Below are 57,671 nucleotides of genomic sequence, written 5' to 3'. Positions count from 1 at the left end.
TGCGGGGCATGACGCAGGACGACGCGCATATCTTCTGCACCGAGGAGCAGATGGCGGGCGAGCTGAAGTCCCTGCTGCAGTTCGTGCTCGAGCTGCTGCGCGACTACGGCCTGGAGGACTTCTACCTGGAGCTCTCCACCCGCAACCCGGAGAAGTCGGTCGGCACCGACGAGAACTGGGAGAAGGCCACCGAGGCGCTGCGCTCCGCAGCGGAGGAGTCCGGCCTCACCCTGGTGCCCGACCCCGGCGGCGCGGCGTTCTACGGCCCGAAGATCTCGGTGCAGGCCAAGGACGCGATCGGGCGGACCTGGCAGATGTCGACGATCCAGGTCGACTTCAACCTGCCGGAGCGGTTCGAGCTGGAGTACTCGGCGGCCGACGGGACGCGGCGGCGGCCGGTGATGATCCACCGTGCGCTCTTCGGGTCGATCGAGCGGTTCTTCGGCGTGCTCACCGAGCACTACGCCGGCGCCTTCCCGGCCTGGCTGGCGCCGGTGCAGGTGGTCGGCATCCCGATCCGCGACGACCACGCGGCCTACCTCGACGAGTTCGTCGCGTCGCTGCGTGAGCAGGGGATCCGCGCCGAGGTCGACACCTCCGACGACCGGATGCAGAAGAAGATCCGCACGGCGCAGCAGCAGAAGATCCCGTTCATGGTGATCGCCGGTGACCAGGACGTCGCCGACGGCACGGTCTCCTTCCGCTACCGCGACGGCTCGCAGCGCAACGGCGTGCCGCTCGCCGAGGCCGTCGCCCACGTGACCGACGTGGTCCGCTCCCGCACCAACATCGGCCCGTCCGCGTCCTGACTGATCGCCACGTCGATCGTGCAGTGGTGGTGCGCGACCGGTGCCGGTATCCGGCTCCCGTCACCGCCCACCACTGCACGATCGCCGGCTGATCGACGCCACGGCGGGCCCCCGCATGGTCAGCGCCCAGGGGTGAAACCGGTGCGGTCACCGTAGGATCATCGGCGTGACTGCGCAGCACGCCGAGACCGGCACCCCGGACGGCCTGGAGCGGCTCTGGACGCCGCACCGGATGACCTACATCTCCGGGGCGGACCGTCCCGCCGAGGGGTACGAGAAACCGACCGGTTGCCCGTTCTGCCTCGCCCCCGACCGCGTCGAGGACAGCCTCGTGGTGGCCCGCGGCGACGCGGTCTTCGCGGTGCTGAACCTCTATCCGTACAACCCCGGCCACGTGCTGGTCTGTCCCTACCGGCATGTCGCCGACTACACCGAGCTGGACCTCGCCGAGACCGCCGAGCTGGCCGCCTTCACCCAGACCGCGATGCGGGTGATCCGGCGGGTCAGCAACGCGCACGGCTTCAACATCGGCATGAACCAGGGCGGCGTCGCCGGCGCGGGGATCGCCGCACACCTGCACCAGCACGTCGTGCCGCGGTGGGGCGGGGACGCGAACTTCATGCCGGTGATCGGGCGGACCAAGGTGCTGCCGCAGCTGCTCACCGACACCCGGGACCTGCTCGCCGCCGCCTGGACGGAGTAGCCGCGCCGGCGGGCGGCTGCCCGGCCGGCGCCGGGCAGCCGCGGGCGGGTCAGGGTCGCCGTCACTCCGCCGCCAGGGGCCCACCCGGACGGCGGGAGCGGCGTCAGTGGCCGGTGCGGGTCAGATGCTCGGCCCGGACCTGCTCGGCGAGGTGGCTCGGCATCGGCTCGTAGCGCGCGAACGACCGCCGGAAGGTGCCGGCGCCGGACGTCATCGACCGCAGCTCGACCGCGTACCGGACGAGCTCGGTGGCGGGGACCTCGGCCCGGACGAGCGTGCGTTCGCCGCCGGCGTCCGGCTCGGTGCCGAGCACCCGGCCGCGCCGTCCGGACATGTCGCTGATCACCGCGCCGACGAACGGGTCCGGCACCCGGATCACCAGCTCGTCGACCGGCTCCAGCAGCGTGACGTCGCCCTTCTCCGCGGCGTCGCGCAGCGCCAGCGCCCCGGCGGTCTGGAACGCCGCGTCGGAGGAGTCGACGCTGTGCGCCTTGCCGTCGAAGAGCGTCACCCGCAGGTCCACCACGGGATGGCCGGCGATCAGGCCGCGCTCCATCTGGGCGCGTACCCCCTTCTCGACCGACGGGATGTAGTTGTGCGGCACCACACCGCCAACGATCTTGTCGACGAACTCGAAGCCGGCGCCCGGCGGCAGCGGCTCCACCTCGATGTCGCAGACCGCGTACTGGCCGTGCCCGCCGGACTGCTTGACGTGCCGGCCGTGCCCCTTGGACGCGGCGGTGAACGTCTCGCGCAGCGCGACCCGCACCGGCTCCGTCGACAGCTCCACGCCGCCGCCGCGGAGCCGGTCGAGCACCACGTCGGCGTGCGACTCGCCCATGCACCAGAGCACCAGCTGGTGGGTCTCGGAGTTACGTTCCAACCGCATCGTCGGGTCGCCGGCGACGAGCCGCCCGAGGTTCTTGGCCAGCGCGTCCTCGTCGGCCCGCGTCTTCGCCACGATCGCGACCGGCAGCAGCGGCTCCGGCATCTCCCACGGGGCGATCAGCAGCGGCTGGTCCTTCTGCGACAGCGTGTCACCGGTCTCTGCGCTGCCCGACTTGGTGATCGCGCAGATGTCGCCGGCGACGCAGTACGGCACCTCGCGCAGGGCGGCGCCGAGCGGCGAGTAGATGTGCGAGATCCGCTCGTCGGCGTCGTGGTCGGGGTGGCCGCGTTCGCTCATGCCGTGACCGGAGACGTGCACGGTCGCCTCGGGGCGCAGCGTGCCGGAGAAGACCCGGACCAGGGAGACCCGGCCGACGTGCCGGTCGATGGTGGTCTTGACGACCTCGGCGACCAGCGGCCCGTCCGGGTCGCAGGTCAGCGGCGGGCGCGGCGAGCCGTCGACGCCGGTGACGGCGGGCAGCTCGTGCTCGCGCGGCGACGGGAACCCCGCGGTGAGGACCTCCAGCAGCGCGTCGAGCCCGACGCCGGTCCCGGCGCAGACCGGCACGACGGGGTAGAAGTGGCCGCGCGCCACGGCGCGCTCCAGGTCCTCGATCAGGACGGAGACGTCGATCTGCTCGCCGGCGAGGTACCGGTCCATGAGCGTCTCGTCCTCGCTCTCCGCGATGATCCCCTCGATCAGCTCGCTGCGCGCCTCCTCGATGGCGGGCAGGTGCTCGGGGTCCGGTTCGCGCACCTCCGGGGGGTAGCCCGCGGAGTAGTCGAAGACGCGTTGGGTGATCAGCCCCATCAGGCCGACCGTCGAGACCCCGTCGTCGCCGAGCATCGGCAGGTAGAGCGGGACCACGTTGTCGCCGAAGACGCGCTGGCAGAGCGCCACGGTCTCGTCGAAGTCGGCGCGCTGGTGGTCCAGCCGCGTCACCGCGACGGCCCGCGGCATCCCGACCGCCGCGCACTCCTCCCACAGCGTCACCGTCGCGGCGTCCATCCCGTCGACGGCGCCGACCACGAACAGGGCGGCGTCGGCGGCGCGCAGCCCGGCCCGCAGCTCGCCCACGAAGTCGGCGTAGCCGGGGGTGTCGAGCAGGTTCACCTTGACCCCGTCGTGCAGCAGCGGCGCGCAGGACAGCGCCACCGACCGCTGTTGGCGTACGGCCGCCGGGTCGTGATCGCACACCGTGGTGCCCTCGGTGACGCCACCGGCCCGGCTGATCGTGCCGGTCACCTCGAGCAGCGCCTCGACCAGCGTGGTCTTGCCGGCGCCGGAATGGCCGACCACGACCACGTTGCGGACCCTGCCGGGCTCGTCCACCACCGGCGCGGGGCCGGTGAGTCCCTTCTCCTGACTCTTCTGCGCCATCGGCGCACCTCCCTAGCGCGTGGATGGTGGGGCGTTCGCGGATGATTTCAGCGGCGACATCGTCAGGTGGGTGGTCATCTGCCGTTAACGTGAACCGTGTCCGGGTGAGGTAGCTCACCGTCCCATTGCGATCCCACACCCGCGACGCCCCGTGCACAACCCCGACCCGGGAAGTAGGGAGCCCGGCTGTTCGGCCGGCGTGGCCAGGACCGCTATCGTGGGACCGCCATGGCGAAGATCTTCAGAGTGTCGGCGCGGGCCGGCATGACCCGCGTGGTCGAACCCGTCGCCCGGCGCCTGCTGCGACTCGGGGTCTCCCCGAACGCGGTCACGGTGGCGGGCACCGTCGGCGTCCTCGTCGGTGCGCTCGGGTTCGGCGCTCGCGGTCATCTCATCACCGGTCTCGTGATCGTCACGCTCTCGGCGCTCACCGACATGCTCGACGGCACGATGGCCCGGCTGTCCGGCGGCTCGACGACGTTCGGCGCGTTCCTCGACTCCAGCCTGGACCGCGTCGCCGACGCCGCCATCTTCGGGGCGGTGACCTACTGGCTGGCGGTCACCGGCCACCACTGGGGGGCGGTCGCCGGGCTGATCTGTCTGACCGCCGGGCAGATCGTCTCGTACGTGAAGGCCCGCGCCGAGGGCCTCGGGATGACCTGCAACGTCGGCATCGCCGAGCGCCCCGAACGCCTGATCACCGTCGGGGTCGGCGGCCTGCTCAGCGGGGTGCACCTCGACTGGGGGCTGCCCGCGGCGCTCTGGGTGCTGGCGGTGCTGTCGGTCGTCACGGTCGCGCAGCGGATCCTGCACGTCTACCGGCAGAGCCGGCGCGCGACTCAGAGCGCCGACGCGTGAACCTCGTCGAGCTCGGCTACGCCGCCGCCTGGCGGCTGGTGCGTACCCTGCCGGCGCCGGTCGCCGCCGCGGCCTTCCGCGTCGGCGCGGACCGGGCCCACCGCTCCGGCGGCCGGGGCGCCCAGCGCCTCGCGGCCAACCTGCGCCGCGTGGTGGGTCCGCAGGTGCCGGACGCCGAGCTCGACGCGCTGGTCCGGGCGGGGCTGCGCTCGTACGCCCGGTACTGGATGGAGGCGTTCCGGCTGCCGTCGCTGTCGGGGGAGCAGATCCTGCGCGGCTTCCGGTTGGACGGCGCCGAGCTGCTGGCCGCGGACGTGGCCGCCGGGCGCGGGGCGATCATCGCGCTGCCGCACGCCGGCAACTGGGACGCCGCCGGCGCCTGGGTGGTGGCGAACGGCTGGCCGCTCACCACCGTCGCCGAGCGCCTCAGGCCCGAGGGGGTCTACCGGCGCTTCCTCGCGTTCCGGGAGCGGCTCGGCATGGAGATCATCCCCACCGAGGGCGCCGACCGCGCCCCGATCGACCTGCTCGCCGACCGGGCGGCCGAGGGCCACGTGGTGCCGCTGCTCGCCGACCGCGACCTGTCCGCCCGCGGGGTCGAGGTGACGTTCTTCGGCGGCCGCACCCGGATGCCGGCCGGGCCGGCGCTGCTCGCGCTCCGCACCGGCGCGCCGCTCTACGTGGCGTCGATGTGGTACGAAGCGGACGCGGCCTGCGGCCGGCTGCACGGGCCGTTGCCGGTGCCGGGCCCGGAGCGGGGCCCACTCGACCAACGGGTGCGGGCGCTCACCCAGCAGATCGCCGACGGTTTGGCCGCCGGGATTGCACGGCACCCGGAGGATTGGCACATGCTGCAACGCATGTGGCTGGACGATCCGCGGCAGTCCGCGCAGACCGCACCGGCGGCACCGGAACCGACCGCCGAGTCGGCCTGAGGGAGAGGGGCGCTGTGCGGATCGGCATCGTGTGCCCGTACTCCTTCGACGTGCCGGGCGGTGTGCAGAACCACATCGTGGACCTGGCCGAGGCCCTGATCGGCCTGGGCCACGAGGTCAGCGTGCTGGCGCCGGCCGACGAGGACTCACCGCTGCCGCCGTACGTGGTGGCGGCGGGCCGGGCGGTGCCGCTGCCGTACAACGGGTCGGTGGCCCGGATCGCCTTCGGCCCGGTGTCGACCGCCCGCGTCCGGCGCTGGCTGGCCCGCGGCGACTTCGACGTGCTGCACGTGCACGAGCCGTTGACGCTCAGCCTCTCGCTGCTCGCGGTGCTCTCCGCGCGCGGCCCCGTGGTGGCGACCTTCCACACCGCGATGACCCGGTCGCGGGCGATGGCCGCCGCCCAGGGCGTGCTGCAACTCGTGCTGGAGCGGATCACCGCCCGGATCGCCGTCAGCGCGCTCGCCCGCCGGGTGCAGGTGGAGCACCTGGACGGCGGCGCCGTGGAGATCCCGAACGGGGTGGCGGTGGCGAAGTTCGCGGACGCAGCGCCGCTGCCCGGGTGGCCGGGGGAGTGCGGGGTGGGCCACGGCGGGACGCTGGGCTTCCTCGGCCGCTTCACCGAGCCGCGCAAGGGCTTCGCGATCCTGCGGGACGCGTTCGTGGCGCTCGCCCCGCACCGGCCGGGCCTGCGGTTGCTGGTCGCCGGCCCCGGCGACCGCGCGGACCTCTACCACGGCATCCCGGCCGAACTGCGCGACCGGATCGAGTTCCTCGGCATGGTGTCGGAGCGGGACAAGGCGCGGATGCTGCGCAGCGTCCACCTCTACGTCGCCCCGAACACCGGCGGCGAATCGTTCGGGATGATCCTCACCGAGGCGATGGCGGCCGGCGCGACCGTGGTCGCCAGCGAGCTCGACGCGTTCCGCCGGGTCCTCGACGGCGGGCGGGCGGGGCAGCTCTTCCCGACCGGCGACGCGGTGGCGCTGCGCCGGTGCCTGGCGGAGCTGCTCGACGATCCCGGCCGACGCACGGCGCTGGCCGCCCACGCCCGCGGGGCCGTCGCGGCGTTCGACTGGCCCGCCGTCGCCCGGCGGGTGCTGGAGGTCTACGAGACCGCGATCGAGGCGACCGACGGGGGCGTCCTCGACCAGGAGTGGGTGGAGCCACGCTGATCGGGGCCACGCCCCCGCCGCGGCCCGCACTACGATGCCGGGAATGTGGTGGGTGCTGGTCGTGGTCGCCGTGGTCGTCGTGCTGACGGCGTACCTGACGTGGACGGCCGCGCGGGTCGACCGGCTCCATGAGCGGGCCGCCGCCGCGGGGCGCGCCCTCGACGCCCACCTGATGCGCCGCGCGGCCGCGGCCGCGGTGCTGGCCGAGGAGCGCTACGCCGTCGAGCTGTACGCCGCGGCGCGGATCGCGCTGGACGCCGAGCCGGAGGAGCGGGAGGCCGCGGAGAACGACCTGACGCGGCAACTGCGCGCCACCGACCTGGCCGGGGAGGACCCGGACCCGGCCGTCGTCGCCGTGGTGGCGGCGAGCCGCCGGCTCGCGCTGGCCCGCCAGGTGCACACCGATCTGGTGCGCGACGCGCTGTCGGCGCGGCGGCGCCCGCTGGTGCGGCTGCTGCGGATGTCGCGCCGGCACGACCGGCCCCGCTACTTCGACGTGGACGACCCCACCCTCGCCGCCGACGCCCTCCGCGTCAGCTGACCCAATCACCGGCGGGGCGCGCGTGAGGGGGGCCACAGGGCAGGCCACCTGGGGGGCGATTGGCTGTCGGGCGGCGTCCAATCCGCGCGTACGATCGGCTCGACGATCCCTTGAACACGCCGTTGAGGAGCCAAAACACCGTGTCCGAGACCACTGAGCAGCCCACCACCGCACCGGTCACCGGCACCGGCCGCGTCAAGCGCGGCATGGCCGAGATGCTCAAGGGCGGTGTGATCATGGACGTGGTCACGCCCGAGCAGGCGAAGATCGCCGAGGACGCCGGCGCGGTCGCGGTGATGGCGCTGGAGCGGGTGCCCGCCGACATCCGCGCGCAGGGCGGGGTGTCCCGGATGAGCGACCCCGACATGATCGAGGGCATCATCGACGCGGTCTCGATCCCGGTGATGGCCAAGGCCCGGATCGGCCACTTCGTCGAGGCCCAGATCCTCCAGGCGCTCGGCGTCGACTACGTCGACGAGTCCGAGGTGCTCACCCCGGCCGACTACGCCAACCACATCGACAAGTGGGCGTTCACCGTGCCGTTCGTCTGCGGCGCCACCAACCTGGGCGAGGCGCTGCGCCGCATCACCGAGGGCGCCGCGATGATCCGCTCGAAGGGCGAGGCGGGCACCGGTGACGTCTCCAACGCCACCACCCACATGCGCAGGATCCGTTCGGAGATCCGCCGTCTGACCTCGATGGCCGAGGACGAGCTCTACGTGGCGGCGAAGGAGCTGCAGGCGCCGTACGAGCTGGTCAAGGAGGTCGCGGAGAGCGGCAAGCTGCCCGTGGTGCTCTTCACCGCCGGCGGCATCGCCACCCCGGCCGACGCGGCGATGATGATGCAGCTCGGCGCCGAGGGCGTCTTCGTCGGCTCCGGCATCTTCAAGGCGGGCAACCCCGCCCAGCGTGCGGCGGCGATCGTGAAGGCGACGACCTTCCACGACGACCCGGAGATGCTGGCGAAGGTGTCGCGCGGGCTGGGCGAGGCGATGGTCGGCATCAACGTCGACGACATCCCCGTCCCGCACCGCCTCGCCGAGCGCGGCTGGTGACCCACCCCCGTCGTTGACCTCCGGCACCCGCGCCTCACGCGGGTGCCGGAGGAATCACGTCCGTCCAGGAAAGGACCGCAATGGTCATCGGTGTCTTGGCCCTGCAGGGCGACGTCCGGGAGCACCTGCGCGCGCTGGCCGAGTGCGACGCGCTGGCCCGCCCGGTGCGCCGTCCGGAGGAGTTGGAGAGCGTCGACGCGCTGGTGATCCCCGGCGGCGAGTCGACCACCATGAGCAAGCTGGCCGTGGAGTTCGGTCTGCTCGAACCCGTCCGCAAGCGGATCGCCGGCGGCATGCCGGCGTACGGCTCCTGCGCCGGCATGATCATGCTGGCCACGAACGTCCTCGACGGCCGCCCCGACCAGCGCGGCTTCGACGGCATCGAGATGACCGTGCGGCGCAACGCCTTCGGGCGGCAGGTCGACTCCTTCGAGTCCCCCGTCGAGATCACCGGCGTCGAGGGCGGTCCGTTCCACGCGGTCTTCATCCGGGCGCCGTGGGTCGAGTCGGTCGGCGCCGAGGTCGAGGTGCTCGGCCGGGTCGCGGGCGGCGACGCCGCCGGCCGGATCGTCGCGGTCCGACAGGGCAATCTGCTCGCGACCTCGTTCCACCCCGAGCTCACCGGCGATCTCCGCCTGCACCGCTACTTCGTCGACCTGGCCCGCGCCGCATCCTGATCCGCCCGCCGCGGGCATGCGGCGGGGTGTGCGGTTGTTGACGCGTAATGACAATCGGCGGCGAGAATCGCGGGGATCAGTCGGCGGAGGCACTCCTGGACAGGGGTGCGGCGTGGTAGGCGTCACCGCCGGTAGGATTGTCGCGGTTCGGCAGGGCAATCTGCTCGCCATCGCCTTCCGCCCATCATCCGCCGGAGGCCGACCGGTTCGCCGGTTCTTCGCGGAACGGGCGCGGGCGACCACGGAAAGACGACGGAGGGCTAATGTCCGGCCATTCAAAATGGGCGACCACGAAGCACAAGAAGGCGGTCATCGACGCCAAGCGCGGCAAGATGTTCGCCAAGCTGATCAAGAACATCGAGGTCGCGGCGCGTACCGGCGGTGGCGACCCGGCCGGCAACCCGACGCTCTACGACGCCATCCAGAAGGCCAAGAAGAGCTCGGTCCCCAACGACAACATCGACCGCGCCGTCAAGCGCGGCTCCGGCCTTGAGGCCGGCGGCGCCGACTGGCAGACCGTGATGTACGAGGGGTACGGCCCGAACGGCGTGGCGCTGCTGATCGAGTGCCTGACCGACAACCGCAACCGTGCGGCGACCGAGGTCCGCACCGCGCTGACCCGCAACGGCGGCTCGCTGGCCGACGCCGGCTCCGTGTCGTACATGTTCTCGCGCAAGGGCGTCGTGATCGTGCCGAAGGCGGGGCTCTCCGAGGACGACGTGCTGCTCGCGGTCCTGGAGGCCGGCGCCGAGGAGGTCAACGACCTCGACGAGGCGTACGAGGTGGTCTCCGAGCCGGGCGACCTGATCGCGGTGCGCAACGCGCTGCAGGAGGCCGGCATGGAGTACGAGTCGGCCGAGTCCTCGCTGATCCCGAGCGTCAACGTGCCGCTCGACGAGGACGGCGCGCGCAAGGTGTTCAAGCTGATCGACGCGCTCGAGGACTGCGACGACGTGCAGAACGTCTACGCCAACTTCGACGTCTCCGACGAGGTCATGGCGGCCGTCGGCTGACCGCGGCGAGCCCGCGGAGGAGGCACCGGCCCCTGGTCGGTGCCTTTTTCGTACCCGAAACGTGACGCTCGCGCCTGATCGACGCGCTCAGACGGGCCGGTACTCCACCTCGGGACGGCCCGGTCCGCCGTACCGCGGCGCGCGCACCACCCGCCCGGTCTCGGCGAGGTGTTCGAGGTAGCGGCGGGCCGTCACCCGAGAGGTGCCGGTGCGGCTCGCGACCTCGGTCGCCGACAGCCCCGGCCGGGCCCGCAGCGCCGCGAGCACCGTGTCCAGCGTCTCCGCGCCGAGCCCCTTCGGCAGGGTGTCCGCCGCGGGGCTGCGCAGCGTGGCGAACATCCGGTCCACCTCGTGCTGCGCGGCGACCTCGCCCTCGGCCGACACCTGGCGGCGGTACTCCGCGTACCGCTCCAGCTTGTCGCGGAACGCGGCGAAGGTGAACGGCTTGAGCAGGTAGTGCGTCACGCCGAGCGCCACCGCCGCGCGGACCATCGTCAGGTCACGCGCCGACGTGACCGCGAGCACGTCGGTCGTGCTGCCGGCCGCGCGCAACGCCCGGCACACCTCCAGGCCGTGCAGGTCCGGCAGCCGGAAATCCAGCAGGACGAGGTCGGCGGTGTCGCCGCCGCGCAGCGCCGCCATCGCGGCCCGGGCGGTGTGCACCACCCCGACGACCGTGAAGCCGGGAACCCGCTCCGTGTACTCCCGGTGCGCCTCGGCGAGCAGCGGTTCGTCCTCCACCACCAGCACCCGGATGGTCACGCGCCGGACCTTTCCGCGATCGGCAGCCGTACGGTGAACAGAGTGCCACCTCCGGGGGCCGGCGTGACGTCCGTTCGACCGCCGTGCCGGGCGACGACCTGGCCGACCAGCGCCAACCCCAGTCCGCGGCCGCGCTGCTTGGTCGACCATCCCCGCCGGAACGCGTCGGCGACCCGGCTCGGGTCCAGCCCGGGACCGGTGTCGCGGACCCGGACCACGACCTCGGCGCCGGCGGTTCCGACGAACACCTCCACCCGGCGCGGCGTCGGCGTCCCGGCGACCGCCTCCAGGGCGTTGTCGACCAGGTTGCCGACCACGGTGAGCAGGTCGCCGGTGGGCAGGAAGCCCTCGTCGAGCCGTGACCGCGGGTCGATGACGAGTTCCACGCCGCGCTCGCCGGCCTGGGCGGACTTGCCGAGCAGCAGGGCGGCGAGCGCCGGTTCGGTGACCGCGGCGACGACCCGGTCGGTGAGCTGCTGGGCGACCGTGAGCTCATCGGTCGCCAGCCGCACCGCCTCGTCGGTGCGGCCGAGCTCCACCAGCGTCAGCACGGTGTGCAGCCGGTTGGCGGACTCGTGCGCCTGCGAGCGCAGCGCCTCGCTCAGCCCGCGCGCCGAGTCCAGCTCCCCGGCGAGGGTCCGTAGTTCGGTGTGGTCGCGCAGGGTCAGCACCGTGCCCAGCGGGCGCCCCTCGAAGAGCGTGGTCTGCTGGTTGGCCACCAGCACCCGGTCGGCGGTGAGCACCGGCTCGTCATGGGTCTCCCCGCCGGAGCGGAGCAGCTCGGTGACGGCGGGCGGCAGCCGCAGCTGCGCGACGGGCCGGTCGACCAGCTCCGCGTCCGGGCCGAACCCGAGCAGCCGCCGACCCTCGTCGTTGACCAGCGCCACCCGCTGGTCCCGGTCGACCACGATCAGCCCTTCGCGCACCGAGTGCAGCACCGCGTCGTAGTACTCGTACATCCGGGTGATCTGCGCCGGGCCGAGCCCGTGGGTCTGCCGGCGCAGCCGGCGGCTGAGCAGCCAGGAGCCGGTGCCGGCCAGCGCCAGCGCGGCGGCGGTCGCGCCGAGCAGCACCGGCGCCTGCCGGAGCAGCTCGCGGTTGATCGCCTCGGTGGTGATGCCGACCGAGACGAGGGCGATGACCTGGCCGTGGGTGTCGTGGATCGGCACGACGGCCCGGACGGACTCGCCGAGCGTCCCGACGTAGGTCTCGGTGAACGGCCGGCCGGCCAGCGCGGGCGCGACCGTGCCGAGGAACGGCTGACCGATCCGGCCGGGGTCGGGGTGGGTGTAGCGGGTGCGGTCGGGGGCCATCACCACGACGAAGTCGGTGCCGGTGGCCCGCCGGGTGGCGTCGGCGTACGGCTGCAGCGCGCGCGACGGGTCGGCGGAACGGACCCCGGCGCGTACGTCGGGGGAGCGGGCCAGCGTCTCGGCGACCGCGAGCACCTCCTGGCGGGCGCTGGCGCGGGCGTCCTCGCGGGCGAGCAGCACGGCGCCGACCGTGCCCGCGCCGACGAGCAGCGTGACCACGACGACCTGCAGGGCGAAGAGCTGCCCCGCGATGCTCCACCGGCGTACGGACATGTGTTCCAGTGTCGCGCGGCGGCACGGCGATGTTTCGTCCGGAAGTCGCGATGGTGAACAGAATGAACGCAATGATGCGTTCAGCTGAGATGCAACCCACAGTTCCCGGTATGGAAAGCCAGCCCCCCGCCCCGCGCTCCCGGCGGGATCGCACTCACTATCTCTACATTCTCGTGATCGTCGCGGTGATCGCCGGAATCACGCTGGGATTCGTCGCGCCGGACGTGGCCGTCGAGCTGAAGCCGATCGGCACGGGCTTCGTCGACCTGATCAAGATGATGATCAGCCCGGTCATCTTCTGCACCATCGTGCTCGGCGTGGGCTCGGTGCGGCAGGCCGCCAAGGTCGGCAAGGTCGGCGGGCTCGCGCTCGGCTACTTCCTCGTGATGTCGACGGTGGCGCTCGCCATCGGTCTGGTCGTCGGCAACCTGATCCAGCCCGGGGCCGGCATGAACCTGAGCGAGGAGATGGCCGGCGCCGGGCAGAAGGCGGCCGGTGGCGCCAGCGAGGGCACCGTCGACTTCCTGCTCGGGATCATCCCGACGTCGCTGCTGTCGGCGCTGACCGAGGGGCAGGTGCTGCAGACGCTGCTGGTGTCGCTGCTGGTCGGCTTCGCGGTGCAGGGCCTCGGCTCCCGCGGTGAGCCGGTGCTGCGGGCGGTGGCGGTGGCCCAGCGACTGGTCTTCAAGATCCTCGCGATGATCATGTGGCTGGCCCCGATCGGCGCGTTCGGCGCGATGGCGGCCGTCGTCGGCGCGACCGGCATGGACGCGCTGAAGAGCCTCGCCCAGATCATGATCGGGTTCTACGTCACCTGCGCGATCTTCGTGGTGGTCTTCCTCGGCCTGCTGCTCTGGCTCGTCGCGCGGGTGTCGATCTTCTCGCTGCTGCGCTACCTCGGCCGCGAGTTCCTGCTCATCGTCTCGACCTCCTCGTCCGAGTCGGCGCTGCCGCGGCTGATCGCGAAGATGGAGCACTTCGGCGTGAGCAAGCCGGTCGTCGGCATCACCGTGCCGACCGGCTACTCCTTCAACCTCGACGGCACCGCCATCTACCTGACGATGGCGTCGCTGTTCGTCGCCGACGCGATGGGCAAGCCGCTCTCGATCGGCGAGCAGATCTCGCTGCTGGTGTTCATGATCATCGCGTCGAAGGGCGCCGCCGGCATCACCGGCGCCGGTCTCGCGACGCTCGCCGGTGGCCTGCAGAGCCACCGCCCCGACCTGGTCGACGGCGTGGGGCTGATCGTCGGCATCGACCGCTTCATGTCCGAGGCGCGGGCGCTGACCAACTTCGCCGGCAACGCCGTCGCCACCGTGCTCATCGGCACCTGGACCGGGGAGTTCGACCGCAACCAGGCGCGGGCCGTGCTGGCCGGCGAGCGTCCGTTCGACGAGAGCACGATGCTCGACGACGACCGCGACGCGTCGGAGGCCGCCGCGCCGGCCATCCCCGAGGCGCGCACCGCCCCCGTCCCGTCCCGCGCCCCCGAGCACGTCTGACCCCGCGCCCCCCGCGCTGATCAAAGGGGCCGGCAGCGCCGTCGACACCGTCGGCCGCTGCCGGCCCCTTGATCGACCCGGATGGGCGGGAAGGCGGTCAGCCGGTGGTGGGGGTGCGGAGGCGGTGCAGGCGGAGGGCGAGCTGAACCTCCAGCGCCCGTTCCGGGCGCTGCCAGTCGGGGCCGATCAGCTGCCCCACCCGGTCCAGCCGCTGGGTCACCGTGTTCACGTGCACGTGCAGCAGCTCCGCGGCGCGCGCCAGGCTCCCACCCACCCCGAAGTACGTCTCCAGCGTCTTGACCAGCGCCGTGCCCCGGCGAGCGTCGTAGTCGACCACCGCCCCGACCGTCTCGTCGAGGAACCGCGCCACGTCCCGGTCGCCGGCCTCGCCGACCGCCCCCAGCAGCAGCCCCACGAAGCCCAGCTCGGCGCTGCTCGCCCCCTGACCCTGCCGGCCCAACGCGGCCAGCGCGGTCAGGCAGCGGTCCGCCTCCCGGAACGCCTCCGCCAGCGACGCCGGCCCGGACGACGGGCCGGCCGCCCCCGCGGTCACCGGCCGGCCGAGCAGCCGCCCCAGGTCGCGCGCCACCGCCCGCGCGGCGCCCCCGGCGTCCCTGCCCGGCAGCATCAGCACCACCCGCCCGTCGCGCGCCGCGGCCAGCCCGCCACGGGTCCCGGCGTACGTGGTCGCCCAGGACGCCACCCGCTGCCGCGCCGCGCCCGTGCCGGACCCGGCATCGTCGCCGACCGCGACCAGCACGTGCGGCGCGTCCAGGTCCACCCCGAGCCGGCGCGCCCGGCCGCGCAGCGCCTCGACGTCGCGCACCGGCCGGGCGATCAGGTCGTCGAGCAGCTCGCCCCGGACCCGGCCCTCCGCCTCGGCGACGGTGCGCCGGAAGAGCAGCAGCAGCGCGGTCACCAACGCGGCGCGCTCCAGGATCCGCTGGTCGGCGTCGACCAGCTCGTGCGTCGGGCGCAGCACCAGCGCTCCCAGGTTCTCCGCGCCGGCGACCACCGCGGCGTACCAGAGGGAACCGCGGCGCACGCTGTGCCCCTCGGCCCGCGACGCCGCGACCGCCTCCACCATCGCCGAACGGTCCGGCTCGTCGATCTCGCCGACCCGCGCCAGCCGCCGGCCGTCGGCGTCCAGCGCCAGCAGCGCCCCGCCGAGGACCTCGGTCACGGCCGCGGCGACGTCCTCCACGCCGCCACCACGCAGCACCAGCGAGGTCATCCGGTCGTGCGCGGCCGCGGCGCGCTCCACCGAGGCGCTGTGCGCCTGGATGGTGCCGTTCGCCGCGGAGAGCTCGGCCAACGCGGCCCGCGTCTCGGCCAGCAGCCGCGCGGTGTCCAGCGCGACCGCGGCGTGCGCGGCGAGCGACACCAGCAGCGCCACCTCCTCCGGCGCGAACGGCCGGGCCGAGCGGTTCGCCGCGAAGAGCACGCCGATCACCGTCGACCCGAGCCGCAGCGGCACCCCGAGGATCGCGACGAGCCCCTCCTCGGTGACGCCCGCGTCGATCTCGCCGGTGTGCCGGAAGCGCAGGTCCTCCGGGTAGTTGGCGGTGGCGTACGGGGTGCCGGTCTGCGCGACCAGCCCACCCAACCCGGCGCCCATCGGCAGCCGCAGCCGCTGGAACCGCCCCGAGATCGACCCGTCGGTCACCCGCATGTACGTGTCGCCGCGCGCCTCGTCGTTGAGCGTCATGTAGGCGACATCGGTGCCGAGCAGGTGCCGGGCGCGGTGCACGATCGCCCGCAGCACGGCGTCGACGTCGCGGAGTCCGGCCAGGTCGCTGGCGGTGTCGTACAGGCCGGAGAGCTCCACCTCGCGCCGGCGACGCCGCTCCAGCAGCGCGCGCACCCGCAGCGCCACCAGCTTCGCCGACTCCAGCTCGCCCAGCCGCTCCGGGGACGCCCCGGCGGCCCGCGCGGCGACCAGCGGTCCTTCGAACTCCACCGCGGCCGCCTCGCGCGCCAGCAGCTCCAGGAACTCCACCGGTGCGGACACGTCGCTCATTCTGCGCGACGGGCTCAGTTGGCGGTCCAGCCGCCGTCGACGGCGATCGAGGTCCCGGTGATGAACGCCGCCGCCGGCGAGCAGAGGTACGCCATCAGCTCGGCCACCTCGGCGGGCTCGATGAGCCGCTTGATCGCCGCCCGGGCCAGCATGATCTTCTCCACGACCTCGCTCTCCGGGATGCCGTGGCTCGCGGCCTGGGCCGCGATCTGCCCCTCGACGAGCGGGGTGCGCACGTACGCCGGGTTGATGCAGTTGGCGGTGACCCCGTGCGCGGCGCCCTCCAGCGCGACCACCTTGGAGAGCCCCTCCAGGGCGTGCTTGGCCGCCACGTACGCCGACTTGTACGCCGAGGCGCGCAGCCCGTGCACGGAGGAGATGTTGACGACGCGGCCCCAGCCGCGCGCGTACATGTGCGGCAGCGCGCGCCGGATGATCAGGAACGGCGCCTCGACCATCACCTTCTGGATGTAGGCGAACCGCTCGGCGGGGAACTCCGGCACCGGCGCCACGTGCTGCAGCCCGGCGTTGTTCACCACGACGTCGACCCCGGCGTCGAGCCGCTCGACGGCGCCCGGCTCGGCCAGGTCGACGCCGACGGCCCGGCCGCCGGTCTCGTCCGCGACCCGCTGCGCCGCCCCGAGGTCGCGGTCCACGACGACCACCGTGGCCCCGGCGGCCGCCAGCCGCAGCGCGCACGCCCGGCCGATGCCGCTGCCGCCCCCGGTGACCAGTGCGGTGCGTCCCGCGAGGTCCAGCGCTACCACGTGGGGGACCGTCCCGGATTGTGCCGTCATGGCGCATGAAGCTACGAGCCATCGGGCCGGCAGCACATGGGGCGCGGGCACATACTGCGGTCCGGATCTGTGTGGCCGGGGTCGCGCGCGTCGAGGGCGTGTCGACGGCGGCCCGCGCCGGCGGCCAGGCTAGGGTGTCGAACACACGTACTGCTGGCGGCAGGGGAGGGGGCGGACGTGCGCGTCCTCGGTGTCGACCCCGGGCTGACCCGGTGCGGCGTCGGCGTGGTCGAGGGGGTCCCCGGCCGGCCGTGCACGCTGGTCGCGTACTACGTCATCTACACCGACCCCGACGACGAGCTGCCGCTGCGGCTGCTGCACCTGGACCGGTCGCTGACCGACCTCGTCGCCGAGCACCGCCCGCAGAGCGTCGCGGTGGAGCGGGTCTTCGCCCAGCACAACGTCCGGACCGTGATGGGCACCGCGCAGGCCAGCGGCGTGGCGGTGCTCGCCGGCGCGCGCGCCGGGCTGCCGGTGCAGACGTACACGCCGAGCGAGGTCAAGGCGGCGGTGACCGGCTCCGGCCAGGCCGACAAGGCCCAGGTCACCTCGATGGTGACCCGGCTGCTGGGACTGGACGCCCCGCCGAAGCCGGCGGACGCCGCCGACGCGCTGGCGCTGGCCATCTGCCACATCTGGCGGGGCGGGACGCGGGCCCGGCTGGCCGCGGCCGAGGCGGCCGCCCGGCGCGGGGCGCCGCCGCGCCGGGGCCACGCCGTCCGACGAGGAGGAGCGAGATGATCGCGAGTGTGTCCGGTGTCGTCGCCGCCGTCTCGCCCGACGGCGCCGTCATCGAGGTCGGCGGGGTCGGCCTGGCCGTGCAGTGCGCGCCGGGGACGCTGGCGAACCTGCGGCCGGGCGCGCCGGCGCGGCTCGCCACCAGCCTGGTGGTCCGGGAGGACTCGCTGACGCTGTACGGCTTCGCCGACGACGACGAGAAGCAGCTGTTCGAGCTGCTGCAGACCGCGAGCGGGGTGGGGCCGCGGCTGGCCCAGGCGGTGCTGGCGGTGCTCACCCCGGACGCGGTGCGCGCGGCGATCGCCGGCGGCGACACCGCGACGCTGACCCGGGTGCCGGGCATCGGCAAGAAGGGCGCGGAACGGCTGGTGCTGGAGCTGCGCGACAAGATCGGCCCGGTCGCGGTCGGGTCGGACGGCGCGGCCGGGGTGCTCCCGGGCGCCTGGCACGACCAGGTGCGCCAGGCGCTGATCGGGCTCGGCTGGAGCGCCGCCCAGGCCGACCAGGCGGTGGCGGCGGTGGCCGAGACGGTCGACGGCGTGACACCGCCGGTTCCGGTGCTGCTCAAGCACGCGATCCGGCTGCTGGGCAAGACCCGATGAGCGAGCATGAGGGGCTTGTCTCGGCGTACGCCAGCGACGCGGAGCGGGACGCGGAGGTCAGCGTCCGGCCGAAGCGGTTGGCCGAGTTCATCGCGCAGCACCGGGTGCGCGACCAGCTCGATCTGCTGCTGCGCGGCGCGATGGGTCGGGGCGCCCCGCCGGACCACATCCTGCTCTCCGGGCCTCCGGGCCTGGGTAAGACGACGTTGGCGAACATCGTCGCGGCGGAGCTCGGCTCGTCCATCCGGGTCACGAGCGGCCCGGCGATCGAGCGCTCCGGCGACCTGGCCGCGATCCTGACCAGCCTCGCGGAGGGCGATGTGCTCTTCATCGACGAGATCCACCGGATCGCGAAGCCGGCCGAGGAGCTGCTCTACAGCGCGATGGAGGACTTCCGGGTCGACGTGGTGGTCGGCAAGGGGCCGGGGGCGACCGCGATCCCGCTCGACGTGGAGCCGTTCACCCTGGTCGGCGCCACCACCCGCTCCGGGCTGCTGACCGGTCCGATGCGCGACCGGTTCGGCTTCGTCGCGCACCTTGACTTCTACAGCCCCGCCGACCTGGAGACGCTGCTGCACCGCTCGGCGCGGATTCTCGGGGTGCCGATCACCGACGACGGCGCCACGGAGGTCGCCGGACGGTCGCGGGGCACGCCCCGGATCGCGAACCGGCTGCTGCGCCGGGTGCGGGACTTCGCCGAGGTCCGCGCCGACGGGGTGGTCAACCGGGAAAACGCGCGGGCGGCGCTGGCCGTCTACGACGTCGACGAGCGGGGTCTGGACCGGCTGGACCGGGCGGTGCTGACGGCGCTGGTGGATTCGTTCCGCGGCGGCCCGGTCGGGCTGTCGACGCTGGCGGTGGCGGTCGGGGAGCAGCCCGACACCGTCGAGGAGGTCTGCGAGCCGTTCCTGGTGCGGGCCGGGCTGCTGGCGCGCACGCCGCGCGGCCGGGTCGCCACCGAGGCCGCCTGGCACCATCTCGGACGTACGCCGCCAACCGGGACATTCGGCGCGGCGCCCCCGGCGACCCCGGATCTGTTCTCCGCGGAGACCTAACCATCCGTGATCCGAACGTGATCTGCGCCGCATTCGGCGTTCCCAGGCGTACCGATTAGACTCGCCGCGGTCCGCACAGGATGTCAAATCCTGCCTCCGCTCCGGCGTCGTAGCCGGTCGGAGGCCAATGGGAAGGTCACTAACCGTGCTTTACGCAGCACCAGAGGGCGGCGGAGCGGGCAGCTTCATGCCGATCCTCATGATCGGTCTGCTCTTCGCCGTCATGTACTTCATGATGATCCGCCCGCAGCAGAAGCGGCGCCGCGAAGCCGAGCAGATGCAGGCGTCGATCGGCCCCGGCGACGAGGTGGTCACGATCGGCGGCCTCTACGGCACGGTCGCGAGCGTCGACGACGAGACCGTCGTGCTCGAGGTGGCTCCCGGCGTCCAGACCCGGTACGCCCGCCCGGCGGTCGCCCGGGTCGTCAGCAAGGCGGAGCGCGCCGAGCCGGTCGCGGACGAGGCCGAGCTCGAAGCCAAGGAGTGACCCGGATCGGGGCGACCCGAACGGCACCTCATCGAAGATAATGGATAACCGTGCCGGTGTGATCTGATGCCGGCCGGCGCGCACGTCGCCGGCCGGCGCGCCGGCGCCCCACCCGCCGCCGCAGCGTGGCGGCCGAACCGCGCAGGGAGACAGGACAGCCGTGGCACCACCTCAGGGACAGATGCGGCCCGGGCGGCAACTCGCCGTACTCGGGCTCATCTTCGCCGTCCTCTACCTCTTGGTCTTCTTCGCCGGCGCCAGCGGCAGCTGGAAGGATCGACTCCACCCCAAGCTGGGCCTGGACCTCGTCGGCGGCACCCGGGTGACGCTGGAGGCGAGCACCGAGGGCGGTAACGCGCCGCCGGCCGCGTCGCTGGAGCGGGCGCGCGAGATCATCGAGAACCGGGTCAACGGGCTGGGCGTGTCCGAGGCCGAGGTGGTGACCGAGGGCAACCGCAACATCGTCATCTCCCTGCCGGGGCAGAACCGCGATCTGAGCGAGGTCGGTAACGCGGCCGAGCTGCGGTTCCGCAAGGTGCTCAAGGTGACCGACGGCGGCCCCGCCGCCGCGGCGCCGACCGCGGCCCCGAGCCCCGCCCCGAGCGGGTCGGGCGCGGCGCCGACCCCGAGCGGCGCGGCCAGCCCGGCCGCGACGCCGAGCGCGGGCGGCCAGGGCGGCATGGCGCCGGCCCCGACGCCGACCCCGAGCGCGTCGGGCACGCCGGCCGCGACGCCGAGCCAGGTCGCCGCGCCGGACAACCAGACGGTCGAGCAGCAGCGCGAGGCCGTCCGGAAGAAGGTCGGCGAGGCCGCGTGGACCGCCGCGAGCGGCCTGCAGGCGCCGGCGAACGTCGCGCAGGACCCGGCGCTGGCCGAGAAGCTCAAGCCGTTCGGCACGCTCTCGGCGGACGAGGTCCGGGTGCTCACGCCCGCGATGCAGTTCAACGTCCCCACGATCACCTGCGAGCAGCTGGACAAGCGGCAGGCCGGGTCGATCCGCGACCCGCAGCAGCAGGTGGTCGCCTGTGAGGGCCCGACCAAGAACCTGCTCGACCAGGGCAAGGTGCTCGGCACCGACGTCAGCGGCGCGAGCGCCGTGATCGACCAGACCACCGGGCAGTGGGTGGTGAGCCTGCAGTTCACCGGCGACGGCCAGAAGAAGTGGACCAACCTCACCCGCGAGGCCTTCAACAACGAGGGCGGCGCGTGTGACCAGAGCGCGCTCGGCCAGGACGGCAAGTGCCGGGTCGCGGTCGTGCTCGACAACACGATCATCTCCTCGCCGGAGATCCAGGGCGTGCTGACCGGCGACTCCCAGATCACCGGCCAGTTCACCAGCAAGGACGCCAACGAACTGGCCAGCAACCTGCGGTTCGGCGCGCTGCCGCTCACCTTCCACCAGGCCGAGGCGCAGAACGTCTCCGCCACGCTCGGCATCGAGTCCCTCAAGGCCGGTCTGCTGGCGGCCGCGATCGGCATGCTGCTGGTGGCGATCTACGCGTTCTTCTACTACCGCCTGCTCGGCTCGGTCATCTTCCTCAGCCTGATCCTCTCCGGCCTGCTGGTCTTCGGCGCCCTGGTGGTGCTCGGCCGGCAGATCGGCTTCACCCTGACGCTCGCCGGCATCGCCGGGTTCATCGTCTCGCTGGGCGTCGCGGCCGACTCGTTCGTCATCTATTTCGAGCGGCTCAAGGACGAGATCCGGGAGGGGCGCAGCCCGCGCAGCGCCGTCCCGCGTGCCTGGGTCCGGGCCCGCCGGACGATCATTTCGGCGAACGCGGTGTCGCTGCTGGCGGCCGTCGTGCTCTACATCGTCTCGGTCGGCACCGTGCAGGGCTTCGCGTTCGCGCTGGGCCTGGCGACCGTGCTCGACCTGGTGGTGGTCTTCCTCTTCCGGCACCCGATCATGACGATGTTCGCCCGTACCCGCGCCTTCCTGTCGCCCCGGGTGAGCGGCCTCGGCCGGGTCCTGGAGCACCGTCATGAGGACGCCGCCCCGGCGACGTCCCGCAACCCCCGCGCGAAGGAGGCCTGAGATGGCCCGCAGCGGTCTCGCCACCCGTCTCTACCGCGGTGAAGCCGGCCTCAACGTCGTCGGCCGCCGCAAGACCTGGTTTGCCGTCGCGGCCGGGCTGGTCCTGGTCGCGATCCTGAGCTTCGCGTTCCGCGGCTTCAGCCTCGGCATCGAGTTCAAGGGCGGCAACGAGTTCCAGGTCCCGGTCAGCGTCGGCACGATGCAACAGGCCGAGGACGCCGTCAACGCCGCGATCGGCGCGCTGCCCGGCGAGAGCGAGGGGCATGTCGTCTCCGCGCAGCAGGTCGGCAACGCCACGTACCTGCTGCGGACGACGGAGCTGAGCGGCCCGGAGGCGACGCAGGTCCAGCAGAAGGTGGCCGACGAGTTCGGCATCCCGGCGGCCGACATCAGCAGCAATCAGGTGAGTGCGGCCTGGGGTGGCCAGGCGACCGAGCGCGGTGTGCTCGGTCTGGTGGTCTTCGTCGCGCTGGTGATGGTCTACCTGATCCTGCGCTTCGAGTGGCGGATGGCGCTCGCCGCGGTCTCGTCGCTGATCCTCGACCTCATCCTCACCGCCGGCGTCTACTCGCTGATCGGCTTCGAGGTCACCCCGTCCACGATCGTCGGCTTCCTGACCATCCTGGGTTGGGCGCTGTACGACGTGGTCGTGGTCTTCGACAAGGTGCAGGAGAACACCCGGGGCATCACGGCCGGCAGCGTGCAGACCTACAGCGAGGCGGCCAACCTCGCGGTGAACCAGACCCTGATGCGGTCGATTAACACCGGTCTCGTCGCGCTGCTGCCCGTCGGTGGTCTGCTCTTCATCGGTGCCGGCCTGCTCGGGGCGGGCACGCTGAAGGACCTCGGTCTGGTGCTCTTCGTCGGTATGGGGATCGCGGTCTTCTCCTCGATCTTCTTCGCGACCCCGGTGCTGGCCACGCTCAAGGACTACGAGCCGCGGATCCAGGCCCACAACAGGCGGGTGCAGGCGCGGCGCGCGTCCGGCGCGACCGGCCGGGACGTGGCCAAGAGCCCGACCCGGTCGGCCGCTCAGACCGCCGCGCCGGCCGAGGCCGAGGCCACCGCGCTCACGGGCGCGGCGCCGAAGGTCGGTGCCCGCCCGGCGGGCAAGCGGTCCGCCGGGGCGCGCGGCGGCCGTCCGGGTGGTGGCAACCGACCGGGCGGCGCGAAGCGGCGTTGATCCGTGGGGTCGCGGTAGCGACGGCGACCCCTGGTAGGTCGCGGTAGCGACGGCGACCCCTGGTAGGTCGCGGTAGCGACGGCGATCCCTGGTAGGTCGCGGTAGCGACGGCGACCCGCTGTGGGTCGCGGTCACGGCGTCCGTCATGCTGTGCGAGCAGCGTGACGGACGCCGTGCCATTTGTGGAGAGGAACGACGTGACGGAGACCCATCCGGCGGTACGTGGCGACAGCGGACCGGTCACCGCGCAGTTGGTGGCTAGTCGCGTGCTGGACGTGCCGGACTTCCCGAAGTCCGGCGTGATCTTCAAGGACCTGACGCCGCTCTTCGCCGACGGCGCGGTGTTCCGTGAGGTGATCGACGGGATCGTCGCGCACTACGGGCGGGACTCCTTCGACGTGGTGGTCGGGATCGAGGCGCGCGGCTTCGTGATCGCGGCGGCCATCGCGTACGCCACCGGGGTCGGCGTGGTCCCGGTGCGCAAGGCCGGCAAGCTGCCGCGGCCCGCCTTCAACGCGAGCTACGCCCTGGAGTACGGCGAGGCGGTGCTGGAGGTGCACGAGGACGCCTTCGCGGCGGGGCAGCGGGTGCTCGTCGTCGACGACGTGCTCGCGACCGGTGGCACCGCGGCGGCGACCCTGGACCTGGTGTCCCGGGCCGGCGGCACGGTGGTGGGCTTCACCGTGCTGTTGGAGCTTTCGTTCCTCGCTGGCCGGGACCGGTTGGCCCCGCGTCCGGTACACGCGCTTCTCACCGTCTGACACCTTTTACGACGCGTTGCCGGGTTGCCGGGCGGGGAAACCCCGTTCCACGCCTCGTACGGGTACGCTTACTTGTCTGACCAGGCAGGGATGCGTCTTTCCCGGCTGGCGCAGGAGCAGGTGGGCCGGTTACGGTCGGCTCAACCCCGGCGGATGTGAGGAGGCCGGTGTCCCACGACGTCGCCCCTTCGGTGGAGGGCACTGTGCACCCGACTGGCGAGGCTAACGGCACCGACAACGTGACCGAGGCTGCCCAGGGCGCGCCCCCGTCGCCCGTGACACCCATCGACGCCGCGGCATCCCGCAACGGCGTGACCGAGTTCACCGCGTCGACCGGCGACGGCGGGCAGCACCCCGGCACCGTGGTGCCGTTCCCGGCCTCCGGGCGGCCGGCTCCGGGTGAGCCGGGCGCGCCCACCTCCGGCTTCGGCCTGGTCAACGCGCCGACCGGCCGACGCGTCCGGGCGAGGCTGGCGCGGTTCAACGCGCCCTGGCAGACGCCGCAGGTCAGCGAGGTTCTCGAGCCGCTGATCGCGACGCACCGGGCGAGCCATCCCAAGGCCGACGGCCGGCTGCTGCAGCGCGCCTTCGACACGGCCGCCAAGTGGCACACCGGCCAGTACCGCAAGTCCGGTGACCCGTACATCACCCACCCGCTCGCGGTCGCGACGATCCTGGCGAACCTCGGGATGGACACCACCACGCTGGTGGCCGCGCTGCTGCACGACACGATCGAGGACACCGACTACACGCTCGATCAGATGCGTGCAGACTTCGGCGCCGAGGTGGCGCTGCTCGTCGACGGGGTGACGAAGCTCGACAAGGTCAAGCTCGGCGACGCGGCGAAGGCCGAGACCATTCGCAAGATGGTGGTGGCGATGGCCAAGGACCCCCGGGTGCTGGTCATCAAGCTCGCCGACCGGCTGCACAACATGCGGACCCTGACCTTCCTGCCGAAGGCGAAGCAGGATCAGAAGGCCAAGGAGACGCTGGAGATCCTCGCCCCGCTCGCCCACCGCCTCGGCATGAACACCATCAAGTGGGAGCTCGAGGATCTGGCGTTCGGCACGCTGTTCCCCAAGCGCTTCGAGGAGATCAACCGGCTGATCGGCGAGCACCAGCCGCAGCGCGACACGCTGCTGCGCCAGGTGACGCAGAAGGTTCAGCTCGACCTGAAGGCCGCCAAGATCAAGGCGGAGACGACCGGCCGGCCGAAGCACCTCTACTCGATCTACCAGAAGATGATCGTTCGCGGCCGCGACTTCAACGACATCTACGACCTGGTCGGCGTGCGCATCCTGGTCGAGACGGTCCGCGACTGCTACGCCGCCCTCGGTGTGATCCACGCGAACTGGCAGCCCGTGCCGGGCCGGTTCAAGGACTACATCGCGATGCCGAAGTTCAACATGTACCAGTCGCTGCACACGACGGTCATCGGCCCGACCGGCAAGCCGGTCGAGATGCAGATCCGCACGTACGCGATGCACCGCACCGCCGAGTTCGGCATCGCCGCGCACTGGAAGTACAAGGAGCAGAAGGGCGCGACGATCGTCGGCCCCCCGGCCCACATCGACGAGATGACCTGGCTGCGCCAGCTGCTGGACTGGCAGCGGGAGGCGAGCGACCCGAGCGAGTTCCTCGACGCGCTGCGCTTCGACCTGTCCAGCCAGGAGGTCTACGTCTTCACGCCCAAGGGCGACGTGATCCCGCTGCCCACCGGGTCGACGCCGGTCGACTTCGCGTACGCCGTGCACACCGAGGTGGGGCACAAGTGCATCGGCGCGCGGGTCAACGGCAAGCTGGTGCCGCTGGAGTCGACGCTCTCCAACGGCGACGTGATCGAGATCTTCACCTCGAAGTCCGACACCGCCGGGCCGACCCAGGACTGGCTCGGCTTCGTCAAGAGCCCGCGCGCCCGCACCAAGATCCGCCAGTACTTCAACAAGGAGCGGCGTGAGGAGGCGATCGAGGCCGGCAAGGACGCCATCGTCAAGGCGATGCGCAAGCAGGGGATGCCGCTGCAGCGCATGCTGACCTCCGACAACCTCATGGCGATCGCCCGCGACCTCCACCTGGCCGACGTCGCCTCGCTGTACGCGGCGGTCGGCGATAGCCAGGTGTCGGCGCAGTCGGTGGTGCAGCGCCTGATGGCGGGGTACGGCGGCGAGGAGGGGGCGGCCGAGGACCTGGCCGAGACGGCCGTGGCCACCCGCCCGCCGCGCAATCGCGCCGCCGGCCACGACCCCGGGGTCGTGGTGCGCGGGGTCAGCGACGTCTGGATCAAGCTGGCCCGCTGCTGCACCCCGGTCCCGCCGGACACCGTGTTCGGCTTCGTCACCCGCTCCGGCGGGGTCAGCGTGCACCGCGACGACTGCGCCAACGCCGAGGACCTCAAGGTGCAGTCGGAGCGAATCGTCGAGGTGAGCTGGAAGCTGACGTCGGCGTCGACGTTCCTCGTCGCGATCCAGGTGGAGGCGTTGGACCGGCACAAGCTGCTCGCGGACGTGACGCGGGTGCTGTCGGAGGAGCGGGTGAACATCCTCTCGGCCACCGTCACCACGACCCGCGACCGCGTGGCGGTGAGCCGGTTCAGCTTCGAGATGGCCGACCCGAAGCACCTGGGGCACCTGTTGGCGGCGGTCCGCAAGGTCGACGGGGTGTTCGACGCCTACCGGGTCACGTCGGGGGCCTGAGACCCCTGACGATCGGCCGCGTACCGGCCGCGGTTCTCGCGACAAGGGCTCCCCGCCAGCTGGCGGGGAGCCCTTTTGTGGCGTCTGCGCTGCTACTGCGGCGCGGTGACCGTGAGGGTCTTGATGGTGATGTCGTTCTTCGGGTGGCCGCCGCCGGGCTGCGGGTCGAACGCCCCGTCGTGCCCCTTGGCCGTCGCCTTCTTGATGTTCTCCAGGCCCGAGGTCACCTTGCCGAGGACGGTGTAGTCCGGGCTCAGCTCGACGTCCTCGTAGATGAAGAAGAACTGGCTGCCGTTGGTGTCGGGGCCGCTGTTGGCGAGCGCCACGACCCCGGCGGGGTAGGCGGGGCGCTGGTTGATCGGCAGGTTCTCGTTGGCGTACCGGAAGGTGGGTCCGCCGGTGCCGTCGGTCTCGCGGTAGCCCTTGCCCTTGGCGCTCGGGTCACCGCACTGGAGCATGCCGGGGAACATGCGGTGGCACTTCGTGCCGTCCCAGAACTTCTTGCTGGCCAGGTGGCTGAACGCCGCCGCGCTGCACGGCGACTTCGACAGGTCCATGGTCACGGCGATCTTCCCGAAGTTGGTGTCCAGGTTCATCACCTGGGTCCCGCTGGTCGGGGGCGTCGTCGTGGTCGGCAGCCCGACGTCCTTGGTGGTGGGGCTGCGCTGGTCCGCGGGTGTCTCGGTCCAGACGCAGCCGGTTGGCGCGGCGGAGGCGCTGGGCGCCGCCGCCGGCGGCGGGGTGTCGTCGTCGCCGAGCTTGGTGACCAGCCACACGGTGCCGGCAACCACCAGCAGAAGCGCGAGCCCGGCGCCGACCGTGGCCTGCAGCTGGCGGCGCTTGCGGGCCGCTGCGGCGCGCTCGGCCATCTCCTTTTCGAGGCGGGCCCGCGCGGCGGCGCGCTGCCGGTCCCTGGTGGACGTCACGGTGGCTCCTCCTGGAATGTGTGCGGTGGGGCGGTCGGGGCTAACCCGCGGTCGACGGCGAGCCGGACGGGGTGGCGGTGGCCGACGGCGCGGGGGCCGGCTCGGTGGTGACCTCGCCGACGGTGAGGCTCTGGATGAGCACGTCGGTCTTCGGCTTCACCTTCTGGCCCGCCCCATTGTCCACGGTTTCCATCGCCCCAATCTTGCGGACGACGTCGAGACCGGAGCTGACCGTGCCGATGATCGAGTACGTGGCGTCGGCGGGGTTGGCGTCCTTGAAGAAGATCAGGAACTGGCTGCCGTTGGCGCCGGGCGCGGTCCCGGTCGCCGCCACGGTGCCGGCGGGGTAGCGCGGCGGCTGCTTCGCCGCCGGGCTCGCCGCCGGGGTCGGTTCGGGCGCGCTGGGGACGTTCTCGTTGAAGAAGGAGTACGTCGGACCGCCCTGCCCGGTGCCGCTCGGGTCGCCGCAGAGCAGCGCCCCCTCCGACGTGATCTCGTGGCACTTGGTGTTGTCGAAGAAGTTGCGGCCGGCCAGATGGGCGAAGCTCGCCCCGGCGCACGGGGCGTCGGTCAGGTTGAGCGCGACCGTGATCGGCGCGCCCTGGTTGGTGGTGATGGTCATCGGGCGCGTGCCGCTGGTCGGCAGCCCGGTGGTGGGCGGCCGGTCCACGTCCTTGAGGTTGCTGTTCGCGGTGGCGTCCTGCGGGGTCCACGAGCAGATCTCGGGGGCGGCCGCCGACTCCGGGTCGGAGTCGAAGCCGCCGAGCGCCCAGACCGAGCCGAGCACGATCAGCAGCAGGGCGAGCGCGGCGCCCACGCCGGCCTGGATCTGCCGCCGGCGCCGCGCGGCGGCGGCCCGCCGGGCCATCTGCCGGTCGAGCTTGGCGCGCGCCAGTTTGCGCTGCCGGTCCCTGCTGGAAGCCACCGGTGCTCCCCTTCCTCTGACCATCTCCGGAAGGCATGCGTTGTCATCGCACGTCAAGTGCCCCGTCACACGCCGGCAAGAGTGTACGGGTATCGGCTGGGAAATTGTTGGCCGAGATCGGGCGCCGCCGGCGAATCGTGATCGTCGCTGCCGCGGCGCGACGGGGGTGTTCGGCGCGGAAACGGTTAGCGCCTGCGACTAGGCTCGGGGAGGACGGCCCGGGACAACCCGGACCTGGACAAAACTGAGGAGAGCGCCCGTGCTCGTCGCCGGCTTTCCCGCCGACGCCTTCGGCACCAACTGCTACGTGGTGGCGACGGCACCGGGGGAGCAGTGTGTGGTGGTCGACCCCGGCATCGGGGTGCTCGACCGGCTCGACGCCCTGCTCGCCGAGCACCGGCTGCACCCCGCCGCGGTGCTGCTCACCCACGGCCACCTCGACCACACCTTCTCGGTGGCGCCGGTCTGCGGCGCGCGGGGGATCACCGCGTACGTGCACCCCGCCGACCGCGAGCTGCTCGCCGACCCGGCCAAGGGGCTCTCCATGGACCTCACCGCGCTCTTCGGCGGCCGGTTGCCCTACACCGAGCCGGAGGACGTGGCCGAGCTGACCGACGGCGCCACGCTGACGCTGGCCGGGTTGGAGATCACGGTCGACCATGCGCCGGGCCATACCGGCGGGTCGGTGCTGTTCCGGCTGCCCGGCGCGGGCTCGCAGTGGGAGGCGGAGCAGCTCTGCCTCTCCGGCGACGTCCTGTTCGCCGGCTCGATCGGCCGCACCGACCTGCCGGGCGGCAGCCACTCCGCGATGCTGACGAGCCTGCGGGACAAGGTCCTGCCGCTCGCCGACGACACGGTCGTGCTGCCCGGCCACGGACCCGCGACCACCATCGGCCGGGAGCGCGCCGCCAACCCGTACCTTCTCGAGGTGCTGGACCGCGACGGCGCGCAACCGGCCCCCACCACCGGCCTGTGATTCGCGCTCGCGCCGGCGGCGCGAGGACCGAGGAGCTTTCAACATGAGCAAGCCCACCCCGATCTCCGGTTTCCCCGAGTGGCTGCCGCCGCAGCGGATGATCGAGCAGTACGTCGTCGAGCGGATCCGCTCCACTTTCGAGCTGTACGGCTTCGCGCCGCTGGAGACGCGCGCAGTGGAGCCGCTGGACCAGCTGCTGCGCAAGGGCGAGACCTCCAAGGAGATCTACGTGCTGCGGCGGCTCCAGGAGGAGGGCCCGGGCGGCGACGACGCGCTGGGGCTGCACTTCGATCTGACCGTGCCGTTCGCCCGCTTCGTGCTGGAGAACGCCGGCAAGCTGAAGTTCCCGTTCCGCCGCTACCAGATCCAGAAGGTGTGGCGGGGGGAGCGTCCGCAGGAGGGGCGTTACCGGGAGTTCCTGCAGGCCGACATCGACATCGTCGACCGGGACACGCTGCCGGCGCACTACGAGGCGGAGCTTCCGCTGATCATCGGGGACGCGCTCGGCGGGCTGCCGATCCCGCCGATCCGCATCCAGGTCAACAACCGCAAGGTCTGCGAGGGCTTCTACCGGGGGCTCGGGCTGACCGACCCGGAGGCGGCGCTGCGGGCGATCGACAAGCTCGACAAGATCGGTCCGGACAAGGTCGCGGCGCTGCTGGCCGAGACGGCGGGGGCGAGCGACGCGCAGGCCAAGGCCTGCCTGGCGCTGGCCGAGATCCGCACCGACGACGCGTCGTTCGCCGACGCGGTCCGGACGCTGGGGGTCAGCGACCCGCTGCTGGACGAGGGGCTCGCGGAGCTGGTCGAGGTGGTCGAGACCGCGGCCGAGCACGCGCCCGGACTCTGCGTCGCCGACCTGAGGATCGCGCGCGGCCTCGACTACTACACGGGCACGGTGTATGAGACCCAGATGCAGGGCTACGAGCGCTTCGGCTCGATCTGCTCCGGCGGTCGCTACGACAACCTCGCCACCGCCGGCACGGACCGTTTCCCCGGTGTCGGCATCTCGATCGGCGTGACCCGGCTGCTCGGGCTGCTCTTCGGCGCCGGGGAGCTGTCGGTGTCGCGGTCGGTGCCGACCTGCGTGCTGATCGCGCTGCCGGCGGAGGAGCGGCGCCGCGACGCGGGCCGGATCGCCGAGGCGCTGCGCCGCCGCGGCATCCCGACCGAGGTGTCCCCGTCGGCCGCGAAGTACGGCAAGCAGATCCGGTACGCCGAGCGCCGGGGCATCCCGTACGTCTGGTTCCCGGGCGGGGACGGGACGCCGGACAGCGTCAAGGACATCCGGTCGGGTGACCAGGTGGACGCGACCGCGGACGCCTGGACGCCGGCGGCGGAAGATCTGCGTCCGGTGGTGAACTGATCAGTAACTAGCGCGGGACGCCTTTCTTACCTACGGTGGCGTAAGTTACGCCACCGTAGGGAGAGTTCGCATGACCGTCGGAGCCACCCCGCTGACCCAGACCGCCCTGCTCATCGAGCTGGAACCCGTGGTCGCGAAGAACCTCGACCGGCACCTCGCCATCGCCAAGGAGTGGTTTCCGCACGAGTACGTGCCGTGGAGCGAGGGGCGCACCTTCGACGGGGTGCTCGGCGGCGAGGCGTGGACGCCGGAGGACTCGCCCATCCCCGACGTGGCCCGCACCGCCCTGGTCGTCAACCTGCTCACCGAGGACAACCTCCCCTCCTACCACCACGAGATCGCCACGCTGTTCGGCCGGGACGGCGCGTGGGGCACCTGGGTCCACCGGTGGACGGCCGAGGAGGGGCGGCACGGCACCGCGATCCGCGACTACCTGACGGTGAAGCGCGCGGTGGACCCGGTGGCGCTGGAGCGGGCCCGGATGGACCACATGTCCGCCGGCTACGTCAACGCGCAGGGCGACGAGGTGCTGCACTCGCTGGCGTACGTGTCGTTCCAGGAGCTGGCCACCCGCATCTCGCACCGCAACACCGGCAAGGCCACCGGTGACCCGCTCTGCGACCAGCTGCTCGCCCGGATCGCCGCCGACGAGAACCTGCACATGATCTTCTACCGCAACCTGCTCGGTGCCGCGTTCGAGCTGGCGCCCGGCCAGGCGATGCGGGCCGTCGCGGACGTGGTCTCCGACTTCCAGATGCCCGGCGTGGGCATCGAGGGGTTCGCCCGCAAGTCGGTGCAGATCGCGCTGGCCGGCATCTACGACCTGCGGCAGCACCGCGACGAGGTGGTGATGCCGGTGCTGCGGCAGTGGGACGTCTGGAACGTCACCGGCCTGGACGCCGACGGTGAGGCCGCGCGCGAGCAGCTCGCCGCGCACATGGACGAGCTGGAGCGGGCCGCCTCGCGCTTCGAGGAGAAGCGGGAGGCGCGTCGGGCCCGCCGCGGCTGACGTTCCCGCCCCGGCCGCTCACGTCCCGCCCGCGCCGGCCGATAGGGCCGTGACGACGACTCGGTGAGGGAGAGCGGATGCGGGCGACCCTGGTACGTCCCACGGGGGTGGAGCGGACCTTCGACGAGGACGAAATCATCGTCAGCAAGACCGACACCCGCGGTGTGATCACGTACGCGAATGACGTGTTCCTGCGGGTGTCGGTCTACGACGAGGCCGACGTGATCGGGCAGCCGCACAACGTCATCCGGCACCCCGACATGCCGCGGTGCGTCTTCAAGCTGCTCTGGGACACGCTCAAGGACCGGCGGGAGATCTTCGCGTACATCGTGAACCTCGCCTCCGACGGCGGCCACTACTGGGTGCTCGCGCACGTCACCCCCTCGTTCGACGCGGGCGGCCGGGTCGTCGGCTACCACTCCAACCGCCGCCGCCCGAACCGAGACGCGGTGACCGCGGCGAGTGCGCTGTACGCCCGGCTGGCCGCCGAGGAGCGGCGGCACGCCCGGCCGGCCGACGCGATCGAGGCGTCCTCGCGGATGTTGCAGGACCTTCTCGACGAGCGCGGCCAGTCCTACGAGGAGTTCGTCTGGGATCTCACGAACGGGAGCGCCGCGTGATCCACAATCGCCGTCATCAGTCGGTGTCCGGGGACGGCGTGGACCCCGGGGCGTTGCGCACGATCGCCGAGGTGTGCCAGCGTGCCGCGGCCGGGGACATGGAGGCGCGGCTGCCGTCGCTGGGTACGGCGCCCGACGCGGTCGCCGCCCGGCGGGCGCTGAACCATCTGCTCGACGTCACCGACGCGTTCGTCCGGGAGTCGGGCGCCGCCCTGAACGCGGCCACCGAGGGGCGGTTCCACCGCCGGTTCCTGCCGCGGGGCCTGCGCGGCTCGTTCCGGGACGGCGCGATGCTGATCAACCAGGCCAACGAGCGGATGCGCGAGACCAGCGAGGGGTTGGCCCAGGCGGCCGCGGCGCGGCTGGCGCTGGCGGATGAGCTGGAGTCGGCGGTATTGACCGTCTCGGAGCAGGTGGCCACGGCCGCCACGGAGATGGGGGCGTCCGCCAACGGGCTGGCCGAGTTCGCCCGCGAGGCGGTGGCCGGTGCGGAGCGCGGGCTCGACACGGTCGGTTCGCTGCGCTCCGCGTCGGACCAGATCCGGCACGCCGTCGACCTGATCAACCAGGTGGCGTCCCAGACCCGCCTGCTCGCGCTGAACGCCACCATCGAGGCGGCCCGGGCCGGCGAGGCGGGGCGCGGCTTCAGCGTGGTGGCCAACGAGGTCAAGACGCTGGCCAACGAGACGGCCAGCTCCAGTGAGGACATCATGGGGCAGGTCGCGACCGTGCAGCAGGCCGCCGCGAGCGCGATCGAGGTGCTCGAGGCGGTGACCGGCAGCGTCCGGGAGATGAGCAGCCTGGTGTCCGGCATCGCCACCGCGGTCGACGGCCGCGGCGACGCCGACGCCGCCGGTCTCTCCCAGCTCGCCGAGGTCCTCCGCGGTGAGGTCCACCGCTTCGTCACCACCGTCCGCCAGTCCTGACCGCACCACCCCCACCCCGCCCCCGCGCGCTCCGGCGTTGATCAAGGGGCCGGTAGCGCCGCCACGCGTGTTTCGCGCTGCCGACCCCTTGATCACGACGGCGGGGCGTGCGTCGAGGGTTGGTCAGCGGGAGGGGGTGGGGGGCGGGACGTCGAAGATCATGCAGCTGGAGATGGCGTGGGCGACCAGGCGGTCGGCGGCGTCGGTCAGCTGGGCCTGCGCCAGCGCGGTACGGCGACCGCGCTGGATGACCGTGCCCTCGCAGCGCAGCAGCCCCGACTCGACGGTGACCGGACGCAGGAACTTCACGGTGAGGTCCTGCGAGGTGTAGCCGACCCCGGCCGGCAGCGTCGTGTGCACGGCGCACGCGGCGGCGGTGTCGAGCAGCGTCGACAGCACGCCGCCGTGCACGCTGCCGAGCGGGTTGTAGTGGAACTCCTGCGGCGTCAACCGCACCACGACCCGCCCCTGTTCGGCGTCGATCCCCTCCATCCCGAGCAGATGCATCACCGGCGGCGGCGGGAGCTCACCGCGCGCCATCGCCTGCAGCAGCTCCAGGCCGCTGCGCCCGCGCAGCTGCCCGGCGTGCAGCGCGGGGTCGGACCAGCTGAACGTACGGCTGCGCGGATCGGTCTGGGTCATGGACGCAGCCTCGCAGTCGCGCGTCGAGCCACGGTCGCCGGGCCGGGACCGGTGAGACCCAGGGCACGCGGGCGGCGCGCCGCCCGACCGGACGCCGCGCGGGAGTCCCCGGCGTGGCGACCGGCGCTTGGGTACGTTGCGCTTGATGAGCGCCACCCAGCTGCCCAGCCCCGCGCCGGTGTCGTCGTGGGCGCCGCTCCGCAACACGGTCTTCCGCAATCTGTGGTTGGCGGTGCTGGCGAGCAACATCGGCACCTGGATGCAGACGGTCGGGGCGCAGTGGCTGCTGGTCCACCAGCCGAACGCGTCGACGCTGGTCGCGTTGGTGCAGACCGCCAGCATGCTGCCCATCCTGCTGCTCGCGCTCCCCGCCGGGGCGCTCGCCGACACCCTCGACCGGCGGCGGCTGATGCTGGCCGTACAGCTGTTCCTCTTCGCGGTCGGCGCGGTGCTGACCACGCTGACCGCGTTCGGCCGGATGCCGCCCGCGCTGCTGCTCACCCTGACCTTCGCCCTGGGCGCCGGGCAGGCGCTCACGCTGCCCGCCTGGCAGGCGGTGATCCCCGGCCTGGTGTCGCGCGCGCACATCCCGGCGGCCTCGGCGCTCGGGTCGATCAGCGTCAACCTGGCCCGGGCCGTCGGGCCGGCCGTGGCCGGCCTGCTGGTCGCCCGGGTGGGCGTCCCGGCGGTCTTCGCCCTCAACACCCTGTCCTTCCTGGTGTTCGCGCTCGCGCTGCTGCGGTGGCGCACCGACGAGGAGAGCGACACGGAGCTGCCGGAGCGGTTCGGACCGGCGCTGCGCGCCGGCGGCCGGTACGTCCGGCACTCCCCGGTGGTGCGCCGGATCCTGCTGCGCGCGGCCCTGTTCGTGGTGCCCGGCAGCGCGCTCTGGGCACTGCTGCCGCTGGTGGCCACCCAGCGGCTCGGGATGGGCTCCGGCGGCTACGGCGTGCTGCTCGCCGCCATGGGCTCCGGCGCGGTCGCCGGCGCGGTGCTGCTGCCCCGGATCCGGACCCGGATGTCGAACACCCATCTGCTGCTGCTGGCCGGGTTCGCGTTCGGCCTGGTGCTGCTCGTCCTCGCCCTGGTCCGCGTCGTTCCGGTGGTGACGCTCGCGCTGCTGCCGGCCGGGATGGCGTGGATGACCGTGCTGTCGAACGTCAACGCGGCCATGCAGCTCTTCCTGCCCGGCTGGGTGCGCGCCCGCGGCCTCTCCATCTACCAGATGGTCTTCTCGGCCGGGCAGGCGCTCGGCGCGCTGGCGTGGGGCGGGCTGGCGCAGGCGACGAGCCTGGTGGTGGCGTACGTCGTCGCGGCCGGCGTCATGCTCGCCGGGGCCGCGACGGTGCGGATCTGGCCGCTGTTCGAGGTCGCCGGCCTCAACCGCGATCCGGCGGCGTACTGGCCGGAACCCCACCTGGTGCTCGAACCGCACCCGCACGCCGGCCCGGTCCCGATCACCGTCACCTACACGGTCGAGCCCGCGCGGCAGGAGGAGTTCCTGGCGGCGATGCCGGCGCTGCGACGCTCGCGGCTGCGTACCGGCGCGGTGCGGTGGGGGATCTACCGCGAGGGCGAGGCGCCGCAGCGCTTCGTGGAGATCTACGTTGTCCCGTCGTGGGACGAGCACCTGCGCCAGCACGCGGTGCGGCTCACCGAGATCGACCGGCACGCCGAGGAGCGCGCGCGGGCGCTCGCCCAGGGTGAGCCGGAGGTACGGCACCTGCTACCGCCGGTTGAAGATTGAATGATGTGTCGCGCGTCCCATCGGGTCGCCGATGCACCGGCATCCCTCACAGCGGCGCGGCCCAGGCCGATAGAGGATCATCCAACCGCTGTGGAGGTCCGATCATGATTTCGATATTGCGCCGGCTGCGCGTGGGCGCCCGGCTGAGCGTGGCGTTCGCCGTCGTCGTGGTGCTGCTGAGCATCGCGGCCGTGCTCGGGCTCACGGGGATCTCGACGCAGCGCGAGCGGGGCGCGGAGGCGCAGCGGCTGGCCAATGTCTCGGCGCAGCTCGGTGAAATGAAGTTCTACACCGACACCCTCAACTACTGGCAGTACTTCTACATGTCCCAGGCGCTGCGGGACGGCCCGGCCATGGCCGCGCCGGACTCCGAGTTCCGCAAGGGCATGAAGCAGGCCAAGGACGAGATGTACGCCGTCCTCAACGCCATCCCGACCGATGTGCTGACCGCCTCCGAGCGCACCGCGCTGGATGCGATGAAGGCCCGGTGGACCGGGTTCTTCCAGAACGACGACAAGGTCGCTGCGGCGGCCGCGGCCGGGGACGACAAGACCGCCTTCGCGACGTACGACAAGAACTGGCTGGAGAACTACGGCCCGATCCTCGCCGAACTCAAGAAGCTGACCGACTCGGTTAACGGGCGTAACGCCGCCCAGCAGGCCAGCATGGTCGCCTCCTCGAAGCGGATGAGCCTGATCGCCGCGACCGCGCTGGTGCTGGCGGTCGCCCTGGCGGTGCTGCTGGTCGTGCTGGTCACCCGCAGCATCACCCAGCCGCTCGGTCGGACCGTCGCCACGCTGCGCCGGCTGGCCGCCGGCGACCTCACCGCCGCGCCGGAGGCGCGCGGCTCCGACGAGCTCGCCGTGATGGACGCCGCGCTCGCCGAGGCGATGCGCAACACCCGGGACGCCGTCACCACGCTGACCCGCGAGGCCGCGGTCGTGACGGAGATGGCCGGCGGGCTCAGCGGCACCGCGAAGGAGATCCAGGACCGCAACGCCCAGACGGCGGCCAAGGCGGCGGCGGTCGCGAGCGCGGCCGATCTGGTCGCCAACAACGTGCAGACGGTCGCCGCCGGCGGCGAGCAGATGGGCGGCTCGATCCGGGAGATCGCGCAGAACGCGACCGAGGCGGCGCGGATCGCCTCGGTGGCGGTCGCGGCGGCGGACACCACCAACGAGATCGTCGGGAAGCTGGGCGACTCGTCCGCCGAGATCGCCACCGTCGTCAAGGTCATCACGTCGATCGCCGAGCAGACCAACCTGCTGGCGCTGAACGCGACCATCGAGGCGGCCCGGGCCGGCGACGCCGGCAAGGGCTTCGCGGTCGTCGCCGGCGAGGTCAAGGATCTGGCGCAGGAGACCGCGAAGGCGACCGAGGACATCACCCGCAAGGTCGAGGCGATCCGGGCGCACAGCTCGGACGCGGTCGCCGCGATCGGCGAGATCTCCGAGGTCATCGGGCAGATCAGCAGCTACCAGACCACGATCGCCGCGGCGGTCGAGGAACAGACCGCGACCACGAACGAGATCGCCCGCAACATCACCGAGGCCGCGAGCGGCTCCGGCGAGATCGCGACGAACGTCTCCGGCGTCGCCGAGGCGACCGACTCGACCAGCGCGAGCATCGCCCAGGTGTCGGCGGCGGCCGAGGCGCTCACCGCCACCTCCGACCGGCTGCACGCGTCGGTCACCCAGTTCCGGATCTGACCCGCAGGCACGAGTGAGGCCCCCGGCATCCGCCGGGGGCCTCACTCGTGCCGCGGTTTCCCGGGTGTGGGTGGGTTACTGCGTGGGGACGTACAGGGTCTGGCTGTTGTAGTTGTGGCGGGTGCCGTCGGGCTTGTAGTTGTTCTCCACGTTGCCCGCGATGTCGACCGCGAACCAGTTCACCATCGTCTTCCCGGTGATCGTGATCTGCTGGGCGCCCTCGCGCATCCCCGACGCCGTCAGCTTCGTGGAGTTGAAGGTGGGGCGGCTGCCGTCGAGCGTGTAGTAGATGTTGGCGGGCTCGTCGATGGCGAACGTGAACGTCTTGGCGCCGGCGGCCTTGCCGGTCACCTTCAGCTTCGACACCGGGCGTTGCTTGTCCGCGGCGAACGCCTGCGCCACCTCCAGGATGGCGATCTGCCCGCTGGCGAACTCCATCGCCTCCTCGTGTCCCTCCGCGAACGGCGGCTGGAAGCCGACCGCCTGGAAGCGCTTGGTCGCCGGGTCGTACACGTCCGCGCCGACCTCGAAGTCCCAGCCGATGATGCCGCGGTTGTACCAGTGCTCGTCGGCGCTGTTGCCGGCCGCCGAGTAGAGGACGTCCGGCACCGGGCCGGTGCGGCCGGGCCAGATCGCGGTGCCGCGCCAGGACTGCACCGCCGAGAGGATGTGCGTGGAGGCGTCCCAGAAGTAGTTCTCCGAACCGAAGTCGACCCGCGGCAGCACCTCACGGCCGGCCGCCTTGTACGACCCCGGCGGCCACATGAAGTAGCCGCCGTACGAGTGGGTGTTCATCGCGAACTTGATGTTCGGGTACTGGTGGGTGAGCCACACCTGGTTGCGGGCCTCGGGCTCGGACAGCTCGGTCGGGCCGGCGAAGACGTCGCTGGTGCAGAGCGTCGACGCGCCGCTGTAGCCGTCGTGGACGGAGCCGACCGAGAAGTTGCGGTTCAGGTCGACGCCCCAGGAGTTGCGCCGCGCCGGGTCCGCGTTCGCGGCGGTGCAGTGGTTGGTCATGTTGCGGCGCTGCATGTTGAAGTCGTAGAAGCTGTAGTGCCCGCCGTCGGGGTTCGCCGTCGGCAGGATGAAGATGTCCAGCCCGTCGACGAGCTTGCGGGTCCGCTCGTCGGTGGCGTAGTTGCGCAGCAGCCGCTCGGCGGTCTCCACGCAGACCAGCGGGGTGACCCACTCGCGGGCGTGCTCCTGGCAGTAGAGGAACACCCCGATCTTTGAGCCGTCGCGCTTCTTGCCGATCCGCAGCGCCTTCATCTGGAACGGGTCGCGGGACACGCTCGCCGGGGCCTTGAGACCGTCGGTCAGCCTCGTGGCCGGCGCGGCGGCGACCACCCCGCCGCCGGCGTTGCCGCGGTAGGTGCTGGCGCCCAGCAGCGCGGCCGCGGCCGCGTGGCCGTTGAGCGCGTCCACCACGCCGGCGGCGGTGGTGGTGATCGCGCCCGCGGCGTCGGTGCCGAGGGTGACGACCACGTCCCTGCCGCTGACCGCGACCGCCAGAGCGCTGCCGGCCGTGTCCGGCTTGACCAGCGCGAGGCTGACGTCGTTGCCGCCGGCCGAGCCGTACGCCTTCGAGGTGACGTAGAAGGTGCTGGCCGGGTCGGTGCCGAACTGCGCCTGCGCGTGTCGCCGGTAGCCGTTCGTCCTGTTCGGCAGCTCGATGATCTGCGCGAGCCTGGGGAACTCGCGGGCCAGCGTGGTGATCCGGTGCGTCACCTCGGTCGGGTCCATGTAGTGGTCGACGAAGTCGGCGATGTAGTGCCGGCCCGGCTTGGGGCGCTTGGCCCCCAGCCACTTGGTGACCCCGACCGTGACCGTGCCGCCCCGGCTGCTGGTGACGGTCACGCTGCTCGGCGCGGCGGTGACCGGCAGTGGGGCGCTGAAGCGGTGGTACATGTACTGGCCGGCGTCGGTGAACCGGGACATGGTGGCGGTGCCGCCGGAGCCCGGCGCGGTGCCCTTGCCGCTGTCCCAGGCCGCGGTCAGCACGGTCTCCGCGTCCGTGGCGCTGGACTTCACCTCCACCGAGAGGAACCGCTGGTCGTCGACGCTGGTGAACCACTCCGCGCGCAGCGGGGTGAGCGTGTCCGTCTCGGCGGCGGCCGCCGCCGCGGCCGCGACGGCGGCGCGCCGCTCGGCCTGGTTGGTCGCGAAGTCACGCTGGTCGGCGAGGGCGTCGCGGACGTCGAAGCCCTGTGCGCGCAGCTGCCGGCTCTCCTCCGGGCTGAGCACGGCGTGCACCTCGAGGCCGCCGTCCACGGCCTTCTTGTATTCGGCGAGGTCCACGCCCATCGTGTTGAGCCGGTCCACGTCCGTCTGGCCGGGCACGACGATGCGCATCAGCGCCACCCCGTCCTGCTCGGTGCTGGACAACCGGTCGGGGGCGACCCGACCGGACGATGTGGCTGGCTGGGCCTGTACGGGCAGCGCCCCGACCGCGAGCGCGAGGGGGAGCGCGAGTAACGCGGTGGTCCGGGTGGCGCGAGAACTCCTCATGAGAGATCCCTCCGACGTGGAGCGTGCCCGCCGGGCCCGGGGGTCGATGCCCGCGCGGCACGCAGGTGCGAGCGAGTCTTCGCCGTACGACGATCTTCGTCAAGGCCCGGCCGCCGGCCGCCACGGCGCGGGACCGCCCCCGCCGCCGGTCATCGGGGTGCGGGTGTCGAGGGGGCGGGTGGGGGCTGGAAGAATGCCGGGGAGACCCAGACGCTGAAGGAGACGCTTGCCGTGATCCGTACCCATGACGCCGGAACGCTGCGCGCGACGCACGCCGGCACGACGGTGACGCTCGCCGGGTGGGTGGCCCGCCGGCGCGACCACGGCGGCGTGATCTTCGTCGATCTGCGGGACGCCTCCGGCGTCGTGCAGGTCGTCTTCCGCGAGGAGATGGCGACCGCGCACGCGCTGCGCAACGAGTTCTGCGTGCAGGTCACCGGTGAGGTCGGGCGCCGTCCCGAGGGCAACGAGAACCCCGAGCTCGCCACCGGCGAGATCGAGGTGACCGCCACCGAGCTGGTCGTGCTCTCCGAGGCCGCGCCGCTGCCGATGCCGGTCGACGACCAGATCGACGCGAGCGACGAACTGCGCCTCAAGTACCGCTACCTGGACCTGCGCCGCAGCGGCCCCGGCCGCGCGATGCGGCTGCGCTCCCGGGCCAACCAGATCGCCCGCACGATCCTGCACGAGCGGGACTTCCTGGAGATCGAGACGCCGACGCTGACCCGGTCGACGCCGGAGGGCGCCCGCGACTTCCTGGTGCCGGTGCGGCTGCAGCCCGGCAGCTGGTACGCGTTGCCGCAGTCGCCGCAGCTGTTCAAGCAGCTGCTGATGGTCGCCGGCATGGAGCGCTACTACCAGATCGCCCGCTGCTACCGGGACGAGGACTTCCGCGCCGACCGGCAGCCGGAGTTCACGCAGCTCGACATCGAGATGTCGTTCGTGACGCAGGACGATGTGATCGAGCTCGGCGAGGCGATCGTGGGCGCGCTCTGGAAGGAGCTGGCCGACCACGAGATCACCACGCCGATCCCGCGGATCACCTGGCACGACGCGATGGCCCGGTACGGCTCCGACAAGCCCGACCTGCGCTACGGCGTCGAGCTGGTGGAGCTCACCGACTACCTGCGGGGCACCGAGTTCCGGGTCTTCGCCGGGGCGATCGACGCGGGCGGCTACGTCGGCGCGGTCGTGATGCCGGGCGGCGCCTCGCAGACCCGTAAGGAGCTCGACGGCTGGCAGGACTGGGCCAAGGCGCGCGGGGCGCGCGGCCTGGCGTACGTGGTGCTCGACGCCGAGAGCGGCGAGGCGCGCGGCCCGGTGGCGAAGAACCTGTCCGAGGCACACCTCGGCGGGCTGGCCGACGCGGTCGGCGCGAAGCCCGGCGACGCGATCTTCTTCGCCGCCTCGACGGACCGGCGCGAGGCGCAGGAGCTGCTCGGCGCGGCGCGCGTCGAGATCGCCAAGCGGGCCGGGCTGGTCGACGAGAACGTCTGGGCGTTCTGCTGGGTGGTCGACGCCCCGATGTTCGAGCCGACCGAGGAGGGCGGCTGGACCGCGGTGCACCACCCGTTCACCTCGCCGAACGCGGAGTGGATGGAGCGCTTCGAGGACGCCCCCGATGAGGCGCTCGCCTACGCGTACGACATCGTCTGCAACGGCAACGAGATCGGTGGCGGCTCGCTCCGTATCCACCGCGCCGACGTGCAGCGCCGGGTCTTCGACCTGCTGGGCATCACCGCCGAGGAGGCGTCGGACAAGTTCGGCTTCCTGCTGGAGGCGTTCAAGTACGGCCCGCCGCCGCACGCCGGCATCGCCTTCGGCTGGGACCGCACCTGCATGCTGCTCGCCGGCGCCGACTCGATCCGCGAGGTCATCGCGTTCCCGAAGACCCGCGGCGGCTTCGACCCGCTGACCGGCGCGCCGACCCCGATCACCGCGCAGCAGCGTACCGAGGCCGGCGTGGACGCCAAGCCGAAGCCGGCGGGGCCGACCGCCGGGACCAGCGGGGTGGCCGCGCCGGTCGAGCCCAGCTGATGACCCTGCTCGTCGTCGGCGCCAGCGGCCACCTCGGCTCCGAGGTGTGCCGCCGGGCGCTGGCGGCGGGCCAGCGGGTGGTCGGCACGTACCACCGGGCGCCCGGCACGGTCGAGGGGGTCGAGTGGTACCCGCTGGACCTCCGGGACCGCGCCGCCGTGTCCGCACTGGTCGGGCGGGTGCGACCGCGCGCCGTGGTCAGCTCCGCCTACGTCTACGGTGACTGGGCGGTGACCGCCGAGGGCGCCGCGCACGTGGCGGCGGCCGCGAGCGAGGCGGGGGCAAGGCTGGTGCACCTGTCCAGCGACGCGCTGCACGGCGGCCGCGCCGAGCCCTACCCGGACGACGAGCCACCCACCCCAATCTTCCCGTACGGCGCGGCGAAGGCGGCCGCCGAGACGGCGGTGCGACTGGTCGACCCGGCGGCCGCCATCGTGCGCACGTCGTTGATCCTCGGCGACGAGCGCAGCAAGCAGATCCGGCTCTGCCTGGACGCCCTGACCGGCGCCGGTCCGCGCCTGTTCAGCGACGAGGTGCGCTGTCCCGTCGGCGTTGACGACCTGGCGGCGGCGGTGCTGGAGCTGGTGCAGTCCGACTACGCCGGCCCGCTCAACGTCGGCGGGTCCGACGCGGTGACCCGGGTGGAGCTGGGTCTGCTCGTCGCACACCGCTACGGCCTCGATTCCGCCGGCCTGCGTGCCACGACGATCGCCGGGTCCGGCCTGATCCGTCCGGCGGAGGTGCGCCTGGACAGCTCCCGCGCCGCCGCCGTGCTGAAGACCCGCCTGCGCGGCGTCCGCGAGCTGCTCGCCCCGCCCGGCTGATCCGCGGCACGCCGGGGCGCGGCGTGCCCGACGGGGCGCGCAGTTCGACGTACGATGGCGCCCTTTTCCTCATCTGTGTGCCGGGTGGCCCGATGGGGGGATCCAGAATGTCCCGACCGGGCTCGACGTGGGCGGGACCCGGCGGATCGGGAGGAAGCCTCGTGGCAGGTGCGCGGCTCGCGGCTGCCCGACCGGCGCCGCAGCCCTCGGAGGGGCCGCGATCGCCTGCACGCCCCACGCTGCGGGTGCTGTACGCCGACCCGGTGCTGCGCCGGGCCGCGCTGGCCGGCGTCGCCTGGTTGACGGTCTTCGCGATCTACACCGCGATCAACCGCCGCCTCGGCATCACCGGCGTCTCCCCGCTCAGCGTGCTCTACCTCGTGCCCATCGCCGGCGCGGTGGTGTGCAGCGCGCTGGCGGCGCGCGGGTCGAGCGGGCACCGGCGGCTGGCCTGGTGGTTGTTCTGCGCCGCGAACGTGCTGTGGCTCGTCGGCGAGATCATCTTCCTCGGCTACTCCGTGGCCCGGGAGGACGCTCCGCCCACCCCGTCGATCGCCGACCTGTACGTGCTGCAGTATCCGGTCGCGCTGGTCGCCATCCTCATCGGGCTCGGGCCCGGCAACGTCTTGCGGCAGGCCCGGGGCACCCTGGACGCCGCGCTGGTCGCCGGGGGGACCGGCGCGCTCGGCTGGAAGCTGATCATCGGGCCGTCGGTGCCGGAGACGTTCGACGCCGGCGCGGTGGTGACGTTCGCGTACCCGGTGCTCTCCGTCCTGATCGTCAGCGCGCTGCTCGCCGTCGGCCTCGCCGGCTACCGGACGTTGCCGCTCTGGATCATGGTGACCGGTGTCGGCCAGGCGGTCTCCGGCTTCAGCGACGCCCAGTACGCGTACCTCGCGGTGCTCGGCGAGTACACCGAGTCGAGCTGGCTCGACCTCGGCTGGCAGGCGGCATCGCTGCTGCTGTGCCTCGCCGCGCTCATCGCGCTGCGGCATCCCGAGCCGGACGCGGAGCTGCGCGAGGTGGACGGCGATGTCGCGATCGTCCCCTCGCTGGTCAGCGCGGTGACCGTGGTCGGACTCTTCACCGCCGACCACATGGACGGGCAGCACACCGACACCTCCACGCTGCTGGTGGCGGCGATCCTCTGCGTCGGCCTGCTGGTCCGGCAGGTGATGGTGACCCGTGACCGCACCGGTCTCGCCGCGCAGCTGCGCGACGCGTTGCGCGAGCAGGAACGGCTGGCGGTCACCGACGCGCTGACCGGCGTCTACAACCGCCGGTTCTTCCAGGAGATGCTGCGGCTGGAGGCCGAGCGGGCGGCCCGGCACGGGCGGCCGCTGAGCCTGGTCCTGGTGGATCTGGACCACTTCAAAGCGATCAACGACGGCTACGGTCATCCGGCCGGGGACGCGGCGCTCGTCCAGGCCGCCGAGCGGTTGCGCCGCACGGTGCGCGGCAGCGACGTCATCGCCCGGTACGGCGGTGAGGAGTTCGTCTGCCTGCTGCCCGGCGCCGACGCGGACGCGGCGCTGACGGTGGCCGAGCAGCTGCGACGGGCGCTGTGCGACACCCGGGTGACGCTCGGCGACGGCGTTGAGGTGCTGCTCACCGCGTCGGTGGGGGTGGCCACGGCCGGCGGCCGGGGCGGCCGGACGGGCCGCGGCGCCGTCGACGTCGAAGCGCTGATCAACGACGCGGACGACGCGCTCTACCGGGCGAAGGCGCGTGGCCGCAACCGTACCGTGGTGGCCGGGGCCGTCCCCGGCCTGGACCTCGACACCGATCCCGACCTCCCACCGGCCCTGGTCTGGCTGGCGGATCAGGTGGACGCGAAGCTGAGCCCGGAGGAGCACAGCACGGCGGTGGCCCGGTGGGCGCTGCTCACCGGGGAGCGGATGGGGCTGGACCACGCGACGCTGCGGCGGGCGGCGGCGGCCGGCCGACTGCACGACATCGGAAAGGTCAACGTGGCGACGCCGATCCTCGCGAAGCCGGGACGTCCCACCGAGGAGGAGTGGCAGGAGCTGCGCCGTCATCCCGACGAGGGCGCGCGGCTGCTGATCGAGTTCGGCGGGCGGCCCGACCTCGCGCCGCTGGTCGCGGCGCACCACGAGCGGTACGACGGCCGGGGCTACCCGCGCGGGCTGGCCGGCGCCGAGATCCCGATCGAGGCGCGCATCATCGCGGTCTGCGACTCGTGGGCCGCGATGCGCTCGCACCGCGCCTACTCCCGGGGGCTGACGGTGGCCGAGGCGCGGCTGCAGATCGAGCGCGGCCGGGGCGGGCAGTTCGACCCGGAGGTGGCCGACGCGTTCCTGAGCCTCGTCGACGAGGGGGCGATCGACGAGCTCGCCCCGCTCGCGCCGCTGCCGCCGCGCCGCCCCGAACGCCCGGCCTCCGCCCTTCCTCGCGCGTGATCTCCGTCATGATCCACGCGGTCGCGCGGTTATGGTGCGAATTTGTCCGGATCGTTCCGCCATAACCTCGAGATTGGCGGGGTGGGAACGTCCATGGTGGAGATTGCCGGGGCCCTTGGGTGGGTATTGACGCCGGTGACCAACTCCACCCCTCGGGAGGACCCCATGCTCGCTATCGTGGCGGCCGCGATCTTCGGCTTCGCGCTTCTGCTCGACTTGCTCAACAGCAATCTCGGCGCTCCGGACCTGTTCAACTGGAACACCCTCGTGCTCATCGGCCTGCTCTGCCTGGCTTTGTATCTCGCGGGCGTGGGCCGGGGCGGCACGACCGGCGGCGGTCGCTGGTACCGGGGGCGCCGTCCGGGCCGTGGCTGACGGTCACGGGCTCCGTCCGGACCGCGGAAACCGCCCCGTTATCGCCGCATTTCCGGCGGCCGAGATCGGGCCGGTACTGTCTTCGTGATGGAGCCCGACGGTCTGTTTTCTCTCACCGGTCCCGGTGGTGCGCCCAGCGCCCCGCCGGGATCAGGTGGCGTCGATGGCTTCGCCGCGCCCGGGGCCGACTCGCCGTTGCCGGTCCGGATGCGTCCGGCGACGATCGACGAGCTCGTCGGCCAGGATCACCTGCTGGCGCCGGGCGCGCCGCTGCGCCAGCTGGTGACCGGATCGGCGCCGATGTCGGTGATCCTCTGGGGCCCGCCGGGCAGCGGCAAGACCACGATCGCCCATCTCGTCGCCCGCGCCACCGACCGGAGGTTCGTGGCGATGTCGGCGCTCACCGCCGGCGTCAAGGACGTCCGCGCCGTGATCGACACCGCGCGCCGCGAGCGTCGCGCCGGCGGGCCGCCGACCGTGCTCTTCATCGACGAGGTGCACCGCTTCAGCAAGACCCAGCAGGACTCGCTGCTGGCGGCCGTCGAGGACCGGACCGTCACGCTGCTCGCGGCGACGACGGAAAACCCGTACTTCTCGGTGATCTCGCCGTTGCTGTCCCGCTGCGTGCTGCTGACCCTGCAGCCGTTGACCTCCGACGCGGTGCGCGGCCTGCTGCGGCGGGCGGTCACCGACGAGCGTGGCCTGCGCGGCGATGTCGCGCTCAGCGCGGAGGCGGAGGACCATCTCGTACGCCTGGCCGGCGGCGACGTGCGCAAGGCGCTGACCGCGCTGGAGGCGGCGGCGTCGTCCGCGGCGGCGCGGGGCAGCGCCGAGATCGACCTGGCCACCGCGGAGCAGGCCGTCGACGTGGCCGCGGTGCGCTACGACCGCGACGGCGACGCGCACTACGACGTGGTCAGCGCGTTCATCAAGAGCATGCGGGGCTCGGACGTGGACGCCGCCCTGCACTGGCTGGCCCGGATGCTGGTCGCCGGCGAGGACGCGCGCTTCATCGCGCGCCGCATCGTGATCTTCGCGAGCGAGGATGTCGGCATGGCCGATCCGAGCGCGCTGAGCGTGGCCACCGCCGCCGCGCACGCGGTGGAGTACGTCGGGTTGCCCGAGGCCCAGCTCAACCTCGCCCAGGCCGTGATCCACATGGCGACCGCCCCCAAGTCCAACTCGGCGACCACCGCGATCTTCGCGGCGATGGGCGACGTGCGGGCGGGTCGGGGCGGCGGCGTTCCCCGCCACCTGCGGGACGCCCACTATCCGGGGGCGCGCGGCCTCGGGCACGGCACCGGCTACCGCTACCCGCACGACGACCACCGTGGCGTCCTGACGCAGCAGTACCTGCCGGACGAGTTGGTCGGCGTCGAGTACTACCGGCCGACCGACCACGGGGCCGAGCGGGCGGTCTCGGGCCGACTGCCGCTGCTGCGGCGCATCGTGCGCGGGCAGCCGGCGTCCGGCGACACCGGACGGTCCGCGCCGGCGGGCGACAGCGGGCGAGGCACCACAGCGGCGAACGGGCGCCCGGCGCCGGTGCCGGCCGGCGGCACGGCATCCGACGACAGCGGCAGCGGGGCTGCCGGGGAGGACCACCAGTGAGATCGCGGGGATCGGATCGACCTGAAGACGGTCCCGACGAGCGGCGGGACGCCAAGGGCAAGGCCCGGCGGTGGGGGCGGGGCCGGCCGGAGCCCGAGCCCGAGCAGCAGGTCAGCGGCGAGGAGCTCGGCTGGCTCGCCGACCTGCGCACCGCCAAGGAGCAGCGGGTCGACATCGGACCGGGGCACGTTCCCGGCGGCGACGCGCCCGCTGCCGCGGACCAGCGCACGCCCGCACCGCCGCCCGGTCCACGCGGCGAGCCGAGCGCCCGTCCCGAGGTGCCGGGTCGTCCCGACGTCCCGGGTCGTCCCGACGTGCCGCCGGGTGCGGATGTGCCGCCCGGTCGTCCCGACGTGCCGGGGGTGCGTGCCGAGGCGCCGGGTCGTGCCGACCTGACCCGTGGTGGCGCGCGCGGGCGCGGGCGGCCGGACGGGCCGGGCCGGACAGAGATGCCGGGTCGGAACGACGTGCCCCCTCCGGCCGCGGAGCCGTCGCCGCGGGGAACCGGGCCGGCGGAACCGGGCGATGAGCCACGAGGGGGACGCCGGGCGCGCCGGGCGGCCCCGGACGCTCCGGAAGCCATGCCGGAGCGCCGCGCCGCTCCGGAGGCCGGACCGGAGCGCCGCGCCGCACCGGAGGCCGGACCGGGTCGCCGGGCCGCGGCGGAGGCGGGGCCGGGCCGTCGGATCGCGGCCGAGGGGCCGCCGGAACGCCCCCGCCACGGGCACGGGGACCCCACGCCGCCACCGACCTGGTCCGCCGCCGCTGGCGGCGGGCCGATCCCACGGAACCCGCGCAGCCCAGAGGAGCCGACGGTGCCGCCGCGGGCCTCTCGGCACGGAGCCCCACCGACCGAGCCGGCGCCGCGGCCGGAGACGGGGCGCTCGCGGCATGCCGCGGAGCCGCCGGCGGGTCCGCAGGGCCCGGAGCCGTCGCCGGGACGGCACGGCATGCCGCCCGAGGCAGCCCGCTGGTCGGCGCCGTCACAGCCGCACCCCGCCGCGTCCGGCTCCGGCGGTCCCCGACGCCTCGCTCCGGAGACGGGCGACCCGCGCCCGGGCGAATCCGGCCGCGATCCACACACCGGCGACCTGCGCCCCGACGGCCCGCGCCGCGCGGCGCGCCGGTCGGGCGACGACCCGTCCGGGGAAATCCGACATGGTGCACCGGGGGGCCCGCCCCCCACCGCGGCGCGACACGGCGCCGATGGAGGCCGGGGCCGGCGGGCCGCGGAGCCCGTCGACGTGCCGCCGGCGACGCGACCCGGTCCGGCGACCCCGCCCGGGCAGCCGCTGCCGCCGCCTCCCGCGGCGGGGCGCGGCCGGCCGGACGGGCCGCCCCGCGCAGGGTTCGGCACCGGCGAGAGCCCGTTCGTGCCGAAAACCGGCAACGCGCCGCCCGTGCCGACGGGCACGCCCGATGGCGGCGCGGACGCCCGTAGGCGCGGTGTCCCCGCGGTGCCGCCGGCCGCCGCGGACCCCCACGCGGCCCCGTACGGCCGCGCCCCCGGCACCCCGACAGATCCGGCCGGCGCCCAGGCGCGGGTCGGCCGACGCCGCGCGGCCGAGCCCGAGCCGCCGGGCGGGGAGCGTCCGGGACGTTCCGCGCGGTGGAGCCGGAGCGCGGACGGCGACCGTGGCGCGGGGGCTGCACCGGTCGCCCCCTCGGCCCCTTTTGCCGGACCGAGTGCGGTCCCGCCGGCCGGCCCGCCAGGGGTCGGCGCGCGCAGCACCGGCGACACCGGCGCCGCGAGCGTCCCCCGGTCGGCCGGCCGTCCGGCCGGACGGCGCGGCCCCGCCGGCGTCGGCCCCGACGTCCCGGTCACCGGTGCCGTCTCCGCCGGCCGCGTCGTCGCCGGTGCGGCGGTACCGCCCGAGCGCCTTCCCGTCGACAACGACGGTGCCGCCGACCCGGGCCGCGCCGGCGCCGGTTACCGCCCCACCTCCGGCCCCGGTGATCAGCCCGGCGTCGGGCCGGATGGTCGGGGTCGGGCGGACCGGAGCAGCGCGCCGCCGGGGCCGGAGGCCGAGCCGGGTCGCCGCCGTCGCGCGGACCGCACCGGTGGCGGCCCGGAGGTCGAGTCCGGTGGCCGCCGTCGGGCGGACCGGACCGCCGTCACCCCGGAGGTCGAGCCGGGCGGTCGCCGTCGGGCGGATCGCCCGGAGCCGGGGACGCCCGTCGCGGGCCGGTACGGCGCGGGGCCGGCAACACCCGACGTCGCGCCCCCCGGACCGCCCGTTCCGCGTTCGATGGCGCAACCGCCGATGGCCGGGCCACCGGGGGCGTCCGCTCCGCCGGCCGCGCGTCGCGCCCGTTCCGCCGGACCCGTGCCGGCCGGACGTGCCGGTGCCGACGCGCCCGGCCCCGCCGGCCCCCCGTCCGGACGGGGCGCCGCGGCGGGGCCGCCGCCGGCCGCCGGCGCGGCGCCGACCGGGGCCGCGAGCGCCGCGGTCGCGCCGGTGCCGCCGGGCGCCGCGACGCCGCCGCGCCGCGCGGGCTCCGCCCGGGCCGCCGCCGGCGGCCCGAACCCGCCCGCGACGGCGATGGCGACCCCACCGGGGATGGCGAAGCCGACCGTCGAGCCGACCGCTCCCGCGGTGGCGAAGGCGGCTGCTGCCGCGCCCGGGGTGGCGAAGGCGGCTGCTGCCGCGCCCGGGGTGGCGAAGGCGGCTGCTGCCGCGCCCGGGGTGGCGAAGGCGGCTGCTGCCGCGCCCGGCGTGGCGAAGGCCGCCGCCGCCGTGCGGCCCGCCGCGCACGACTCGGCGGCCGTCGCCGGCCCCGACCGGGCCGTCGGCCCCGCCGACGCGCCGCGGCCCGGGACACTCGCCGCCGGGGTCACCGCGCTGAAGGGCGCGCGCTCGGAGCTGCGCAAGCAGATGCGGGAGCAGCGACGGATGCGGATGCTGGCGCTGGCCATGGTCAGCGTGCTGATCCTGGGGGCGCTGCCGCTCTACTTCGGTATCCGGGCGGCCACCCGCGACCCCGTCTTCAACGCCCTGGACGGGTTGTCCGTGCCGTCGTGGGCCGCGGTGAAGACCGACGACCAGGTCAACGGCAGCCGCTGGTGTCTCATCGAGTGCCGGTTCCGGGAGCGCACCGCCGAGTCGCAGAAGAACCCCGAGGAGACCGCGCAGGTGTACGAGCGTGCGCTGGCAGGTGCGGGGTGGCAGCCGTGGAAGGCGGCGCTCTGCCCGGGGCAGCCGGTCGAGGGGCACTACACGTGCTGGAAGCGGGACGAGCTGACCCTCGACCTGTGGGTGCGGCAACCCACCTGCGAGCAGGATCCGCTGGCGCTGCGGCCGACGGTGGGCTCGCAGGCGACGCCGCAGGCCGAGCAGAAGTGCGACGGCGCGCTCGTGTCGGTGAAGGTGCGTAACGCCATCGACGATGATCGGATCAAGCCGCAGCCGAGCACCGGACCGTCATTCACCGGGGAGACGCCCGACCCGGTCCTGACCGATGATCCACTTTCCGACCTGACACCCTCCCCGTCGTGAGGCCGGGGAGCGTCACGGACGGTAGGGTCTGCACGTTGGCGCAGAGTGAGGCGTTTTCCGGTTGATGCGAAATACGCCGGAAGGTTCGACGCGGCTCGGGTGATGGTGGCCGCGCACGCGAAACGGTACGGCTGAGGAGGACACGCGTGGATGCTGGACAGCTCGGAGCGATCGCGGCGTTGGTCGCGGCGGGCGCATTTCTGATGCTGGTGATCGTGCTCGCCGTGCCGATCCTGCGGCTGCGCCGCACGGTCGACGCGGCGACCCAGGCGATCAACGACGTGAACGAGCGCACCGCGCCGCTGTTGGTCAACGTCAACGCCACGGTCGACAACGTCAACACCGCGCTGAGCCAGATGCACACCTCGTTGGACGGCGTGAACATTCAGCTCGCGAAGATCGACACGATGACCGGCCACGCCCAGACCATGACGGCGAACGTCGCCAATCTGGTGACGGTGGTCTCCGCGGCCGCCGCGAACCCGCTGGTCAAGGTCGCCGCGTTCGGATACGGCGTGCGTCGCGCCGCCGCCGCTCGCCGGCACGCCGACACCGAGCGCGAGGTGCGCGAGACCATCAAGCAGCAGCGTCGCACGGCCCGCCGCGGCGGCCGCTGATCCGTCGCCGGGGCGCGGTGGCACACGCCGCAGCACGCCCGCCGCGTGCCGCGGCACATGAAGACGAAGGAAGGATGTAGCCATGAAGCGGTTGCTGTGGTTGGGCATGGGTCTCGCCGTCGGTGCGCTCGTGGTGCGCAAGGTGACGCAGAAGGCCCACTCCTACACGCCGGCCGGCATGGCCGCGTCGTTGTCGGAATCCGCTGGCAGCCTCGTCGAGTCGGTGCGTAGCTTTCTAGACGACGTGCGGGACGGCATGGCGGAGCGGGAGCGGGAGATCCAGGCCGCGTTCGCCGAGGGCGTCACGTTCGATGACGATTTCGCGGAACCGGGCTCCGGTGAGCAGACCCATCCCCAGGAAGGCGTTCGATGAAGACGGCGGAGATCAAACGGCGGTTCCTCGCGCATTTCGAGGCCAACGGTCACACGATCGTGCCGTCCGCTCCGCTGCCGGCGATCGAGGACCCGAACCTGCTGTTCATCAACGCCGGCATGGTGCAGTTCGTGCCCTTCTTCCTGGGGCAACAGTCGCCGCCGTACACGCGTGCGGCGAGCGTGCAGAAGTGCATCCGGACGCCGGACATCGACGAGGTCGGCAAGACCTCGCGGCACGGCACCTTCTTCCAGATGAACGGCAATTTCTCCTTCGGCGACTACTTCAAGGACGGCGCGATTCCGCTCGCCTGGGAGCTGTCCACCAAGTCCGTGGAGGAGGGCGGCTTCGGGCTCGACCCGGAGCGGATCTGGGCGACGGTCTACCTGGACGACGACGAGGCGTACGAGATCTGGCGCGCGACCGGCGTGCCGCCGGAGCGGATCGTCCGGCGTGGCAAGAAGGACAACTTCTGGTCGATGGGGATCCCCGGTCCCTGCGGCCCCTGCTCCGAGCTCTACTACGACCGCGGCCCGGCCTACGGGCGCGAGGGCGGCCCGGAGGTCGACGAGGACCGCTACCTCGAGTTCTGGAACCTCGTCTTCATGCAGTTCGAGCGGGGGCGCGGCACCGACAAGGAGAACTTCGAGATCCTCGGTGACCTGCCGGCGAAGAACATCGACACCGGCATGGGGCTGGAGCGGATGGCCTCGATCCTGCAGGGCGTCGACAACCTCTACGAGATTGACGAGGTCCGCCCGATCCTGGAGCGCGCCGCGGAGCTGACCGGTAAGCGCTACGGGGCGCGGTCGGGCCAGGTCGCGGCCGAGTCGCACCCGGACGACGTGCGCCTGCGGGTCGTCGCCGACCACGTCCGGACCGCGCTGATGCTGATCGGCGACGGCGTGACCCCGGCGAACGAGGGGCGGGGCTACGTGCTGCGCCGCATCATGCGCCGGGCGATCCGGGCGATGCGGCTGCTGGGCTGGCAGGGGCGGGCGCTGCCCGAGCTGCTGCCGGTGGCGCGGGACTGCATGTCCCCGTCCTACCCAGAGCTCGAGGCCGACTTCGACCGGATCTCGCAGTACGCGTACGCCGAGGAGGACGCGTTCCTCTCCACGCTGCGCGCCGGAACCACCATCCTGGACACCGCGATCAGCGACACGAAGTCCGCCGGCGGGAGCACGCTCCCCGGTGACAAGGCGTTTCAGCTGCACGACACGTACGGCTTCCCGATCGACCTGACGCTGGAGATCGCGGCCGAGCAGGGTCTGCAGGTGGACCAGGACGGCTTCCGCCGGCTGATGGCCGACCAGCGGGCCCGGGCGAAGGCCGATGCGCAGGCGCGCAAGACCGGTCACGTGGACCTGTCGGCGTACCGTTCCGCGCTGGACCTGGGCGGCCCGGTGCAGTTCACCGGCTACTCGGAGGTGGCCCGGGAGTCGACCGTGCGGGCGCTGCTCGGCGCCGGTGGCGCGCCGGTCGCGGCCGCGGGCGAGGGGGAGATGATCGAGCTGGTGCTCGACGCGACCCCGTTCTACGCCGAGGGCGGTGGCCAGCAGCCCGACGTCGGGCGGATCACCGTCGGCGAGGGGCTGGTGGAGGTCGTCGACGTCCAGCAGCCGGTGCCGGGCCTGATCGTGCACAAGGCGCGGGTGATCCGGGGTGAGGTGCGCGCCGGCGAGGCGGGCTACGCCGAGATCGACGTCGCGCGGCGGCGCGCGATCTCGCGCTCGCACACCGCGACGCACCTGGTGCACCAGACGATGCGCAACTTCCTCGGCGAGTCGGCGACCCAGGCCGGGTCGCTCAACGCGCCCGGCCGGCTGCGCTTCGACTTCAACACCCCGGGCGCGGTCCCGGCGAGCGTGCTGACCGACGTGGAGCAGCAGATCAACGAGGTGCTGCTCGGCGACCTGGAGGTGCGGGCGTTCATCACCTCCCAGGAGGAGGCGCGGCGGCTCGGCGCGATGGCGCTGTTCGGGGAGAAGTACGGCGAGCAGGTGCGGGTCGTCGAGGTCGGCGACTACGCGCGCGAGCTGTGCGGCGGCACCCACGTGGCGCGGTCGGCGCAGCTCGGGCTCGTGAAGATCCTCTCCGAGTCGTCGATCGGCTCCGGGGTGCGCCGCGTCGAGGCGCTCGTCGGCATGGACGCGTTCGGTTTCCTGGCCCGGGAGCACCTGCTGGTCTCCCGGCTCGCCGAGCTCTACCGGGTCCCGGCCGAGCAGGTCGCCGACCGGGTGGAGCAGACCATCACCCAGCTGCGGGACGCGGAGAAGGAGCTGGAGAAGCTGCGGGCCCAGCTCGTGCTCGGCGGGGCCGGGGCGCTGGCCGCGCAGGCCAAGGAGCTGCGCGGGGTGGCGTTCGTCGGCACGGAGGCGCCGGAGGGCGCGGCCGGCAACGACGTGCGCACGCTGGCGCAGGAGATCCGCGGCAAGATCGACCCGGCCCGTCCGGCGGTGGTCGCGGTGGCCGCCCGTTCGGGCGGCAAGGCCTCGCTCGTGGTCGCGGTGAACGCGGCCGCGAAGGGGCGGGGCTTCGCCGCGGCCGACCTGGTCAAGGGGGCGCTGTCCGGGCGTGGTGGCGGCAACGCCGACCTGGCGCAGGGCGGTGGCGTCCCGGCGTCCGAGGCGGCGAACCTGCTCGCCGCGGTGGAGAAGGCGGTCGCCGAGGCGGCGTGACCGTCGGAAAATAATTGTGTTGATCAAGGGCTTGCCGGCGGTGGTCTCCGTACCCCTGAGGGCAGGCCCTTGATCGCGCAGGGGTGTGTCCGGAGGGAAGGGGCGGTGTGAGCGGTTTCGTGCGCGGCGTGCGACTCGGCGTCGACGTGGGCAAGGTTCGCGTCGGCGTGGCGATCTGCGACCCGGACGGGATCCTGGCCAGCCCGCTGGTCACGCTCCGCCGCGACCTCGAACCGGAGCCCGACGCGGTGCCGACCGACGTCGCCGAGCTCGCCGGCCTCGTCCGCGAGCACGACGCGATCGAGGTGATCGTCGGTTTGCCGGTGAACCTGGCCGGCACGCACGGACCGGCCGCCCAGCATGTTTCGGCGTACGCCCAGGTCCTGGCTCCGGCGATCGCTCCGGTCCCGGTGTCGCTCACCGACGAGAGGATGTCGACGGTGGTCGCAACCCGTAGGCTGTCGGAGCGAGGCGTCCGGGGGAAGCGGCAGCGGGCCGTGGTCGACCAGGCGGCCGCGGTGGAGATCCTGCAGAGCTGGCTGGATGCGCAGCGGAGGCGGATGTGATGATCGACGAGCTGGAGCTCGCGTTCGACGAGCGGACGGAGAAGGGACGGCACCGGCGCGGCTACCGCAAGAAGCAGGCGCGCCGCGAGGCCGGCGGTGGCGGTGGGCGCGGCAAGACCGTCGCCGCGCTGCTGGTCACGTTCCTCCTGCTCGGTGTGCTCGGCGGTGGCCTCTGGTACGGCTTCGACCGCGTGCAGGGCCTGTTCGGCGCGCCCGACTACAGCGGCAGCGGCGCCGGTCAGGCGCAGATCCAGATCAAGCCGGGGGAGTCGCTGACCGAGATCGGCAACTCGCTGGTCCGGGCCGGCGTGGTCAAGAGCGCGGCGGCCTTCGTGGACGAGGCGGGCGCGAACTCCCGCAGCACGAACATCCAGCCGGGCTTCTACAACCTGCGCAAGCAGATGAGCGCCGAGAGCGCGCTCGCGATGCTGCTCGAAGTCGCGAACAAGGTCGCCAACACGATCACCATTCCCGAGGGGCGTACGGCGAAGCAGACGTACAAGCTGCTCTCGGAGAAGACGAAGATCCCGGTGAAGGACTTCGAGGCGGCGGCGAAGGACCCGCTCGCGCTCGGCGTGCCGGAGTTCTGGTTCAACCGCACCGACGGGAAGAAGACCAGGCCGTCGATCGAGGGGTTCCTCTTCCCGGACACCTACGAGTTCGACCCGAATCCCACCGCCGAGCAGGTCCTGAAGACGATGGTCGGGCATTTCCTCGCGGTGGCCGAGGAGCTGGACTTCGTCAAGACGGTGGAGTCCGAGCGGGGCGGGGTCAGCCCGTACGAGGCGCTGATCGTGGCCTCGCTGGCGCAGGCCGAGGCCGGCACGAAGGCGGACCTCGGCAAGGTGGCGCGGGTGGCCTACAACCGCGCCTACAGCGGCACCTTCCCGTGCTCCTGCCTCGAGATGGACGTCACGGTCAACTACTACCTGGAGCTCAGCGGCAAGGCGACCAAGCGGTCCGGGGACATGACGCCGGAAGAGCTGGACGACCCGAAGAACCCGTACAACCGCAAGCTCAGGGGCATGGTTCCCACCCCGATCAACAACCCCGGCAAGGAGGCGCTGCAGGGCGCGATGGACCCGCCGGCCGGCAAGTGGCTGTTCTTCGTGGCGATCGACAAGCAGGGGAACTCCGCTTTTGCCGAGACGAACGATGAGCACCTGCGCAACATCCAGAAGGCGTGCCGGAACGGCATCCCGCTTTGCTGACTCGCCGCGCCGGCGTGCTCGGCCGCCCGATCGCGCACTCGCTCTCGCCCGTGATCCACAATGCCGGGTACGCGGCGGCCGGGCTGACCGGCTGGTCGTACACCGCGATCGAGTGTGGCGCCGGGGAACTGCCCGGCCTGGTCGCCGGGCTCGGCCCGGAGTGGGCCGGGCTCTCGGTGACCATGCCCGGCAAGGAGGCGGCGCTCGTGGTCGCCGACGAGGCGTCGCCGGTCGCGGCCGCGGTCGGGGCCGCCAACACGCTGGTACGCAGGGACGACGGCTCCTGGTACGCCGACAACACCGACGTGCCGGGGATGGTGACCGTGCTGCGCGCGGCGGGCGTCGCCGACGGTGCGACGGTGACCGTCCTGGGTGCCGGCGGGACGGCGCGGGCCGCGATCGCCGCGGCCGCCACGCTGCGCGCCGCCGGGGTGACGGTGGTGGCGCGCCGACCGGAAGCCGTCGAGGAACTACGCCCCGTGGCGGGGGCGCTCGGCGTACGTCTCTCCGCCGGGCGCTGGGCGGACGCGGCGGCGCGGTTCGACGCCGACGTGGTCGTCTCGACGGTGCCGAAGGGCGTCGCCGATCCGCTCGCGCCGGTGGTCCGCTGGTGGCCGTCGGCGGTCTTCTTCGACGCGCTCTACGATCCCTGGCCGACGCCGTTGGCGGACGCGGCGCACGTCGCCGGTCTGCGGATCGTCTCCGGCCTCGACCTCCTGCTCGCGCAGGCGGTCGGCCAGTTCGAGCAGTTCACCGGCGTCGGCGCGCCGGTGGCGGCGATGCGGTCCGCGCTGGCCGCGGCGATCGGCCGGCCGTAGCGGCTTCCGTCCCCGGCCTCCGGGGGAGTCGTCCGCGCTCACACGTGAGCGGCGTTCGGGACCGTTTCGGGTCGAGACATCGACGCTTGATAGTGTCTGAGCATTCCCGATGGATGGGGGATGCAGATGACGGGACCGCCGATTCCGCTTGCCGCCGACTTCCCACCCACGCTCGACAGCTTCGACTTCCGCAGCCTGGTTCCCGCGCTCGACGGCACCGCCTGGGCGGGGCTCTTCACGAAGATCACGCTGCTGGTCTGGATCACCGTCGCGATCCTGATCGTCTTCTTCCTGGTCAGCTACCGCAATCCGCAGCTGGTGCCGACGCGCCGGCAGTGGCTCGCCGAATCCGTCTACGGGCTGATCCGGGACAGCGTCGCCGTCCCGGTCATCGGGCGGGAGGGCGTGCGCTTCGCGCCGTACCTGACCGCGCTGTTCGCCTTCATCCTGCTGAACAACCTCTGGGGGATCATCCCGTTCGCGCAGATCTCGCCGAACGCCCACCTCGCCTTCCCGGCCGTGCTGGCGGTGGCCACCTGGCTGCTCTACCTGGCGGTCGGGATCCGTCGGCACGGCTTCCTCGGCTATCTCAAGGTGAGCTGCTGGATTCCGGAGGCGCCGCTCGGGGTGCAGCCGCTGCTGGTGCCGATCGAGTTCGTGTTCAACCTGCTGTTGCGCCCGGTGACCCTGTCGGTCCGGCTTTTCGCCAACATGTTCGCCGGCCACATGATCCTGCTGGTCTTCACGCTCGGCGGGGTCGCGCTCTTCCAGGCCGACGCGTTGCTGCTCAAGCCGGTCGCGCTGGTGAGCTGGGCGATGGCGATCGTGATGACCGTCTTCGAGCTCGGCATCATGGTGCTCCAGGCCTACGTGTTCACCCTGCTGACCGCGACGTACCTGCAGAGCTCGCTGGCCGAGGCGCACTGACGGCCGGCCGGGCGCCGACCCGGGTCAGCGGCGGCGGGCCAGGATCAGCGCCGCCACCAGCGCCAGGTCGGCGGCGCCGCAGATGACGATCGCCATCGGCACGG

General features: G+C 73.0%; 49 protein-coding genes (2 of these 49 running past the window's edge). 38 read left to right on the top strand and 11 right to left on the bottom strand.

Features of this window, described 5'->3' with window-relative positions:
• Window positions 1–809: the 3' portion of a threonine--tRNA ligase gene (gene thrS / locus BLW47_RS20865; protein ID WP_091560768.1), read on the top strand. 1,189 nt of this gene lie to the left of the window's left edge; 809 of the gene's 1,998 nt are visible here — the last part of the coding sequence; its start codon lies off the left edge, out of view; the stop codon is at window positions 807–809.
• A gap of 232 nt (window positions 810–1,041) precedes the next feature.
• A complete protein-coding gene (locus tag BLW47_RS20860) occupies window positions 1,042–1,512 on the top strand; it encodes an HIT family protein (RefSeq protein WP_091560935.1) in 471 nt (156 codons plus the stop codon).
• 103 nt (window positions 1,513–1,615) lie between these two features.
• On the opposite strand, the gene BLW47_RS20855 is transcribed toward BLW47_RS20860, so the two are convergent.
• Window positions 1,616–3,781: an elongation factor G-like protein EF-G2 gene (locus BLW47_RS20855; RefSeq protein WP_091560765.1), complete on the bottom strand. Its 2,166-nt coding sequence runs from the start codon at window positions 3,779–3,781 to the stop codon at window positions 1,616–1,618.
• A 228-nt stretch (window positions 3,782–4,009) separates the two neighbouring features.
• Here BLW47_RS20855 and pgsA point away from each other — a divergent pair, with 228 nt between their 5' ends.
• From pgsA to BLW47_RS20820, 7 genes are all read left to right on the top strand, one after another.
• Window positions 4,010–4,639, top strand: a complete 630-nt coding sequence (pgsA, locus tag BLW47_RS20850) for a phosphatidylinositol phosphate synthase (protein ID WP_091560762.1) — start codon at window positions 4,010–4,012, stop codon at window positions 4,637–4,639.
• Window positions 4,636–5,574 (top strand): phosphatidylinositol mannoside acyltransferase, encoded by a 939-nt coding sequence (locus BLW47_RS20845; RefSeq protein ID WP_091560758.1) that lies wholly within the window; start codon window positions 4,636–4,638, stop codon window positions 5,572–5,574. The genes pgsA and BLW47_RS20845 overlap by 4 nt, the downstream gene beginning before the upstream one ends.
• A gap of 14 nt (window positions 5,575–5,588) precedes the next feature.
• Window positions 5,589–6,749, top strand: coding sequence for a glycosyltransferase family 4 protein (locus BLW47_RS20840; RefSeq protein ID WP_091560754.1), 1,161 nt, complete (start codon window positions 5,589–5,591; stop codon window positions 6,747–6,749).
• 34 nt (window positions 6,750–6,783) lie between these two features.
• Window positions 6,784–7,290, top strand: a complete 507-nt coding sequence (locus tag BLW47_RS20835; RefSeq protein ID WP_091560751.1) for a hypothetical protein — start codon at window positions 6,784–6,786, stop codon at window positions 7,288–7,290.
• Window positions 7,291–7,430: 140 nt separating this feature from the next.
• On the top strand, window positions 7,431–8,345 hold the full coding sequence (gene pdxS / locus BLW47_RS20830; RefSeq protein WP_091560746.1) for a pyridoxal 5'-phosphate synthase lyase subunit PdxS: 915 nt from the start codon (window positions 7,431–7,433) through the stop codon (window positions 8,343–8,345).
• 80 nt (window positions 8,346–8,425) lie between these two features.
• Window positions 8,426–9,022 carry a pyridoxal 5'-phosphate synthase glutaminase subunit PdxT gene (gene pdxT, locus BLW47_RS20825; RefSeq protein WP_091560742.1) on the top strand — a complete coding sequence of 199 codons (597 nt, stop codon included), beginning with the start codon at window positions 8,426–8,428 and terminating at the stop codon, window positions 9,020–9,022.
• Between the two features lie 263 nt (window positions 9,023–9,285).
• Window positions 9,286–10,035 carry a YebC/PmpR family DNA-binding transcriptional regulator gene (locus BLW47_RS20820; RefSeq protein WP_091560739.1) on the top strand — a complete coding sequence of 250 codons (750 nt, stop codon included), beginning with the start codon at window positions 9,286–9,288 and terminating at the stop codon, window positions 10,033–10,035.
• Between the two features lie 87 nt (window positions 10,036–10,122).
• On the opposite strand, the gene BLW47_RS20815 is transcribed toward BLW47_RS20820, so the two are convergent.
• Complete coding sequence (locus BLW47_RS20815) at window positions 10,123–10,797, bottom strand: response regulator (RefSeq protein ID WP_091560736.1); 675 nt, start codon at window positions 10,795–10,797, stop codon at window positions 10,123–10,125.
• A complete protein-coding gene (locus tag BLW47_RS20810) occupies window positions 10,794–12,383 on the bottom strand; it encodes a sensor histidine kinase (RefSeq protein ID WP_091560734.1) in 1,590 nt (529 codons plus the stop codon). The genes BLW47_RS20815 and BLW47_RS20810 overlap by 4 nt, the downstream gene beginning before the upstream one ends.
• Before the next feature lie 110 nt (window positions 12,384–12,493).
• Here BLW47_RS20810 and BLW47_RS20805 point away from each other — a divergent pair, with 110 nt between their 5' ends.
• Window positions 12,494–13,885, top strand: coding sequence for a cation:dicarboxylate symporter family transporter (locus BLW47_RS20805; RefSeq protein WP_091560732.1), 1,392 nt, complete (start codon window positions 12,494–12,496; stop codon window positions 13,883–13,885).
• Window positions 13,886–13,982: 97 nt separating this feature from the next.
• On the opposite strand, the gene BLW47_RS20800 is transcribed toward BLW47_RS20805, so the two are convergent.
• On the bottom strand, window positions 13,983–15,905 hold the full coding sequence (locus BLW47_RS20800) for a helix-turn-helix domain-containing protein (RefSeq protein ID WP_091560730.1): 1,923 nt from the start codon (window positions 15,903–15,905) through the stop codon (window positions 13,983–13,985).
• A 14-nt stretch (window positions 15,906–15,919) separates the two neighbouring features.
• Complete coding sequence (locus tag BLW47_RS20795; RefSeq protein ID WP_091560729.1) at window positions 15,920–16,702, bottom strand: 3-hydroxybutyrate dehydrogenase; 783 nt, start codon at window positions 16,700–16,702, stop codon at window positions 15,920–15,922.
• A gap of 177 nt (window positions 16,703–16,879) precedes the next feature.
• Between BLW47_RS20795 and ruvC the strand changes: the two genes are divergently transcribed.
• From ruvC to BLW47_RS20755, 8 genes are all read left to right on the top strand, one after another.
• The gene (gene ruvC / locus BLW47_RS20790; protein WP_091560727.1) at window positions 16,880–17,443 is read left to right on the top strand and encodes a crossover junction endodeoxyribonuclease RuvC; all 564 of its coding nucleotides are present in this window, start codon (window positions 16,880–16,882) and stop codon (window positions 17,441–17,443) included.
• Entirely contained in the window at window positions 17,440–18,042 is a 603-nt protein-coding gene (gene ruvA / locus BLW47_RS20785; RefSeq protein ID WP_091560726.1) for a Holliday junction branch migration protein RuvA, read from the top strand. Before ruvC ends, ruvA begins: the two co-directional genes overlap by 4 nt.
• Window positions 18,039–19,097 carry a Holliday junction branch migration DNA helicase RuvB gene (gene ruvB, locus BLW47_RS20780; RefSeq protein ID WP_091560723.1) on the top strand — a complete coding sequence of 353 codons (1,059 nt, stop codon included), beginning with the start codon at window positions 18,039–18,041 and terminating at the stop codon, window positions 19,095–19,097. The genes ruvA and ruvB overlap by 4 nt, the downstream gene beginning before the upstream one ends.
• Before the next feature lie 187 nt (window positions 19,098–19,284).
• Entirely contained in the window at window positions 19,285–19,584 is a 300-nt protein-coding gene (gene yajC, locus BLW47_RS20775; RefSeq protein WP_425435424.1) for a preprotein translocase subunit YajC, read from the top strand.
• 160 nt (window positions 19,585–19,744) lie between these two features.
• Window positions 19,745–21,619 (top strand): protein translocase subunit SecD, encoded by a 1,875-nt coding sequence (secD, locus tag BLW47_RS20770; protein ID WP_175543737.1) that lies wholly within the window; start codon window positions 19,745–19,747, stop codon window positions 21,617–21,619.
• A 1-nt stretch (window position 21,620) separates the two neighbouring features.
• Window positions 21,621–22,802, top strand: coding sequence for a protein translocase subunit SecF (secF, locus tag BLW47_RS20765; protein ID WP_091560716.1), 1,182 nt, complete (start codon window positions 21,621–21,623; stop codon window positions 22,800–22,802).
• 197 nt (window positions 22,803–22,999) lie between these two features.
• The gene (locus tag BLW47_RS20760) at window positions 23,000–23,563 is read left to right on the top strand and encodes an adenine phosphoribosyltransferase (RefSeq protein WP_091560931.1); all 564 of its coding nucleotides are present in this window, start codon (window positions 23,000–23,002) and stop codon (window positions 23,561–23,563) included.
• A gap of 191 nt (window positions 23,564–23,754) precedes the next feature.
• Complete coding sequence (locus BLW47_RS20755) at window positions 23,755–26,256, top strand: RelA/SpoT family protein (protein WP_175543741.1); 2,502 nt, start codon at window positions 23,755–23,757, stop codon at window positions 26,254–26,256.
• Between the two features lie 92 nt (window positions 26,257–26,348).
• Here the strand turns inward: BLW47_RS20755 and BLW47_RS20750 are convergent, their stop codons facing one another.
• Window positions 26,349–27,182 (bottom strand): peptidylprolyl isomerase, encoded by an 834-nt coding sequence (locus tag BLW47_RS20750; RefSeq protein ID WP_245736823.1) that lies wholly within the window; start codon window positions 27,180–27,182, stop codon window positions 26,349–26,351.
• Window positions 27,183–27,222: 40 nt separating this feature from the next.
• Window positions 27,223–28,107, bottom strand: a complete 885-nt coding sequence (locus BLW47_RS20745; RefSeq protein WP_091560709.1) for a peptidylprolyl isomerase — start codon at window positions 28,105–28,107, stop codon at window positions 27,223–27,225.
• Window positions 28,108–28,366: 259 nt separating this feature from the next.
• Here BLW47_RS20745 and BLW47_RS20740 point away from each other — a divergent pair, with 259 nt between their 5' ends.
• From BLW47_RS20740 to BLW47_RS25840, 5 genes are all read left to right on the top strand, one after another.
• Window positions 28,367–29,083: an MBL fold metallo-hydrolase gene (locus tag BLW47_RS20740; RefSeq protein ID WP_091560705.1), complete on the top strand. Its 717-nt coding sequence runs from the start codon at window positions 28,367–28,369 to the stop codon at window positions 29,081–29,083.
• A gap of 43 nt (window positions 29,084–29,126) precedes the next feature.
• Window positions 29,127–30,449: a histidine--tRNA ligase gene (gene hisS, locus BLW47_RS20735; protein WP_091560701.1), complete on the top strand. Its 1,323-nt coding sequence runs from the start codon at window positions 29,127–29,129 to the stop codon at window positions 30,447–30,449.
• A gap of 70 nt (window positions 30,450–30,519) precedes the next feature.
• Window positions 30,520–31,458 carry an acyl-ACP desaturase gene (locus BLW47_RS20730; protein ID WP_091560697.1) on the top strand — a complete coding sequence of 313 codons (939 nt, stop codon included), beginning with the start codon at window positions 30,520–30,522 and terminating at the stop codon, window positions 31,456–31,458.
• Between the two features lie 77 nt (window positions 31,459–31,535).
• Window positions 31,536–32,078 (top strand): PAS domain-containing protein, encoded by a 543-nt coding sequence (locus BLW47_RS20725; protein ID WP_091560695.1) that lies wholly within the window; start codon window positions 31,536–31,538, stop codon window positions 32,076–32,078.
• A gap of 23 nt (window positions 32,079–32,101) precedes the next feature.
• Window positions 32,102–33,004, top strand: coding sequence for a methyl-accepting chemotaxis protein (locus tag BLW47_RS25840; RefSeq protein ID WP_281247295.1), 903 nt, complete (start codon window positions 32,102–32,104; stop codon window positions 33,002–33,004).
• A 123-nt stretch (window positions 33,005–33,127) separates the two neighbouring features.
• Here the strand turns inward: BLW47_RS25840 and BLW47_RS20715 are convergent, their stop codons facing one another.
• Window positions 33,128–33,646 carry a PaaI family thioesterase gene (locus BLW47_RS20715; RefSeq protein ID WP_091560692.1) on the bottom strand — a complete coding sequence of 173 codons (519 nt, stop codon included), beginning with the start codon at window positions 33,644–33,646 and terminating at the stop codon, window positions 33,128–33,130.
• A 145-nt stretch (window positions 33,647–33,791) separates the two neighbouring features.
• Between BLW47_RS20715 and BLW47_RS20710 the strand changes: the two genes are divergently transcribed.
• Both BLW47_RS20710 and BLW47_RS20705 read left to right on the top strand, forming a co-directional pair.
• Window positions 33,792–35,393 carry an MFS transporter gene (locus BLW47_RS20710; RefSeq protein WP_091560689.1) on the top strand — a complete coding sequence of 534 codons (1,602 nt, stop codon included), beginning with the start codon at window positions 33,792–33,794 and terminating at the stop codon, window positions 35,391–35,393.
• A gap of 104 nt (window positions 35,394–35,497) precedes the next feature.
• Window positions 35,498–37,102, top strand: a complete 1,605-nt coding sequence (locus BLW47_RS20705) for a methyl-accepting chemotaxis protein (protein WP_091560686.1) — start codon at window positions 35,498–35,500, stop codon at window positions 37,100–37,102.
• Between the two features lie 75 nt (window positions 37,103–37,177).
• On the opposite strand, the gene BLW47_RS20700 is transcribed toward BLW47_RS20705, so the two are convergent.
• Window positions 37,178–39,610, bottom strand: coding sequence for a M14 family zinc carboxypeptidase (locus tag BLW47_RS20700; protein ID WP_139307388.1), 2,433 nt, complete (start codon window positions 39,608–39,610; stop codon window positions 37,178–37,180).
• Window positions 39,611–39,841: 231 nt separating this feature from the next.
• Between BLW47_RS20700 and aspS the strand changes: the two genes are divergently transcribed.
• The 5 genes from aspS (at window position 39,842) to BLW47_RS20670 (ending at window position 46,877) form a co-directional block, all read left to right on the top strand.
• Window positions 39,842–41,647: an aspartate--tRNA ligase gene (gene aspS / locus BLW47_RS20690; protein WP_091560676.1), complete on the top strand. Its 1,806-nt coding sequence runs from the start codon at window positions 39,842–39,844 to the stop codon at window positions 41,645–41,647.
• Window positions 41,647–42,471 carry a sugar nucleotide-binding protein gene (locus BLW47_RS20685; protein ID WP_091560671.1) on the top strand — a complete coding sequence of 275 codons (825 nt, stop codon included), beginning with the start codon at window positions 41,647–41,649 and terminating at the stop codon, window positions 42,469–42,471. The genes aspS and BLW47_RS20685 overlap by 1 nt, the downstream gene beginning before the upstream one ends.
• 161 nt (window positions 42,472–42,632) lie before the next feature.
• The gene (locus BLW47_RS20680; protein WP_139307387.1) at window positions 42,633–44,891 is read left to right on the top strand and encodes a bifunctional diguanylate cyclase/phosphohydrolase; all 2,259 of its coding nucleotides are present in this window, start codon (window positions 42,633–42,635) and stop codon (window positions 44,889–44,891) included.
• Between the two features lie 93 nt (window positions 44,892–44,984).
• The gene (locus BLW47_RS20675) at window positions 44,985–45,266 is read left to right on the top strand and encodes a hypothetical protein (protein WP_245736821.1); all 282 of its coding nucleotides are present in this window, start codon (window positions 44,985–44,987) and stop codon (window positions 45,264–45,266) included.
• Between the two features lie 87 nt (window positions 45,267–45,353).
• Window positions 45,354–46,877 (top strand): replication-associated recombination protein A, encoded by a 1,524-nt coding sequence (locus BLW47_RS20670; protein WP_091560659.1) that lies wholly within the window; start codon window positions 45,354–45,356, stop codon window positions 46,875–46,877.
• A 983-nt stretch (window positions 46,878–47,860) separates the two neighbouring features.
• On the opposite strand, the gene BLW47_RS25250 is transcribed toward BLW47_RS20670, so the two are convergent.
• Window positions 47,861–48,037 (bottom strand): hypothetical protein, encoded by a 177-nt coding sequence (locus BLW47_RS25250; protein WP_175543736.1) that lies wholly within the window; start codon window positions 48,035–48,037, stop codon window positions 47,861–47,863.
• A 1,716-nt stretch (window positions 48,038–49,753) separates the two neighbouring features.
• Between BLW47_RS25250 and BLW47_RS26095 the strand changes: the two genes are divergently transcribed.
• The 8 genes from BLW47_RS26095 to atpB all read left to right on the top strand — a co-directional run bounded on the left by BLW47_RS26095 (window position 49,754) and on the right by atpB (window position 57,567).
• Window positions 49,754–50,374, top strand: coding sequence for a hypothetical protein (locus BLW47_RS26095; protein ID WP_091560922.1), 621 nt, complete (start codon window positions 49,754–49,756; stop codon window positions 50,372–50,374).
• A 146-nt stretch (window positions 50,375–50,520) separates the two neighbouring features.
• Window positions 50,521–50,991 (top strand): DUF948 domain-containing protein, encoded by a 471-nt coding sequence (locus BLW47_RS20660; protein WP_091560655.1) that lies wholly within the window; start codon window positions 50,521–50,523, stop codon window positions 50,989–50,991.
• An 82-nt stretch (window positions 50,992–51,073) separates the two neighbouring features.
• Window positions 51,074–51,364, top strand: a complete 291-nt coding sequence (locus BLW47_RS20655; protein WP_091560652.1) for a hypothetical protein — start codon at window positions 51,074–51,076, stop codon at window positions 51,362–51,364.
• Window positions 51,361–54,045, top strand: coding sequence for an alanine--tRNA ligase (gene alaS / locus BLW47_RS20650; RefSeq protein WP_091560649.1), 2,685 nt, complete (start codon window positions 51,361–51,363; stop codon window positions 54,043–54,045). The genes BLW47_RS20655 and alaS overlap by 4 nt, the downstream gene beginning before the upstream one ends.
• A gap of 107 nt (window positions 54,046–54,152) precedes the next feature.
• A complete protein-coding gene (ruvX, locus tag BLW47_RS20645; RefSeq protein ID WP_091560645.1) occupies window positions 54,153–54,611 on the top strand; it encodes a Holliday junction resolvase RuvX in 459 nt (152 codons plus the stop codon).
• Complete coding sequence (mltG, locus tag BLW47_RS20640; RefSeq protein WP_091560641.1) at window positions 54,611–55,822, top strand: endolytic transglycosylase MltG; 1,212 nt, start codon at window positions 54,611–54,613, stop codon at window positions 55,820–55,822. The genes ruvX and mltG overlap by 1 nt, the downstream gene beginning before the upstream one ends.
• Window positions 55,816–56,640, top strand: coding sequence for a shikimate dehydrogenase (locus tag BLW47_RS20635; protein ID WP_281247294.1), 825 nt, complete (start codon window positions 55,816–55,818; stop codon window positions 56,638–56,640). The genes mltG and BLW47_RS20635 overlap by 7 nt, the downstream gene beginning before the upstream one ends.
• A 126-nt stretch (window positions 56,641–56,766) precedes the next feature.
• Window positions 56,767–57,567, top strand: a complete 801-nt coding sequence (atpB, locus tag BLW47_RS20630; protein ID WP_091560917.1) for a F0F1 ATP synthase subunit A — start codon at window positions 56,767–56,769, stop codon at window positions 57,565–57,567.
• A gap of 24 nt (window positions 57,568–57,591) precedes the next feature.
• Here the strand turns inward: atpB and BLW47_RS20625 are convergent, their stop codons facing one another.
• Window positions 57,592–57,671, bottom strand: partial view of a multidrug effflux MFS transporter gene (locus tag BLW47_RS20625; RefSeq protein ID WP_091560635.1) — the 3' portion only. Its footprint extends 1,141 nt past the window's final position; only the last 80 of its 1,221 coding nucleotides appear in the window; the start codon falls outside the window, past its right edge; it ends in the stop codon at window positions 57,592–57,594.

The sequence above is a fragment of the Micromonospora pattaloongensis genome, assembly GCF_900107255.1.
Lineage (GTDB): Bacteria > Actinomycetota > Actinomycetes > Mycobacteriales > Micromonosporaceae > Micromonospora_I > Micromonospora_I pattaloongensis.
The sequence above is the reverse complement of the archived record's forward strand: the minus strand, read 5'-3'. Positions and strand labels throughout refer to the sequence as shown.

Bases quoted from the DNA above. Each gene is read 5' to 3' on its own strand.
- BLW47_RS20860 (WP_091560935.1), top strand. From the start codon at position 1,042: ATGACCTACATCTCCGGGGCGGACCGTCCCGCCGAGGGGTACGAGAAA.
- BLW47_RS20855 (WP_091560765.1), bottom strand. From the start codon at position 3,781: ATGGCGCAGAAGAGTCAGGAGAAGGGACTCACCGGCCCCGCGCCGGTG.
- pgsA (WP_091560762.1), top strand. From the start codon at position 4,010: ATGGCGAAGATCTTCAGAGTGTCGGCGCGGGCCGGCATGACCCGCGTG.
- BLW47_RS20835 (WP_091560751.1), top strand. From the start codon at position 6,784: ATGCCGGGAATGTGGTGGGTGCTGGTCGTGGTCGCCGTGGTCGTCGTG.
- pdxT (WP_091560742.1), top strand. From the start codon at position 8,426: ATGGTCATCGGTGTCTTGGCCCTGCAGGGCGACGTCCGGGAGCACCTG.
- BLW47_RS20820 (WP_091560739.1), top strand. From the start codon at position 9,286: ATGTCCGGCCATTCAAAATGGGCGACCACGAAGCACAAGAAGGCGGTC.
- BLW47_RS20810 (WP_091560734.1), bottom strand. From the start codon at position 12,383: ATGTCCGTACGCCGGTGGAGCATCGCGGGGCAGCTCTTCGCCCTGCAG.
- BLW47_RS20805 (WP_091560732.1), top strand. From the start codon at position 12,494: ATGGAAAGCCAGCCCCCCGCCCCGCGCTCCCGGCGGGATCGCACTCAC.
- BLW47_RS20800 (WP_091560730.1), bottom strand. From the start codon at position 15,905: ATGAGCGACGTGTCCGCACCGGTGGAGTTCCTGGAGCTGCTGGCGCGC.
- BLW47_RS20795 (WP_091560729.1), bottom strand. From the start codon at position 16,702: ATGACGGCACAATCCGGGACGGTCCCCCACGTGGTAGCGCTGGACCTC.
- ruvA (WP_091560726.1), top strand. From the start codon at position 17,440: ATGATCGCGAGTGTGTCCGGTGTCGTCGCCGCCGTCTCGCCCGACGGC.
- ruvB (WP_091560723.1), top strand. From the start codon at position 18,039: ATGAGCGAGCATGAGGGGCTTGTCTCGGCGTACGCCAGCGACGCGGAG.
- yajC (WP_425435424.1), top strand. From the start codon at position 19,285: ATGCCGATCCTCATGATCGGTCTGCTCTTCGCCGTCATGTACTTCATG.
- secF (WP_091560716.1), top strand. From the start codon at position 21,621: ATGGCCCGCAGCGGTCTCGCCACCCGTCTCTACCGCGGTGAAGCCGGC.
- hisS (WP_091560701.1), top strand. From the start codon at position 29,127: ATGAGCAAGCCCACCCCGATCTCCGGTTTCCCCGAGTGGCTGCCGCCG.
- BLW47_RS20730 (WP_091560697.1), top strand. From the start codon at position 30,520: ATGACCGTCGGAGCCACCCCGCTGACCCAGACCGCCCTGCTCATCGAG.
- BLW47_RS20725 (WP_091560695.1), top strand. From the start codon at position 31,536: ATGCGGGCGACCCTGGTACGTCCCACGGGGGTGGAGCGGACCTTCGAC.
- BLW47_RS20715 (WP_091560692.1), bottom strand. From the start codon at position 33,646: ATGACCCAGACCGATCCGCGCAGCCGTACGTTCAGCTGGTCCGACCCC.
- BLW47_RS20710 (WP_091560689.1), top strand. From the start codon at position 33,792: ATGAGCGCCACCCAGCTGCCCAGCCCCGCGCCGGTGTCGTCGTGGGCG.
- BLW47_RS20705 (WP_091560686.1), top strand. From the start codon at position 35,498: ATGATTTCGATATTGCGCCGGCTGCGCGTGGGCGCCCGGCTGAGCGTG.
- BLW47_RS20700 (WP_139307388.1), bottom strand. From the start codon at position 39,610: ATGAGGAGTTCTCGCGCCACCCGGACCACCGCGTTACTCGCGCTCCCC.
- BLW47_RS20685 (WP_091560671.1), top strand. From the start codon at position 41,647: ATGACCCTGCTCGTCGTCGGCGCCAGCGGCCACCTCGGCTCCGAGGTG.
- BLW47_RS20675 (WP_245736821.1), top strand. From the start codon at position 44,985: ATGGTGGAGATTGCCGGGGCCCTTGGGTGGGTATTGACGCCGGTGACC.
- BLW47_RS20670 (WP_091560659.1), top strand. From the start codon at position 45,354: ATGGAGCCCGACGGTCTGTTTTCTCTCACCGGTCCCGGTGGTGCGCCC.
- BLW47_RS25250 (WP_175543736.1), bottom strand. From the start codon at position 48,037: ATGTCGGATTTCCCCGGACGGGTCGTCGCCCGACCGGCGCGCCGCGCG.
- BLW47_RS26095 (WP_091560922.1), top strand. From the start codon at position 49,754: ATGCGGGAGCAGCGACGGATGCGGATGCTGGCGCTGGCCATGGTCAGC.
- BLW47_RS20655 (WP_091560652.1), top strand. From the start codon at position 51,074: ATGAAGCGGTTGCTGTGGTTGGGCATGGGTCTCGCCGTCGGTGCGCTC.
- alaS (WP_091560649.1), top strand. From the start codon at position 51,361: ATGAAGACGGCGGAGATCAAACGGCGGTTCCTCGCGCATTTCGAGGCC.
- mltG (WP_091560641.1), top strand. From the start codon at position 54,611: ATGATCGACGAGCTGGAGCTCGCGTTCGACGAGCGGACGGAGAAGGGA.
- atpB (WP_091560917.1), top strand. From the start codon at position 56,767: ATGACGGGACCGCCGATTCCGCTTGCCGCCGACTTCCCACCCACGCTC.